The following is a 55,515-nucleotide window of genomic DNA, read 5'->3' on the forward strand; positions in this document are numbered from 1 at the left end:
TTCGATTCTCGTCACCCGCTCCACCGGAAACCCCCGGGTCGATGACCCGGGGGTTCTTTGTCGTCCGGACCAGTAGGCGGGGTGCGGACCACCACGGCACCATGGTTGACACACCGGCGCGACTTGCTCGGCGGAGCGTCCTGCCCGGACCAGCATGTCCTTGAGGGTGACGCTCGAACAGGCCAAGAGGGTGTGTCCGGTGCCGGACCGAAAGCCGTCCGGCCATGACGCTCTGCCGTTTCCTGGAGATCCTGTACCCGTGACCGATCCCAGCAGCACCCCGCGGCCGACCGGACGCCGCCCCATGTGGCTGACCCGCAACGTCAAGGTGCTCTGCGGGGTGTCCTTTCTCCAGGACGCGGCCAGCGAACTGCTCTACCCGATCCTGCCGATCTTCCTGACCGTGGTGCTGGGCGCCCCGCCCGTCGCGGTCGGTGCCATCGAGGGAGCGGCCGAGGGCGCCGCCTCGATCACCAAGGTGGCCGCCGGGCGCCTCGCGGACCGGTTCGACCGCCGTCCGCTGATCGGCGCGGGATACGGGCTGGCCGCGGTGGGCAAGCTGCTGATCGCGCTGGCGACCGCCTGGCCGCTGGTCCTCGTCGCCAGGGTCACCGACCGGCTCGGCAAGGGGATGCGCGGGGCGCCTCGCGACGCCCTGCTCGTGGAAGGCGTTCCGAACGGACAGCGCGGCAAGGTGTTCGGGCTGCACCGGGCGGCCGACACCGCCGGCGCGGTGGTCGGCCCGCTCGTCGGGCTGGTCCTCTACGAGGCGCTCGACCACAGGTTGCGCCCGCTGTTCTGGGTCGCCGTGATCCCCGCCGTCGCGTCGGTCGCGCTGGTCGCCGCCGTCCGCGACCCCCGCTCCAGCAAGACGGCCGACAGCGCGGCGACGGAGGCGGTCCGGACACCGTGGCGATCCCTGCCGCGCCCGTACTGGCGTGTGATGGGGATCCTGCTCGCCTTCAACCTGGTCAACTTCCCCGACGCGCTGCTGTTGTTGCGCGCCCACGACCTGGGCCTCTCCACGGCCGGGGTGGTGGGCGCCTACGCGGTCTACAACCTCGTCTACGCCGCCCTGTCCTACCCCGCCGGGGCGCTGTCCGACCGGTTGCCGCGCTCGCTGGTCTTCGCCACCGGCTTGTTCTTCTTCGCGATCGGCTATCTGGGCCTCGGCCTGATCCACAGACCCTGGGCGGTGTTCGTGGTGCTGCCGCTCTACGGCGGTTTCGCGGCCTGTACCGACGGCGTCGGCAAGGCCTGGATCTCCACGCTCGTCCCCGACCGCCAACAGGGCACCGCGCAGGGCCTTTTCCAGGGTGCCACCGGTGCTGCCGTGCTCCTCGCGGGCGTGTGGGCCGGGCTCGCCTGGGGCACCGACGGCCACCTTCCGCTGCTGATCTCCGGCGGCATCGCACTGGTCCTCGCCGGTGCGCTGCCGGTCGTTGCCCGCGCGCGGACCGCAACCCCCTGACCCCAAGTCCCCGATGAACGTGCGATGAACCGGTCGGTTCGAGCCATGCTTAGTGACAGGTTCTGGTCAAGGGCTGTCCAAATCCCGGACTCCTCCTGCCGCCGGTGGTCGGGTCGTCCCCGACGGCTGTATCCGTGCCCGCTCGGGAGGACCTGGTGTCACAACCGACCCGCAAGAGACGTTGGTTCACGATCTGTGCCATCACCGCATCCGCCGCACTCGTGGCGATACCCGCCGGCGCCGCGCCCGGTGGGGACAACAGCCCCTTCGGGGCCCGCGCACTGGCTCAACTCGCCTCCGAACGAGGGCAGTCGGTGGGTACCGTCAGCCCGAAAGCCAAGGCCGACGACGACGGCGGTGACGACGGCAACGAGGCCGACGAGATAGCCGAGGGCGCGGACCAGTACGCCGAGGCCCGCACCTCACCCGGCATCGTCGCACCGGGCGCCTACGGCGCCGCCTGGACCAGCCTGACCAACCTGCCCAGCACCGGCGGCAGTTGGCGCAACATCACGAACCTGCCGTACAACTCCGACGACCCGCGCTACCGCGACTACGACTCCAACTCCAGCGGCGGTTCGGGCAATGTCACCGGCCGGATGGCCGCGATGGCCGCCGACGACGAGGGGTACGTGTACGCGGGCAGCGCCGGCGGCGGAGTATGGCGCTCGCACACCGGAGGCGGTCACTGGCAGCCCATCAGCGACAAACTGTCCTCGCAGTCCACCGGCGCGCTCGCGCTGGACGGCACCGGGCGGCTGTGGCTGGGCACGGGCGAGGCGACGACGAACGCGGACGCGTACCTCGGCAGCGGCGTCTACGTCCTGTCGGACCCCCGCCACGGCACGTTCTCCTCCCGCAGCCGGGTCGGCGGCGACGAGCTGGAGTCCACCACCGTCCACGAACTGCGCTTCGGCGGCGGCAAGGTGTGGGCGGCGACCAGCGAGGGCGTGTGGAGCCACTCCACGAAGACGCTCAAGGGCGCCTGGAAACTGGAGTTCGCCCCCAACCCGGCCTATCTGCCGAGTGGTTCGCTGTCGAGCGATCCGTCCGCGCCGTACAAGAACATCGCCAACGACATCGCGATCGACCCCAAGAACCCCTCCAAGGTGGTCCTCGCGGTCGGCTGGCGCAGCGGTGACGACTACAACGGCTTCTACACCAAGGGCTCCGACGGCACCTGGACGCGGATCACCAGCGGCCTGGGCGACCTGCCGGCCGACGCGGACGACGTCGGCAACGTCACCTTCGCCCGCTCCGCCGACGGCTCGCGCTACTACGCCATCGACCAGTCCCCGGAGCAGCTCAACACCAATCCGGACAGCGGTCTTGAGGGTATCTACGTCTCCAAGTCCGGCTCTCCCAGCGGCCCTTGGACGAAGATCGCCGACTACCAGGGCCTGGCCGCCGACGGTTCGGCGCTCACGTCCAGCGGCTACATGCCCGGCGTGCAGGCTTGGTACAACCAGTTCCTGACCGTCGACCCGACGAACGCGGAGCACGTGTACGCGGGCCTGGAGGAGGTCTACGAGACCAAGGACGGCGGCACCAACTGGTCGACGGTCGGCCCGTACTGGAACTTCGGCTTCCCCTGCTGGAGCATCGACCCCACCAAACAGACCGGCGACTGCAGCCCGACCACCCACTCCGACCAGCACGGCGTCGCGATCGGCAGCTACCACGGCAAGAGCTTCGTCTACGTCGGCAACGACGGCGGCGTCTACAAGCGCCCGCTCGACGGCGCCCAGGACGCCTCCGGGCACGCCACCGACTGGACCTCGCTCAACGACGGCACCATCGACACCCTCCAGTACTACTCGGTCGGCGTCGGCAAGGACCTGGCCTACGGCGGCGTTTCCGTCACCGGCGGCCTCCAGGACAACGGCCAGTCGATCCTGCGCAGCAACGACAAGGTCATGGGGTCCAACTTCGGCGGCGACGGCGGCGACACCCTCACCGACCCGGCCAACGGCTGCAACATCGCCGAGGAGTACGTCTACCTCGCCATCCAGGTGACCCAGAACTGCGCGATCAACGACGGGAGTTGGGTCACCGACCCCAGCAAGATCACGTCGTACAGCGTGGCTCCGGCTGACAACGCGACTGGTGAGGCCCGTTTCATCGCCCCGCTCGCTGCGGACGCGAAGAACAGCTCGACCTGGATCGCCGGTGGCCGTCACGTGTGGGTGCAGACCCACGGCTACGCCATCCGCAGCGGCGACGAGTGGACCAGCGTCTACGACCTCGGCGCCGGGCGTACCGCGACCGCCGTCGCGGCCTCGGGCGGCAAGGTGTACGCGGCCTGGTGCGGCCCCTGCAACAACCAGGGCTTCGCCCGCGGCATCTCCGTCGGCAACGCGGACGGCACCGGCTGGCACGACATCACCCTCCCGGCCACCGGCACGGACGGCACCGTACCCAACCGCTACCTCGCCGGCTTCGCCGTCGACCCCAAGAACGCCGACCACGTCTACCTCGCGGTCAACGGCTTCTCCCGGCACTGGACCGAAGGCCCCGGCGCCGGTGTCGGCCACGTCTTCGAGTCCACCGACGGCGGCACCACCTGGAAGGACATCTCGAAGAACCTCCCCGACGTGCCGACGAACTCCGCGGTCGTCACACCGAACGGCGGCCTCGCCGTCGCCACCGACCTGGGCGTCGTCTACCGCGCACCGGGCCGTACGACCTGGCAGCGCGTCGGGAACCTCCCGGCCGTCGCCGTACTCCAGTTGAAGCTGAGCCCGGACGGCAGGACGCTGTACGCGGCCACGCACGGCCGCGGCATCTACACGATCGACGTGCGCGCCTGCCACTGACGCAGCGGCAGGCGGAGGGGTGGTCCCGGGTCGCCGGGATCACCCCTGCGTCGTGTACGGCACCACACTCATGTGCAGCGTCAGGACGACCCGCGCCGCACCCGCCACATCAGGCGCCTTCGCCGACGCGGTGACGTCCGCCGTACCACCCCTCGTCCCCGCACACCGCAGCGAGGCGTGGGCCGTACCGTCCGCGTCGACCCGCCATCCGGAGACCAGGACGAGAACCGGCGCAGAACTCCGCACGGCCGTCCACCGCTTGTCATCCGTGCGAGGCCGCAGGACGAGCGACACCACGGTCCCGGGCCGCATACAGAGCCGCTGTGCGACCGCGTCACCAGGGCTGACGGTGACCTCCCCGTGTCCAGCGACACAGCTCTCCGGCGAAGCGGAGGAACTGGTGGCCGACGCTGACGGGCTTCCCCCGGCCGGGCCGGCGGACGGCACTGCCGGCGTGTGCGTCGACGCGCTGGCCGACGGCGCCGCCGAGCCGCTGCTCTCCGACGGCCCTCCCACCGATCCACCACCGTCCGACGCGTGACACCCCGCCAGGACAACCACCACGGCGACCGTCCATCCACCGGCCCACCACCGCATCCCAGCACCTCCCGGCCCGCGCGTAGGACCACCAGCATGCCCCGACGACGACGCCGAATCCCCCACACACGCGCGATGCGCCGACGGGTGGTCACCCGACGAGCAGCGTGACAAGTGGCTCCGCCCCACGGGTTGTCCCAGTTCTCCGGCACACAGCGCGGCGAAGGCGGCAGACAGTCTCGTCTCGACGGCGTGCCCACAACGTGCCCTCAAGACCGGTGGACCACGGTCGACAGCGGTGCCAACCCGCACTCCCGGGTTCCGCACTGCACCACATATTCCCAGGTCAGACGCCATCCAGCCCGCCAAGCGCCGTCGCTTCCCAAGCTGAGAGTCCGAGTTCGGTTCTCGTCACCCGCTCCATGACAAAGAGCCAGGTCATTGACCCGGGCCTTTTGCTGTCCTCGGACATCATTCGTCGCGTGCCGGATTCGTGCCGGAGAGTGGGTCGTCGGGGTCGGCTGCGACTTCCTGCTGTCGGTTGTCGTCGGAGTGCTGGTGGATCGGCGCGGCTTTCTCGGAGGACTGGTCGGCGCGGGCCATCGTGTGCTTTTGCTCGCTCGGGTGGTGACCCGGTGGTTGGAACAGGCCGCCGACCGCGTAGCCCTGGGCCGGCCGCGTACGAGTCGCGTCGCTACGGGAGTTCGCGGCGCGCGTGAAGAGACCGGGCCGGGTGCGGAAGGGGGCGGCCGCCGTCCGGTGAACGCCCCGCGCTGAGGCTCCGTACCGCCGACTCCCGTCAGGACAGCGGTGTCTCGCGGACCGTGAGCGGGCCGATGATCGCATCCAGGTCCGCGTCCGTGAGGGGGCCGCCGGTGCCCAGGCCCTCCCAGTTCTCCAGCTCCCTGAGTGCCCGGACGGACACCTGGAAGACGCTGAAGAAGCGGGTCATGAGCTGGAACACGGGAAAGTCGTCCCCCATCTCCGCCATCACCCAACGTGCGGCCTCGGAGGCCGGCCGGCCCTCGTCGCCGAACCTCCGCAGTCCGGCTTCGACCGCAGTCTTGTCGCTCGTCAACTGAACACCACCTCGGCCTTGGTGCATTCGCCGGGCGAACCCACCAGTTTCTCGAATGTCACATGGGTGAATCCGTAGCGTTCGGCCATTTTCCCAGTGCCGGTGCCCCACGCCGTTGCCCCGTACCCCTCTTGCCCCGGATTTCAGCACTTCCATGGCATTGAGGAACGTCTCGCCGCCGGTGGGTGCCGTCGCCGTCGGCGTACTCCTCCATGTACTCGCCGCAGGTGTTGTGCACCAGCACGTCGAGGTCGGTCGCGCAGTAGGTGTGGTCGGTCTCCACCTCGAAGGTGAACACCTCGGCCGGGCCCGGCAGTTCGGAGACGCCGTCCACGGCGATCGGCTGCGATCCGCACCACGGCCTCGGCGGCGCATGGCGGCCGCGCGCCGGTCGCCGAGTGGCTTCTGGTGATTGCCGCCGTCCTTGGAGGTACGGCTTCAGCGGTCGGTCGACCGGCTCCGCTCCGGGAGGTGGGTCTTCGCCCACTTCGCGAGTTCGTTGAGTGCGGGCTCCAACGCCGCGCCCGCGGGCGTCAGTTGGTAGGACACCCGCAGTGGCGGGCCGTCGTCCACCTCGCGCACGACGAGTTCCGTGGCGGCGAGTTCGGTCAGGCGGTTGGAGAGCATGCGCCCGCTGATTCCGGGGATCGCCCGGTGCAGGTCGGCGAAGTACGTCGGTCCGGTGATCAGCACGGACATGATGGGGCCGGTCCAGCGCTTTCCGAGGAGTTGGAAGACGCGCGTGATGCCCTCGTCGACCTGTGTACGGGGCGCCGCGTCCTGAGGGGCTGTGCTCCCTTGGGTCGGGGGCATCGGTCGATTCATAGGCATGGCGCGGTCGTGCGGAGGGATCCGTGAGGCATGCGCGGTGCTCGGACGGCGGAACGCGAACCGCTCGGGAGCAGCGGAAGCCACGGTCTGATCTCGCGGTCGCGCTCGTAGGTCATGGCGTCTCCTCGGCGGGCGGATGCCGGGACGGCTTGGGGTGTGTGGTGCTCGTGGCAGGACGATCAGCCCTGGGTCAGCCTCTGAAGACTCGCTCGGACTGGTCGCGGTGGCCCGTGGCTGTCCGTAGAAGGTGGGGGTGCCGGTTGCGGCTTCGCGCATCGCGGGCAGCACCGCCTTGATGGCGGCGACAGCACCGTAGAACTTCGTGCCGCATTCCTGCGGCTTCGGTGTCGGCCGGGGTGGTCGCCTCGGTGGTGTCGAGCCCGGCCGACGGTGAGTAGGCGGGGAGTATTTCGAGGGCGTCGATCCCGCCGAACTGTGCGGCACCGTCCCTGAGCGCCCGAGTGAGGGCATGGCGGTCGAGTCCCCCCGCCGGGAACACTGCGGCCGTGATGCCCTTCGCGGTGAGGATGCCGACCTCCCCTTCCGGGATCGTGCCACGGTGTGGCAGGCCGCGGCGCGATCCCGGTTCGTCGAGGGCGCCGATGCGATGTCAGCCGCGCGGGAAGCCCTCGTCGTCGAGCTTGAAGACGAGTTCGTCCTCGTCGCGCCTGGTGGTGTGCAGCTCCCAGTACATCGGTGAGATCTGCTCGGGCCTGGCCGCCTCCACGCCAGGGAGGACGGAGACGCCGATCGAGGAGTCGATGCCGACGTGGGCTGCCTGGATGCCGGTGTCGGCCAACTCCTTGTGCAGGTTCATCGCCCAGTTGCGCAGCGCCGCCGCGGCGGCGTTGACGTTGGCGACCCGCGGGTCGGGCCAGATCGAGCCGGCGCCGGTGGTGTAGAGCAGGGTGCCCGCACCGGCCTCGCGCATCGCGGGCAGCACCGCCTTGGTGGCGGCGATGGCCCCGTACAGCTGGAAGTTCATCTCGAACTCCACGTCGGTCGGCTCGGTCCCGGCGGGAGCGGTCAGCGCGGTGATGCCGAACGTTCCCACCGGGGAGTACTCCAGGACCTCGATCCCGCCGAACCGTACTGCGGCGTCCTTGAGCGCCTGGGTGAGGGCGTCACGGTCGAGTACGTCCGCGGGGAACGCGGCGGCGGTGATGCCCTCGGCGGTGAGCGTGCTCACGAGGTCGTCGAGCTTGGCGCGGTTGCGGGCGATCAGGGCGACGTCGTAGCCCTGGGAGCCGAAGGTGCGGGCGATGGCCAGGCCCAGCTGGGGGCCGGCTCCGACAATGGCGATGCTGGTCACAGCGATCCTTTCGCAGTGCGCCGTCGAGGAGTCGCGAGCGGCGCCGAAGAGATGGAGGGATGGAGAGGTCGGAGGTGGAGAGGTGGAGAGATATGGAGTGGGCTATCCGTTTCCGGATACGGATAGCCCTTTCCGGTTCACCGCAACCACCGTAGCACAGGAAATGGATAGGGCTTTCCGATTGCTAGACTGCTCTCATGAACCCCGGCGACCAGCACTCCGACGCCCCCGCCGCCCAGCCTGTGCGCAGTGACGTCGAGCGCAACCGGGGGCGGATCCTCGCCGCCGCGCGCACCGTGTTCGGACGTGACGGGCTGGGTGCCTCCATGGCTTCCGTGGCGCGCGAGACAGGTGTCGGGATCGCCACCGTCTTCCGACACTTCCCCACGAAGGAAGCGCTGGTCGCGGCCGTCTTCTCCGATCGCATGGACGCGTACGCCGACGCGGTCGTCGCCGCGCTCGACGACCCCGACCCCTGGCACGGTTTCACCGGCTACATCGAGGCCGCCTGCGCGATGCAGGCCGCCGACAACGGCTTCGCCGACGTCCTGACCATGACCTTCCCCACCGCCAGGGCCATGGAGAAGCGCCGGAACGAGGCGTACGAGGGCATGGTGGAGCTCATCGGCCGCGCCAAGGCCACGGGGCGACTGCGCGAGGACTTCGACCCCTCTGATCTGGTGCTGCTGCACATGGCCAACCTCGGCGTCGTCAACGCCTGCGGCGACGCCGCTCCCGACGCCTGGCGACGCGTCGTAGCCCTGATGATCCAGTCCTTCGAGGCCCCGGCCCGGGCACCCCTTCCCGCCTCGCCCGCGCACGACGACCTCTACAGGGCGATGCTCCGCGCGCTGCCGGCAGGCGACACCGTCGCGCGGAAGCCCGACCCGAAGGGCTGACCTTCCGGGCCCCTCCCGCCAACTCGGGGAGGGCCGTCACGGGCTCACACGTGGAGTCGGCCGGCGAGCATCGCCATGGCGAGTTCGACGCGTGAGCCGTGGCCCGTGCGGGAGAACAGTCGTGACAAGCGGCCCTCGACGCTCTTCTCGCTGGTCCGGAGGATCCTCGCGATCTGCTTGTTCGTCAGTCCCTCGGAGACGAGTACGGCGAGCAGCCGTTCGTTCTCCTCCGCGGTGGCCTGCCGGCCCGGTACCGCCACTCCGCGCGAGCGCATGAGAAGGCGCAGCCAGAACCGGGGCATCAGCGCGTCGAACTCGCCGAGCAGGGCGTAGGTGTCCCGCAGCATCACCGGATCACCCATGCCGGAGCGGATGAGTTGGTACAGGACGGCGCACTCTTCCAGAGGCTGCTGCCGTTGCTGGGCCAGCTGCCGCGCGGCCCGTCCCGCGCCGTGGTCGGTGTGTACGGCCGCGTACAGGACGAGCCGGATCATCTCGGCCCGCTCGGTACCCAGCCTGCGGGCGACTCCCGTTGTCTTCGCCAGGCACTCCTTCAGGACCTCGGGTCGTCCGGCGTGCATCGCGGCGTCGGCCACCCGCAGCCACAACAGGTCGGTCCCCGCCACCACGCCGTCCGACTCGGCGCGGTGGACGGCCGTACGCAGCAGGTGCTCCGCGCGTTCGACCTCTCTGCTGACCAGTTCGCACAGAGCCTGGGCGGAGGTGAGCAGATGAGGCAGCATCGGCTGCCTGGCGCGGGCCAGCGCGAGGAGTTCGCCGGCGCGGGTGAACCTACCGCCGTACACGAGCAGGACCGCCGCGTGGTGATACATCTCGCTCTGAACGGCGTCGCAGGTGTGCACTCCGGTGATGGCGCTCCGGCGGGCCAGGTCCATGGCTTCCCGCGGACGCCCTCGGTGGAGGGCGATGAGCATCCGGCTGGGCAGGCCCAGTTGCCGCAGGTTCCTCCCGGTGTCGGCGAGCAGTCGTTCGGCCCGGCGGATCTCGCCCAGCGTCAGCAGTTCGCCGACCCGGCAGTGCACCTCGGCGGCGGTCGCCCCGCCGGCACGGTGACGGGCGGGCAGGGTGGCGATGCTGCGCTCCACCCCCTCCGTGGTGCCCAGCCACAACTCGGCCGTAGCGGTGAGGAATTCGGCCTTCCACTCGACCAGTCCGCTCCTGTCGTGCCGCCGGACCGCCCCCAGCAGCTCATGGACCTCAGGCCAACGGCCGAGCAGCAGCAGGGCGCAGCCGCGCGTGACGGCTCGTTCCAGAGGCCCGTCCGGGCCGGGGTGCTGGAGCCGGCCGTCCGCCGCGATCTTTTCCAGGGTGGTGATGTCGCCCGCCCGGTACAGAGCGGTCAGGTGGGCGAAGCAGACGTCGAGGAGCTGGTCCGGACGCAGGTGGTCGCGGTGGGTCCGCCGTACGAGCCGCAGGGAGTTCAGGCCCTCCTCGGGTCTGCCCTGCGCCAAGCAGATCTTCGCGTGCTCCAGCAGCAGGCGCGGCCGGTCCACCGGGTCCGAGGTCAGATCGGCGACCGCCCGCAGCCATCGGGCGCCGCGGTGGTCGTCGTACGCGTTGTCGCCGTTGTCGTGTGCCAACCGCTTGGTGGCGGCCAACAGTTCGGTTCTCGCCCGCGCCGGGTCCACCAGGTTTCCCGCAGCCGCGAGTTGCTCGGGAAGGTAGGAGGGATCGGCGCAGTGCGCGGTGCCCTGCCACAGCGCGGACACGGCGATCCGGGCCAGGTTCCGCCGCTCGTAGGGGCCGAGCGAGGCCCGGACCGCGGCCCCGGCGAGCGGCAGCCGGTACTCCCAGACGGAATCCGACCGGCGGTGGCGCAGTACGCCGGCCTCCGCCAGCCGCGCGAGCAGGCCACGGGCCTCCTGCTCGGTGACGGCGACGGCCTCGGCCGTCAGTCTCGGCACGGCCTCGCCCAGCGGGCCGAGGACGGCCACCGCTCTGGCGGCCTCCCAGACCGGCCCGTCCGTGTCACGGACCGGCAGTACCAGTTCGTCGATGACGAACGGGAGCGTGCAGGAGTCGCCGCCGACGAGATAGGCATGCCGGTCGACCACCCGGACGACTCCCTGCTCCCGGGCGGTCCGCAGCACCGCGCGGGCCGCGGCGGGCCAGCCCCGGGTGAGGCGCCACAGCCAGGAGACCAGCGTCGGTTCCGCCCTGGCCTCGATCTCGGCCGCGATCATGTCACCGAGCCGGCGGAGCGAGAGGGGCCGCAGGTTCACGTGGTGCACCAGCCCGTCCTGCCGCAGTCGGCCGAACACCGCGGCGAACACGGCCCGGGACGCCCGGGACACGGGAAGCGTGACGGTTCCCACACATCGTGTGTTCGTCCCGTCCAGCTGTCGGATCAGGCCTTCCAACGAGAAGAGTTCATCCGGGGAGAGATGCTGGAGATGTTCGAGTACGAGTACCTGTCCACGCTTTTCGTCTCCGGCCCGATAACCGAGAAGATGGTCGGAGAGCTGAAATTTGGGTGACGGATCGGCAAAGCTAATGCGCACCGTCTCGGGGGCGGCGGCGAGGGCCTCTGTCCCGTACATACTGTCGTGCGCCGACAATTCACCGAGAACGGAACCGAGTTCCATACCGGAAGGGCTACTCAGCACGACGAGTCTCGGCGAGCCGGGCGCGCGGATCGCTTCGAGGGTATCGACGGCGACACGTGCGTAGGGCGGGACGCTATGCGCTGAATGCATGGATCCTCGCAGGGTGGCAGGGCTCAACCAGATGGTAACCGGCCGCGTCTGTCCGGCGAAGAGAGCCGATACGAGGGTGAGGAGGGCGGGAGCGGTGGCACCCAGAGGGGGTCGGGCCGTGTCCGGCAGGGAAGCCGAACTGTCGGCCCTCGACGAGGCGTACGGACGTCCGCTGCTGTTCATCGTCCGCGGACAGGCCGGTATGGGGAAAACGACCCTGTTGCGGGAAGTCCACCGAACCTGGCGCAGGCGTGGACCGGGAATCATACGGATCACCTGTTCTGCCGGCATTCCGCGATGGGATCTGTTCGGCGCCCGTGCGGTGGTGAAAGCGTTCGGCGATTCCTTTCCCGACAGCGACAGCGGGAATTCCGCGCTGTCCGACGCTATGGCCGCCGTGAACCGGCTCTGTCTGCCGGAAAGCTACGGCTCGGCCCGCGCGCGATCCGCTCTCTTCGCCGAACTGGTGAGGCTTTTCGCATATCTCACCGAGGACGCTCCCGGCGCCGTACTCATCGACGATCTCCATACCGCCCCCGACCCCGCACTCGTCGTGGCCGCCGCCCATCGCGTCGGCTGCACGGTCGTGGCGACGTACCGCGAGGACGGCTGGGCCACCAGGCCGACCAGCTCCGCCTCGCCGCGTACGTTCGCGGATCGTGTCATCGACCTGAGCCCGCTGCCGGACGACCGGATCGACGACCTGGTGGCGGTCGCCGCCCGGGAGCCGCTGGACCAGGCCGTGGCACCCGCACTGCGCGCCGCCCTGGGACCACTGGCCGGAAACCCGGGCACCGTGCTGGACACCTTCGAGGCGCTACGGCGCGAGGGCCATCTCGTACGGTTCCAGGGCCACCTGTGTCTGCGCGAGCCCGCTGCCGGGCCGGCCCTGCCCGACGACCACGCCCTGGTACGGCAGGTCGCGGAGTGCGGCGCCACCGGCGGGCAACTGCTCGCGATCACCGCCTTGTCCGGCCGTTTCTCCATGGATGATCTGCCGGACTTCGCGGCGGCCACCGGTCGCGCTCTCGCTGCGTGCGGCCGGACCGTGGACCGCCTGGTCGCTGTCGGAGCCCTCGTCTGCGACGAGCACGGGGTACTGCGCGTCCCCTGCCCCGCGCTGGTCCCCGCCGTACTGCCCGGCCCGGCCCGGGCGGCCGAGGTGCACCGCGCCCTTGCCGAACACCACCTGCGCGCCGACGGCACAGCGGCACCGGACCCGGCGGTGACGTCCGACCACATTGTGCTCGCCGGCTCCGCGCTGCCGCCCATCCCCTCCGTCGTGCCGCTTCTGGAACGCCAGGCCGACCTGGCGCTCGGGGCCTTCCCTGTCCGGGCAGCACGCCGATACCGGGCCGCCCTGCGGCACTGCGAGCCCGGCGACACCGCGTACTCCCGCATCCTGGCCGCCCTGTTGCCGCTGCTGGTGCGGACGGGCGACTACGACGGCCTCGCGGAGACCGTGGCCGAGACCGTGGTCGTAGGAGTGCCTGCCGGTGGTGGTCCTCGGCAGGCGGAACTCGCGGCGTACGCGGCGCTCGCCGCAGTCCACACCGGGCGACCGGTGCCGGCACCCGTACGAGAAGCCCTGGCCGACGACCCGGAGACCCGCACCGCCCTGGAGTTCGCCGACGGCTGGTTCACCGGCCGGGAGCCGCTCCGGACGAGCCAGGTCCGCCTCGCCTTCGCCCGTCTCCACCTCGGCGGAGTCGACACGGTCCCCACCGACGTGACCGACGGCGACCGCTTCGACCCGGTGGCGCTCTTCGGGCAGGTGCTCGGGACGGCGGCCTACGGCGAACCGGTCACCGGCCCGCTGGCGGCCTACGCCCGGATCGTGCGGGACTACCGGGACGGAGACTGGGCCGGCATCCCGTCCGGGGCCCGGGCACTCGAACTGGCGGGGCCGCCCTGCACCCCCGTCCACCACGCCGTCCGCCTGATCGCCGCGGAGGTGCATTCGACGACGGGCGACTACGAGGGGAGCGCCGCGTGGTTGGAGTCGGCGGGGCACGACGGTCCTTTCCCCGCGCTGTGGGCCTGGGCCTCCATGGGACTGGCCTACCGGACCGGGGAGTGGGAGCGGGCCCGGGAACTCGGCTGGAGCTACTGCGACCGGTCGGCGGACCGCACCGCCGAGGGGAGTGTGGTGGGCATCGGCCGGCTGCTCGTCCGGCTCGCGTTCACCGAGTGGGGGGAGGGCGGTCGCCGGGAGCTGCTGCCCCGCCTGCGTACCGAGGCGGAACGGTGGTACTCCCGGCTGGGCGGTGCGGAGTTGAAGGCCGCCGCACTCATCACCCGCGCCTTCGCCGAGCGCGACACCGACAGCGCGATCGAAGCGGTGGACGTCCTGCGCGAGCACGGCGGCCGGAGCGAACTCCTGCGGGCGTGCGTGACCGTCGCGTTCCTGGCCGACGACCCGCGTCCGTGGCATCAGGAGGCCCACGACATCGCCCGAGGTCTCGGCGACAGCCTCCATCGAACCCCGATGACGGAGTCGATGGGTGCGTCCGGCCTGGCTCCGATGACCTGCGACGACAGCGCCCGTAGTGGCCCCGCCGTCCTGTCCGGCCTCGAAGGGCCCATCACCGCCCTGGTCGGGCGGGGGCTGACCAACCGGCAGATCGCGAGAGAACTCCAGGTGAGTGAGAAGACCGTCGAGAACAACCTCACCCAGGTGTTCGCCAAGACGGGATGCCGCTCACGGCTGGACCTGGCGCTGGCCGTCATGGAGGGCCGCCTCACCGCGTTCCTCCCGCGTTCGTGAGGGATTCCCCCCGGGAAGAGTCCGTGCCCTCCGACCAGGAGGTCCGGTCCACCAGGATGTCTCACAGAGGCCCCCCATCCGCCTCACAGCAAGCCGGCACACCAGCACGGAGGTAGGACCCCCACACAGCACCGCACGGCGCGACTCCGAAGCGAGCGCCCGTGACGACCGGAACGGCCCGCGAGTACGCCGAGGTCTCGGCCGCCGGGCTCGTCGTCTCGCACATCGGCCACGGCACGGACCAGCTCAAGCCCGGCTGACCGGGCGTCCGGCCGGCAGCCCGCCGGGCAATTCCCGCAACGGCCGACAGACCGGGGCGCCATGAGCGGAGGCGTCCCCCGGAGCGCCGACCCCGTGGGGACGGAGACCGGCGCTCTCCCCGGATCCGGCGGCGGACGGACATCTGGTCCGCCGCCGGATCCGAGATCTCCTACGACGCCGCGACCCGACGGAACCGGCCGCCTCTCCCCTGCACGGAACAGCCCACACCCACCTGGACAAGGACAAGAAGGAGCACCCGCCATGAGCACAGGTCTTGAAGGGCGCAGCGTGATCGTCACCGGCGCCGGGTCCGGCACCGGCCGGGCCGCGGCCGTGCGGTTCGCGCGGGAGGGCGCGTACGTGCTGGTCGCGGACCTGAGGCGGGCAGCGGCCGAAGAGACCGTCAAGGCGGTCGCGGAGATGGGAGGAACCGCCCTCTCCGTGGTCGGCGACCTCAGCGACCAGCGGGTCGTGGACCAGGTCGTCGACACCGCCGACGAAGCCTTCGGCGGTGTGGACGTCCTTGTGCACACCGCCGAGATCATGGACCGGTTGTCGGTCGTCAGCGAGACCGACGACGCCGAGTGGTACCGCGTCATCGAGGTGAACCTGACGGCACCGTTCCTGCTGACCCGTGCCGTGCTGCCGCACATGATGGCCGAGGGGCGCGGCTCGATCGTCTTCACCGCGGCCGAGGCCGGGCTGCGCGGCAGCATCGCCGGAGCCGCCTGCACCGCCGCCAAGCACGGCGTCATCGGGCTGGTCAGGTCACTCGCCGTGACCTACCTCGGGGTCGGTATCCGCACCAACGCCATCGCCCCGGGCGGCACCGGTACCGGCTTCCCGGGCGCCGCCGTGTCCGAGGTCCACGGTGACAACGTTCTCGCTCCCCGCTTCGGCGGTACCGGACGCGTCGCCACCGTCGAGGAGCAGGCCGCCGCCATCGTGTTCCTCGCCTCCGACGGCGCCGCCCACATCAACGGCACCGTCCTGCCCGTCGACGAGGGCTGGTCCGCCGCCTGACGAACCGTCAACCCCCGCCCGTATTCAGCAAGTTTCAGAAAGAGAGCTCCTCATGGCCACGATGAAGTCCGTGCGGACCGGTGGCGTCGGCAAGATCGAGACCGTCGATGTCGAGCGGCCGGTGCCCGGTCCGAAGGACGTGCTGCTGAAGATCCGCGCCTGCGGTATCTGCGGCACCGACGTCACCTTCCTCCACATGGGCGGCATACCCGCCAGGGCGCATCTGGGCGGGGATCTCGTGCCCGTGCCGCTGGGTCACGAGCCGGCCGGCGAGATCGTCGAAGCGGGTACCGAGGTCGCCGACCTGAAGGTGGGCGACCGGGTGGTCGTCAATCCGCAGGACGCCCCGACGGGACTCATCGGCTGCGGCGGGAGGTTCGGCGGGATGAGCGAGTACCTCCTCATCGAGAACGCCGTCGCGGGCAAGAGCCTCGCGGTCTTCCCCGACACCGTGCCCTTCGCCGTCGCCGCCCTCAACGAGCCGATGGCGGTGGCCCGGCACGCCGTCAACCGCTCCCAGGCGGCCCCCGCCGACAAGGTGGTCGTCTTCGGCGCCGGGCCGATCGGCCTGGGCGCGGCGATCTGGCTGAAGCTGCGCGGGGTCGGGCACGTCGTCGTCGCCGACGTCATCCCGTCCCGTCTGGACACCGCGCTCGCCGTCGGCGCGGACGCGGTGATCAACTCGGCCGAGGAGGACGTCACCGCGCGCCTGACGGAACTGCACGGCCAGGCCGCCAACGCGCTCGGCCAGCCCCGCGCGGGGACCGACATCTACATCGACGCGGCCGGTGCGCCCGCCGTCTTCCAGGCCGCCGTCGACTCCGCGAAGTGGGGCGCCAGGCTGGTCATGGTCGCCGTACAGAAGAAAGGCTCGGACGTCGACCTCGGCGGCATGCTCCGCAGCGAACTGACCCTCGTCGCCTCGCAGGGCTACCCCACGGAGATCTTCGAGGTGACCCCCGAGATCGTGGAGCACCACGAGCGCTTCGAGAAGCTGATCAGCCACCGTGTCCCGTTCGCCGAGGCCGACCGCGCCTTCGAGCTCACGCTCACGCCGGGCGCCGCGGAGAAGGTCGTCGTCGTCTTCGACGAGTAGCCCGGGACGGCAGAAGACGTACCGGGTTCCGGCACTCGGATCTCCCCCTGCTCCCCCTCCTTTTCTTCCTTTCCGTGGAGGCCGTTCCATGTCCGACGTTCCTGCCCGGCCCGCAGCCGTCGGGCGCTCCGCCCCGGTGAGGTCGAACACGGTGGTGGCGGTGCTGGCCTTCGCCGGAATCGTCGTCTCGCTGATGCAGACGCTCGTCATCCCGATCGTCCCCGAGCTGCCCCGACTCCTCCACGCCTCCGCGTCGAACACCGCCTGGGCGGTCACCGCCACCCTGCTCGCCGCCGCCGTCGCCACCCCGGTGATCGGCCGCCTCGGCGACATGTACGGCAAACGCCGCATGCTGCTGGTCAGCATCGTCCTGCTGATCGCCGGCTCGGTCGTCTGCGCGCTGAGCGACTCCGTGGTCCCGATGATCGCCGGACGAGCCCTGCAGGGTCTGGCCGCCGGTGTCATCCCGCTCGGCATCAGCGTCATGCGCGACGTGCTGCCCGCCGAGCGGCTGGCCGGCGCCACCGCGCTGATGAGCGCGTCCCTCGGCGTCGGCGGCGCGCTCGGCCTGCCCTCGTCCGCCTTCATCGCCGACAACTTCGACTGGCACGTACTGTTCTGGACCTCGGCCGCCCTCGGCGCCGTCGCCCTGGCGCTCGTCCTGGTCCTCGTACCCGAGTCGGAGGTCCGCACCGGCGGACGCTTCGACCTGATCGGCGCCTTCGGCATGGCGGTCGGCCTGATCTGCCTGCTGCTGGCCGTCTCCAAGGGCGGCGACTGGGGCTGGACGAGCGCCTCCACGCTCGGCCTGTTCGCCGTCACGACCGTCGTACTGCCGGTCTGGGGCTACTACGAACTGCGCACCGGCCAACCGCTGGTGGATCTGCGGACCACCGCCCGCCGCCAGGTGCTGGTCACCAACCTCGCCTCGGTGGCGATCGGTTTCTCGATGTTCGCGATGTCCCTGGTGCTGCCGCAGGTGCTCCAGCTGCCCGAGGCGACCGGCTACGGCCTCGGCAGATCCATGCTGGCCGTGGGTCTGGTGCTGGCCCCGCAGGGCCTGGTGATGATGACGATGTCCGCCGTGTCGGCACGCGTCACCAAGGCCAAGGGCCCGAAGACCACCCTGATGTGCGGTGCCGTCATCGTCGCCGCGGGCTACGGCCTGAGCCTCGTGCTGATGTCCGAGGTCTGGCACATCACCCTGATCGCCTGCACCATCGGCGCCGGCATCGGCTTCGCCTACGGCGCCATGCCCGCCCTCATCATGGACGCCGTACCCGCCGCCGAGACGGCCGCCGCCAACAGCCTCAACACCCTGATGCGGTCCATCGGCACCTCCTTCGCCGGTGCCATCGCCGGCGTCGTCCTCGCCCGGATGACCACCGACTTCGGCGGCCACCCGCTGCCCGCCGAGAACGGCTTCAAGGTGGTGATGGCCATCGGCGCGGGCTCGGCCCTCCTCGCCTTCGTCATCGCCGCCTTCATCCCACACCGGCCCGTCGCCCCTCAGGAAGGGCCGGTCACCGACGGCCCGGCGGACACCTCGGAGGTCGCCGAGGCGAAGGTCTGATGCCTCACCGACCGTGGATGCCGCCGACGCCGAAGGGGATGGAATCGTGAGCAGGACCGTGCTGCGAGAGCGGGCCCGGGAAGCGCTGTCGGCACTGCGGCACGTCGTGCGCGGCATCCGTCCGCCGATCTCCGGTCACAGCGGAACCGGGCACCCTTCGGCCCAACTCGACTGCTTTGGCGCCCGGTTGGGAGTCGTCGTCCGGGACGAGGGGCAGGGAGACGCGGACGCGCCCGATCGGGGTGGAACTCCCGTGCCCCCGGTGACCGGAACCGGGGAGGCGCCGTCGTGAGAGTGGTGATCGCCGAGGGCAACGCCCTGCTCCGGCAGGGGATCGTCCTGCTGCTCAGCTCGGCCGGGCACGACGTCGTGGGCGTGGTCGGTACCGGCCCCGAGATTCTGCCCGCGCTCCTCGAACACCGCCCGGACGTGGCGGTACTCGACCTGCGGATGCCGCCGGAATTCCGCGACGAGGGGCTGCGTGCGGCACTCGAAGCACGGCAGCGGATCCCCGGACTGCCGGTGCTGGTGCTCTCGCGGTGCGTCGAGGAGTCGTACGCGGCAAAGCTGCTGGCCGACGGCGCGAGAGGGGTCGGCTACCTGGTCAAGGACCGGGTGGGCCGGGTGGACGAGTTCCTCGACGCGCTGGAGCGGGTCGCGGCCGGCGGCACCGCTCTCGATCCCGCGGTGGTGGGCGAACTGCTGACCCGCCGACGGGACTCGCCGCTGGACCTGCTGACGCCGCGTGAACGCGAGGTGCTGGCGCTCATGGCCGAGGGCTACGACAACGTGACGATCGCCAAGACCCTTGTCATCGCGGCACGTTCGGTCAGCAAACACATCGGCAACATCTTCCTCAAACTGCGGCTGCCACCGAGCGACAGCGGCCACCGCAGAGTGCTGGCCGTGCTGGCGTTCCGGAACAACTCCCAGGCGAGCGGCAGCAGTCACTGAGGCCGACGGCTATTCCCTCCACCTGGACTGGTACTGCGGTACCACGCCATCGGGCCAATTGTCTCCCGCGGTCCCACGGACCCGGCAGCGAGTCTCTCTAGCCTGAGCGGGCCGGATCACAGCAAAGCGAAGAGCAGCCGGTTTACCGCCTGGCGCAGCCGAGTCGGCCGCGGAGGACAAAAGAATTCTGCTCTACCGGACGTGGAAATCGAGGATCACATGGTGCTGTTCAGAAGTTCTTCCGCGACATTAAGCGCGGCGGCATTCTCCGCACTGTTCCTGATATACGGAACACCTTCCGCCGTGGCCTCGCCGATCGGCGCGGGCGACGCGGCCATTCACGAAGTCGACGTCACCGACATGCCGGCCACCAAAGAGGGCCAGCCGACGGTCGCCGTCAACCCGAGAAACCCCAAGAACCTCGTCTTCGTCTCGACGATCTTCCCGCCGTCACCGGGCCTGGAGCCGGTCGACGGCGGCTGCTTCCTCGCCTACTCCGACGACAGGGGCGACACCTGGACCCAGGTGGCGTGGCCGCTCGGCACGGCCGCGCCCAAGTGCGGTGAACCGAGCGTGCAGTTCGACGCGAAGGGCACCGTGTACGTGGACAACAACCAGGTCAGCTCAGGCCTGGCCGCGAACCTCGTGAACCACAACCAGGTCGCCAGGTCGACCGACGGCGGCCGGACTTGGACCGACCCGGTGTCCACACCGCTGCTCCTCGGCGGCGCCCCGAAGATGCGGGTGGACGCCGCGACGGGCAAGGTCTACGCGGTCGCCGGGGCGGCCTGGGAGTACCCGAGCGCCGTCTCCGTCAGCGCGGACGGCGGCAGGACCTTCAGCGGCGACTCGCGGGTGATCCCCGGTCCGATGCCCTGTATCGAGGTGGCACCGGGCATCCCGCTCGTGTGCGGCTACCCGGGACGGGAGATCGCCGTGTACGGCGGGATCCTAGTGTCCGCGTCCCAGGAAGCGGGCCAACCGGTGAACTTCCACGTCAGCCGTGACGACGGCAAGTCGTGGACGAACACCACCGTCAAGGACGGCCAGGGAAACCCGGTCGCGGCGGGCACCGGATCCCTGGTGCCGGTTCCGGCTCTGGGTGCGGCGGCCGACCCGGTCCCGTGGGCGGCTGCCGACACCTCCCACCGGGGCCGGTTCGCCGTCATGGTGCCCCGGGACTCCAACACGCTGGACGTCTACGTCACCGCGGACGCCGGCAAGAGCTGGACCGGACCGACGACGATCGCCGCGACGGGTGCGTTGCGGCCGGCGATCGACTTCGGCGCCAACGGTGACCTGGGGGTCATGTGGCGGACCACCACGGGCGACGCGTTCTCGGCCGTCTCCTTCGACCACGGACGCTCGTTCAGCGACCCGGTGCAGGTCAACCACGTCACCGAGCCGGTCGGCGAGACGGGCCCGCCCGGTGACCGCTGGTCGGGCATCACGCTGACCGACAAGTACGCCTACGTCACCTGGGCCGACGGGCGGAACGACTCCTCCCTCGACTCGATCATCAGCCGGGTACCGCTGAAGCTGTACAAGACGCGGACCGCCTCGACGTCGACCGGCTGAGACCCTCCGAGACCCTCTGAGACCTGAAGCCTGACGCACGGCAGTGTGCCGCCGGATCACCTCGGCGGCACACTGTCATGTCTACGACATCCAGGGGCGCGGCGCTCACTGCCGGGGCGTGACCAGTCCCGCGTCGTAGGCGATGATCACCGCCTGGATACGGTCCCGGGCACCGAGCTTGGCCAGCACCCGGCCCACGTGCTTCTTCACCGTGGACTCGGTCAGCACGAAGCGTTCGGCGATCTCGGTGTTCGTCCAGCCCGTACCGATGGCGACGAGCACCTCGTGCTCGCGTTCGGTGAGCGTCGCCAGCCGCGGGTCCTCACGAGGCCCGGCATCGGGCGCCAGGACGTCGTGGGCGTGGGCGTCGAGCAGCCGGCGGGTGAGCCGGGACGACACGACGGCGTCGCCGGTCGCGACCGCCTGGATCCCGGCGAGGAGTTCCGCCGGTTTGACGTCCTTGAGCAGGAAGCCGCTGGCCCCGGCGCGCAGCCCGGCGTAGGCGTACTCGTCGAGGTCGAAGGTGGTCAGGATCAGCACGCGGGTACGGCCGCCCGCCGCCACGATCCGGCGGGTCGCCTCGATGCCGTCGAGACCGGGCATCCGTACGTCCATCAGGACCACGTCGGGGCTCAGCTCGGCCGCCATGCGCACGGCCTGCGCGCCGTTGTCGGCCTCGCCGACGACGCTCACGCCGGGGGTGCCGTCGAGCAGCATCCGGAAGCCCATGCGGGGCAGCGGCTGGTCGTCGGCGATCAGGATGGTGGTCATGGCGTGCTCTCTCCGGAGGTGGCCTGGGCGGACGGATCCAGCAGGACGTCCACGATCCAGCCCTGGCCGTCGTCGCGTGGTCCGATGGTCGCGGTGCCGTCGTAGAGCGCGGCCCGCTGGCGGATGCCCACCAGGCCGTGTCCGCTGTCCCCGCGGGAAGCCGTGGACGGTCTCCGCGACAGCGAACCGGTGTCGGTGACCCGGACGCGCAGCAGCTCGCCCTCGACCGTGACCGTGACGTCGGCCGTGGCGCCGGGGCCGACGTGTTTGAGGGTGTTGGTCAGGGCTTCCTGCACCACGCGGAAAACCGTGAGCTGCACGCCCCGGCCCAGGGCGTCGACCGGGCCGACGGTGCGGTAGGCCACCGGCAGACCGGCCGCGCGGACCCGGTCGAGCAGGGTGTCCAGGTCACGGACGCCCGGCTGCGGGGACCGTGTGGCGTCCTCCCGCTCCGGGGACTCGCGCAACACCCCCAGCACGCGCCGGAGTTCGTCCATCGCCTGCCGGCCGGTGTCGCCGATCAGGTGGAGTGCCTGCTCGGTGCGGCCGGGGTCGCGGGTGGTGAGCACGGCGGCGCCGTCGGCGAGGTTGACCATGACCGACAGGTTGTGGCCGACGATGTCGTGCATCTCGCGGGCGATCCGCGAGCGCTCCGCCGCCGCCGTCAGCCGGACCCGCTGGTCGCGCTCGACCTCCAGCCGCGCCGCCCGGTCCCGCAGTGCGGACAGGTACAGCCGGCTGATCCGGACGGTCAGGCCCAGGGCCACGGCCCCGACGCCGGTACCGACGGACAGGACCAGGAAGGCCACCGGACTGTCCGTCGGGATCACGGTGACCACGAGCAGCACCCACCCCGCCACGGCCACCGGCAGCGCCCAGCAGATCGCTCGCGGCGAGGCGTGCAGAGCCAGGTCGAACAGGGCGATCAGCAGCACGGCGGCGGCCGCGGGCCCCAGACCCAGCGACCACATCACCGGGCACACCACGAGGCAGGCACCGAAGACGGCGGCGGGATGACGGCGCCGCCACCACAGCGGGACGACGAGCACGGCCGCGACGGCCAGCACCACACCGACCGGCAGCCCGGCCCCCACCGGGCGCGACACCGGATGCCCCGGGCTGTGCACCAGCAGATCCGGCGGCGCGGCGGCGGCCACGAGGACCACCACGATGGTGTCGAGGAGCCACGGCCGCCGTCGGTCGGCCGCCCGCAGCCGGCCCAGCACCCGCAGCAGCAGCCGCATCACGGGGTGCGCCCAGACAGCGTCCGACCCGGGCGAGAGCGCGGTCGACACTGCCCGGGCCGACCGGTCCCTCGTTCTGTCGTCCATCGGCTCCATCCTCGCGGACGGCCCCTCAGACGTCACTGCGGCGCAGCCGGTAGGCGGCACCGGCCAGCAGCAGTACGGCCCACACCAGCAGCGCCGTCACCCCCGCTCCGGGGCTGACCAGGGAGTCGCTCGACTCGTGCAGGGTCATCACCGACTGGCCGGCGTTGCTGGGCAGATACCGGCTGACGGTGTCCCCCAGGGAGCTGGGCAGCAGCCCGGTCAGGCCGGGCAGGACGAGGACCACACCGGCCAGGATCGCGATGCCCCCGGCGTTGTTGCGCACCAGCAGCCCGACCGTCACGCCGTACACACCGACCAGACCCAGGTACACGCCCGCGCCCAGCAGGCACCGGAAGACTCCGGCGTCCCCGAGGGACAGCGCGATCTTCTCTCCGTGCAGGGCGGCGCTCCCCAGCAGGAACGAGACGAGGGCGCCCGCGGTGGACGTGACGAAGGCGATCGGGCCGTAGACCGCGCACTTCGCCCACAGCACGGGCAGCCGGCCCGGCACCGCGGCGAACGTCGAGCGGACCATGCCCGTGCTGTACTCCCCCGCCGACAGCAGGACACCCAACGCGCCGACGGCCAGGGCCGCGAGGTTGGTGCCGGCCAGCGCCAGGGTCAGCGCCGCGCCGGAGTCCGCGTCCTTGCCGCCCAGCGGGCCGTCCGGACTGTAGAGGGCGGCGGCGATCGCCCCGATGGCCACCAGGAACAGCACGGCCACCCCCAGCGTGATCCAACTGGAGCGCAGCGACCAGAACTTGGACCACTCGGAGCGGACGACCCGCCGACCGGTGACGCGATACGCCGTGCGAGGCGCGGTGGTTGTGATGGTGCTCGCGCTCATCAGGCGGCCCTCCCGGCGTCGATGCTCTGGTACTCCACGGCGTCCTGGGTGAGTTGCATGAACGCCTCCTCCAACGACACCGATTCGGCGGCCAGTTCGTACAGCGGCACCTGGTGCTCGGCGGCCACTTCCCCGATCCGCCGGGTGTCCAGGCCGGAGACGACCAGCCGCTCGGCGCCCGTCGAGGTGACGGTGACGCCGGGGCCGGCCAGCAACGAGCGCAGTCGCGCGGGTTCGCCGGTGGCCACCCGCACCCCCTTGTCCTCACTCCGCTCCACCAGCGCGTCGACGGTCGTCTCGGCCAGCAGCCGCCCCCGCCCGACGACCACCAGCCGGTCGGCGGTCTGCGCCATCTCGCTCATCAGGTGCGAGGACAGCATCACCGTGCGGCCCTCGGCGGCCAGCCCGCGCAGCAACTCCCGTACCCAGCGCACGCCTTCGGGGTCGAGCCCGTTGACCGGCTCGTCGAGCACGACGACCGCCGGATCACCGAGAAGCGCGGCGGCGATACCCAGCCGCTGCCCCATCCCCAGCGAGAACGCCCCGACCCGCTTGTGGGCCACGGCGTGCAGACCGGCCAGATCGATGACCTCCTCCACCCGCCGCCGCGGCACACCATGGGTGTACGCCAACGCCATCAGGTGGTTGAACGCGGAGCGGCCCGGATGCACGGCCTTCGCCTCCAGCAGCACCCCCAACTCCTGCAAGGGCGCCCGGTGTTGGGCGTAGGGCTTGCCGTTGACCAGGGCCGTGCCACTCGTCGGCGCGTCCAGACCCACGATCATCCGCATGGTGGTGGACTTGCCGGCCCCGTTCGGCCCCAGGAACCCGGTCACCTGCCCCGGCGGCGCGGTGAAAGTCAGCCCGTCCACCGCCGTCTTGTCCCCGTAGCGCTTGGTCAGTTCACGAACTTCGATCACGGCGTCGCTCCCCGCTTCCGTCGGGCCCGGCATCCGGCCGGGTCACTGCTTCCGAGGCTAGGAGCGGCTACGGCACGACCCGTGGACCCGGAGGTCACAATGACCGCCGGTCACTGGTACCGCGGTACACCGGCAAGGTCGTCATCCCGGGCACAGCGGGGCGGCGCCTGTGCCGGTGCGGCCGCGGACGTCGAGGAACTGGGTTCCGATCTCGTCGCCCGCTCCGGAATCTGCCCCCGGAGACCTCCGTGCCGCGTCAACCGGCTTGCTTCTCAAGGAAGTTGGCAACAAGGACGGGCGGGCGGCGAGGATACTTCCGGCACCGGGCGGGGAAAGGCACCGACGGAGGTGGGGGCCATGTGGGCATGGTGGGCGAGAGACCGGTCGTTTCCTCACCGGACCCGGGACGATGCCGTGGTGCCGCCTCTGCCCCAGACCCTGCGAAAAGCCGCGGCCCGTGCTCGCCACCGTGACCTCGGGTGGCATCCCACGGTGGACGAGGACATCCGGCGCGGCATCGTCCTGGTCCCGGCCGATCCCTCCCAGTGGAGCCACAGCCACCGTCTCGTCGACTCCCTCGAAACGCAGGACCGCCGACGGCTGGGACTGGCGCTGCTGAGCGACCCGCACGGCACCGGGGACATCTGTATGGAGGCCGCGCTGACGCGGCACCCGTGCGGCTGGTCCCCGGAGGAGACCGGGGAACTGCTGGCTCTCGCCCTGGTGGAGGTCGATGACATCCCCTACGGGTTCCGCCGGGTGTGCCGGTCCCTGGGGTTGCCGCTCGCCGCGGTGGGGGAACAGGAACCGTCCGAGCGGGCCCGCTACCGGCCCCAGGTGCGCTCCATCCTGCTGAGCGCCCGCAACCACCACCACTCGGCCCGCTCCGAGCGGTGTCGGTGGCATCTCTCCGTCGAGGAGGCCGCCGACCTGCTGGGCTCGCCGTACGACCGCGAGGTCCTCGAGCGCCTGCCCCGGGTCCTCCCCGACCAGGGAGACATCAGCAACCGGGCATTGACCGCACTGGGCACGCTGGTCTTCGAACCCGGTGTGCTGGACCTGCTCGCCGTACTCCTCACCATCGACGGTTTCCGTCCGGCCCAGTCCTGGCTCGGCCAGGTCCGTGAGCGGCTGGAGCTGCTCCCGATCGCCCCCGAGGTCGTGAGCGCCCTGCTGCGTATGGACACGAGTTACTCCGGCCGCACGACCGAATCGGCACTCGGCAAGCGGACGCCCGTCCTCGACGAGGCGAAGCTCACGGCCGGAGCCGCCTGGGCCGCCTGCCTCAGCGGGGACCCGGCCCTCATCGGGCTGGTGGCCCCGCAGGCGCTGGGCCGCGGCCTCGACCGGCGGCTTCCGGGGCTTCCGGGGCTTCCGGACCAGGACATCCTCCCGGCGCGGGCGGCCGTCACCGCCCTGAGTGCCGCGGCCGGCATGCCGGGGCTGGGACGGCATCGCAGGGCACTGTCAGGGCTGCCGCCCGAGGCGGCCGCCGCGGCACGCGCCGCCCTGGACGCGATCGCCGACGCGTTCCTGTCCGAAGGAGCCCGCGAGTTGGCCCTCGGCCACCACACCGCCCACCTGGCCGTACGCCCGGACGGCTCGGTCGGCGTGGAGATCCGCACCGACCGGGGAGAGGAGGTGACGTCGTACGGAATGCGTCACTTGAACGGGAGGTACGTCCTGGAGCTGACCGCTCTGCGGCTACGGCTCCCGGGCTTCGCCGCGCAGGCCGATCGCGAGCGTGGCGCGCTCGCCGAACTCCTCGCCACCGGCGCCGTACTGACCGGTGAACAGCTCGGCACCCGCTGGCTCGACCACGACGTCGCCGGTCCGCTCTCCCAGGCCCTGGTCTGGGAGGCGGACACCGCCGCCGGCACCTTCACCGGGCTGCCCGTGCGCGGCCCCGGCGGCCGGTGGCTGTTGCGTGACATCCCGGGTCGGACGCACGAGGTCACGGCCACCGACACACTGCGTCTCTGGAACCCCGTCCACGCCGATCGGGCACAGGCCCGCGCCTGGCAGGTCCATCTGGAACTCGGCGGCCAGAGACAGCCCGTTCGCCAGGTGCCCCTACGACGGGGTTCGTCCCGCCGCCCGGTCGGGGACACCGAGCCACCGCGATCGTCCTGACCCCGACGCACCTCCGCGGGACCACGGAAACAGGCCGGCGGATTCATGCCCTACGACACCGAGCGGTTCCGCGGAGACCAGGCGGCGGCTGCCCGGCCCATCGCCGGGCCGCCCACCTGCTCGGCGATGTCCGGCGGTCGGTCAGCAGGACGGCCCAGGCCCTACTCTGATCCCCGTCAGACAGACAGGCCCCGGGAAGGATGATCGGCGATGACGCCCCTGAACACCGGGGATCCGGAGTCCATAGGCGGTTACACCCTTCTCGGCCGGCTCGGGGCGGGCGGCATGGGGGTCGTCTATCTGGGCGTCTCCCCCTCGGGACGGCAGGTCGCGGTCAAGGTCGTACGCGGGCCGTACGCGCAGGAGGAGGAGTTCCGGACGCGCTTCCGGCAGGAGATCGAGGCGGCGCGCAGAGTGAGCGGCGCCTTCACCGCGCCGGTCGTGGACGCCGACCCGGACGCCGACCAGCCGTGGATGGCGACGCTCTACGTGCCTGGGCTCAACCTCGCCGAAGTCGTGCGGAAGGACGGCCCGTTGAGCCTGCGGGAGGTGCGCGCGCTGGGGCTGGGGCTCACCGAGGCGCTGCGCGACATCCGGCGGGCGGGCCTGGTGCACCGGGACCTCAAACCGGGCAACGTCCTGATGACCGAGGACGGGCCGCGCGTCATCGACTTCGGCATATCGCGGGCTGCCGACCACCAGAGCCTCACCACGACCGGGCGGATGATCGGCACTCCGCCCTTCATGTCACCGGAGCAGGTCTCCTCCCCCCGGGACGTCACCCCGGCCTCGGACGTGTTCTCGCTGGGGTCGGTGCTGGTGTTCGCGGCCGTCGGCACGGGACCGTTCGACGCCGACAGCCCGTACATAACCGGCTATCAGGTGGTGTTCGGGACCCCGGACCTCGACGGCGTGCCCGAAGCGCTCCTCGCCATCGTCGAGCGCTGCCTGGACAAGGACCCGGCGGCACGGCCGGAACTCACGGACATCCACCGCATGCTCCGGGCGCTGCCGGAATCCGACGCCATCGGGTCCCCGAGGACCGGGCAGTCCGTGAAACCCCTGCGCGGACCCACTTCCCTGAGCGCGGTCGCCACCCCCACGGGCACCGCGACCGGCACCGGCACCGGTATCGACACCGGCAGGCGACCTCGAACCCGGACGCTGCTCACCGCCCTCGGTGCGGTGCTGGCCGTCACGGGGCTGTGCGTCGGAGTGGGTGTCTTCGTGTTCGCTGCGGACACCGCCACCCCGACCGCCGCCGACACGGCCACGGCCACGGCCACCGCCCAGGCCGCGTCGTTGCCCGCCGGCTGGCGACCGTGGCAGACGACGTTGCACGACGACGTGAAAGGCATCCCTCTCGACTACGACAGCCTTGGCTGCGTGGCGGAGGGAAGCGCCCTGTTCTGCGGCGGTACGGGTTTCACAGCGGCCAGGATCGACGCGGCCTCCGGCCGCACCCGGTGGCGGACGGGCACCCGCCCGCAGGGGGTGCGGCCGATCGGCGTGCGCGACGGGCTGGTCTATGTGTACGAGGATCCGGACGACAACACCAGGCGTGTGGTGGCCGTCGACGCCACGACCGGGCAGCGGCGGTGGCAACGCGACATCAGCAAGTCCGAGGACGTGGTCCTGTACGACGGCGGACTGCTGACCCTGTCCCCCGACCACGCGTCGTTCGTGGCCTACGGGCCGTCCGGCAAGGAACTGTGGCAGGCGCCCTCGCTGGACGAGTACTGCACTCCGTCGGCACTGGGAGGCGCCCCCTACGCCCTGTGCTCGCAGGGCGACGAGCCCGGCCAGGCCCCGGTCGAGCTGATGCGGCTCGGACCCGACAGCCTGGACGGGACGGCCACGCTGCCCCGGAAGGCGGAGGCGCTCGGCGCCGTCGGCGGGCAGCCCCTGTTCCTCGCCCCCCAGACCGCGAAGGACGTGTACGAGGCCGGGTACGAACGGCCGTACAACGCGCTGCTGCGGGTGGCCCCGGAGAGCGGGCAGGTCCGACGGACACCGCTGGCGCGTCCGCTGACCGGCGCGGCCACCCTGGTGGACGGCGTCGTCTACTTCGTCCGGTCCGACGGATCGGTCACCGCGGTGTCGGCGGACAGCGGCAAGCGGCTCTGGCAGCGGACGACGGACATGGAGAGTCTGTCCGCGCCCGCGGTGTCGGCGACGTACAAGCGGGTCTACTTCTCCAACCGCTTCGGCCGTCTGCTGGCCCTGGACAGCCGCACCGGGGCGGAGGTCTGGCGCACCTCCGCGCTGGACGACCCCGGGGACAAGGTGCAGAGCTACCCGCCGGGCGTGCTGCTCGTCAAAGACGCGATCGTGGCGACGGCCGGCGACACGGCCTTCTCCCGGAGCCCCGACGGGCCCGGCTGACCGGCCGGGACGATCTCCGCACACGTGCGTCACAGGTAGCTCTACCAGGTCGGGGTGGCCGTCGCCGGGGACGGCGAGCCGACCGTTGGACGCACGGGAGCACCGAACCGCTCTGCCCGGTACCCGAGTCGGAGTCCCACCGTCCGCCCGGTGCCGGCTGCTCACGCGGCGGTCCGGCGGCCCTCCCGGTCGGCCCGGGCCGCGGTGATCAGGCCGTCGAGCGCGTCGCGGGTGTTCAGGAGTTCCTCGATGTGGGCGGAGAGGCGGTCGCGTTCCTGGGCCATGCGGTCCAGCGCGGAGGCGGAGTTCTCGTCGCTGGGCGCGTAGCGGCACGGCATCAGTTCGAGGATGGTGCGGCTGGACAGCCCGGCCACGTACAGGCGCTGGATGAAGTCGACGCGTTCGATGTCGTCGTGCGTGAAGTGCCGTTGCCCGCCGCCGCTGCGGGTGCTGACGAGCAGTCCCTGCTCCTCGTAGTAGCGCAGCGAACGGACACTCACTCCGCTGCGCGCCGCGAGTTCGCCGATCCGCATCTCAACTCTCCTGACGGTGACGGGGGTTCAGGACTTGCATCTCACATTGATGTCAGGTTTTAGCGTACCGGTCGGGCCCGCTCTCCCCGGGCCTTCGATGCGCACCGTACGGAGGAGTTCCGGCATGACCACGCTGTTCGACCGCCACCGCCTCGCCGCCCTGGAGCTGCCCAACCGGGTCGTGATGGCCCCGATGACCCGGGTCCGCGCCGCGGCCGGCGGGCTCGCGACCCCGTCCATGGCGGCCTACTACGCCCAGCGGGCCACCGCCGGGCTGATCGTCACCGAGGGCGTCCAGCCCAGTCTCGTCGGGCAGTCCAACCCGGGCACCCCGGGCCTGTACACCGACGAACAGGTGGCTTCCTGGCGGCCCGTCACCGACGCCGTGCACACCAACGGCGGCCGGATCTTCGCCCAGATCATGCACGGCGGCCGGGTCTCGCACCCCGACACCACCGGCCTCCAGCCGGTCGGGCCGTCCGCCGTCGCCGCCGTGGGCGAGGTGTTCACCCCGACCGGACCACAGCCCGCGCCGGTTCCGCGCGCCCTGGACCTCGCCGAGATACCCGAGCACGCCCGCTCCTACGCCGAAGCCGCCCGCCGCGCCCTCGACGCCGGCTTCGACGGCGTCGAACTCCACGGCGCCAACGGCTACTTGATCTCACAGTTCCTGTCGTCCAACGCCAACGTGCGCACCGACTCCTACGGCGGCCCGATCGCCCACCGCATCCGCTTCGCCGTCGAGGCGGTCGCCGCCACGGTCGACGCGGTGGGCGCCGAGCGCACCGCGATCAGGCTCTCCCCCGGCGGCACCTTCTGGGGCGTCGAGGAGACCGAAGTGCCGGAACTGTACGCGGCCCTGCTCGCCGAACTCGCCCGCCTCGACCTCGCCTACGTCCACCTGGAGGCGACCGCCGAGGAGGAGGTGCTGGTCGGACTGCGCCGCGCATGGCCGGGCAACCTGATCGTCAACCCGGTGGTCCCGATGGGCCCCAAGCAGGCCGACCGGGCCGCCGCCGACCACTGGCTCGGCCTCGGCGCGGATCTGATCAGCTTCGGCCGCGCCTTCCTCGCCAACCCCGACCTGGTGGAACGCCTCCGCACCGGCCTGCCGCTCACGCCCGCCGACCCGGACACCTACTTCCAGGGCGGCGACACCGGCTATCTCACCTACCCCGCCTACCAGCACGCCGCCTGACGCGCCCCACAGGCCCCGGCACGAGGCCGGGACGGCCGTCGTCGTCGCGGCCGTCCGACGCCTCTCCCCCGCCACCACGGTGAGGACCGGTGCCGGTGCCGGGCGGGGGCCGACGGTCAGCGTTCGAGCATCCGTGTCTGGGCCTCGGTGTGGGTGGCGCCCGCGGCGGGCGGCAGGCTGCTGAGCTTGGCGAGCTGCTCGGCGGTGAGGGTGACGGCGTCGGCGGCGGTGTTCTCCTCGACGCGACCGACCCGCTTGGTGCCGGGGATCGGGGCGATGTCGTCGCCCTGCGCGAGCAGCCAGGCCAGTGCGATCTGGGCGGGTGTGACGCCGACCTCGGTGGCCAGGGCCTTGACCTCGTCGGCGAGCGCGAGGTTGTGGCCGAAGTTCTCGCCGGTGAAGCGCGGGTTGTCGCGCCGGAAGTCGGAGTCGTCGAACTGGTCGGTGGAGCGGATGGCGCCCGTCAGGAAGCCGCGGCCCAGCGGGGAGAACGGCACCAGGCCGATGTTCAGTTCCCGCAGCACCGGCAGCACCCGGTCCTCGATGCCCCGCGTCCACAGGGAGTACTCCGACTGCACCGCGCTGACCGGCTGGACGGCGTGCGCGCGCCGGATCGTGTCCGGGCCCGCCTCCGAGAGGCCGAACGCCCGCACCTTGCCCTCGGCGATCAGCTCGCCCACCGCGCCGGCGGTCTCCTCGATCGGCGTGTTCGGGTCGACGCGGTGCTGGTAGTACAGGTCGATGTGATCGGTGCCCAGCCGCTGGAGGGAGCCCTCGACGGCGGCACGGATGTTGGCGGCGCTGGAGTCCTGGTTCCAGGCGCCCGCACCGGCGTGCGAGACCAGGCCGAACTTCGTCGCCAGCACCACCTGGTCCCTACGGCCCTTCAGCGCCCGGCCGATCAGCTCCTCGTTGGTGTAGGGGCCGTAGATCTCGGCCGTGTCGATGAGCGTGACGCCCAGTTCCAGCGCCCGGTGCACGGTCCTGATCGACTCCGCGTCGTCGGTGCCGGAGCCGGTGTAGCCGTGGGACATGCCCATCGCGCCGAGGCCGATCCGGGAAACCTCCAGGTCACGCAGTTTGATGTAGTGCATGTCGCCCTCTCCGGTTCGTTGCGGCGCCGGATCCCCCCACTCTCGCCGGGCGCGGCGGACCGTGCCCGGGGGCGGGGTGTCGGCGTGCTTCCCCTTCACCTTCGCCCGGATCACGGCGGTGTGGCAGGGCGGGCTCTTCAGGGGTAACGACAGGGCCCCCCTCTCCCCTGCGCGACACCTGGGGAGCGGGCGAGACTGGGGACATGGCAACCGAGAGCGCGCACAGCGAGGGCGCCGAGCTGGGCCGCTATCTGCGCGCCCGCCGCACCCAGACCCGCCCCGACCACGTGGGCCTCACCGTCGGCACCGGCATCCGCCGCACCCCCGGGCTGCGCCGCGAGGAGCTGGCCACCCTCGCCGGCATCAGCATCGACTACTACGTGCGCCTGGAACGCGGCAAGGAGACCCGCCCCAGCCCCGCCGTCCTCGACTCGCTCGCCCGCGCCCTGCACATGGACGACCAGCAGCACCAGCATCTGCGCGAACTCGCCGCCCGGGCCGCCCGCTACGCCCCCGAACCGCCGCCCGCGCCCAGCCGCACCGTGCGCCCCCATCTCAAACTGCTGCTGGAATCCCTGCGCCCCAACCCGGCGTACGTCATCAGCCGCAGCATGGACCTGCTCGCCTGGAACCCCGGCGGCCTCGCCCTCTACGCGGGCCTGGACGACTGGCCGGCCAAGCAGCGCAACCTCGCCCGCTACTTCTTCCTGCACCCGGCGGCCCGCGAGCTCTTCCACGACTGGGAATGGCAGATCACCACCTGCGTCGCCCGCCTGCGCGCCATCGCCGGCACCGCCCCCGACGCCCCGGACCTCACCAACCTCGTCGGCGAACTCCTCCTCAAGAGCCCCGACTTCGCCGGACTCTGGGAGCGCTACGAGGTCACCGGACGCAAACCCGCGAACAAGACCTTCCACCATCCCCAGGTCGGCACCCTCACCCTCACCTCCCAGTCCCTGCACATCGAAGGCACCCCCGGCCAGCGCATCGGCGTCTACACCGCCGAACCCGGCAGCCCCGACCACGACGCCCTGCTCCTGCTGGACATGACGGCCCCGCGACCGGCACAGCGCGCCACGCCCGAGCGGGCGTAAAGATCGCGTCTGATGTCGGCCCAGGCCCGGGTCCTCCCGTTGACCGCTCCATCGCGCCGCCCCACGATGGTCGCCGTGATGACTGTCGCCGATCTCGCCGCCTCGGCTCCGCCAAGTGCCCCTCCCAGTACGGCCGGTGCCGTCCTCTTCATCGTCGTGGGGGTCGCCCTGATGTGCGCGGGGATCGCCGTCGTCACCGACTACAAGGGCTTTGCGACCCTCCTCTACACGAAGGCGATGAGCACGCGGCGGAAGCGGAACAGGCCGCCGCGCATCTACGGCGGTCCCCCGGCCGGCGTGTCGAACTTCAGGATGTTCGGATGCGTACACATCCTCGGCGGCGGTGGCACGGTCGCCGCCGGTATCTACCTGCTCAGCAGGTAGGCGTACGGCAAGGCCGTTCGGCCGGTGGGCCAGCGGTGCACGGCGTGGTGGGCGCATGCTCATGTCGAGACGGTCGGCCCGCCGCACGCGGTGGCCCCGATCGTGCTCGACGCCGTCAGGCACACCCGCCGGCCGGCAGGTGTGCGGTGCAGCAGCGACAGGAGGGCTCACGATGGATCTCGGGCTGAACGGACAGGTGGCCGTGGTCACCGGTGCCAGCAGGGGGATCGGGCTGGCGGTCGTGCGGGCGCTGGTCGCGGAGGGGGTCACGGTCCATGCCGGGGCCCGGCACTCCTCGGACGGCCTGGAGGAACTGGCCGCGACGGGGAGCGTGCGGGTCGTACCGGTCGACCTGGGCGCGGCGTCGGGACCCGCGCGGCTCATCGAGGCGGCGGGCGACCGGATCGACATCCTCGTCAACAACGTGGGAACGGCTCCGGCCCGCACCGGAGGATTCCTCTCGGTCACCGACGAGGAGTGGCTGACCACCCTGAACCTCAACCTGATGGCGGCCGTCCGTACGACCCGCAGCGCCCTGCCGGTGATGCTCGCCCGGGGGCGGGGCTCGATCGTGAGCATCTGCTCGGTCAACGCGGCGCTCCCCGACCCCGCGGTCATCGACTACAGCGCCTCGAAGGCGGCCCTCGCGGGCTTCTCCAAGGCCCTGTCCAAGGAGGTCGGCCCGAAGGGGATCCGGGTCAACACCGTCAGCCCGGGGCCGGTCGAGACGGATCTGTGGCTGGGGGAGGGCGGGGTCGCCGCGACGGTCTCCGAGGCGACCGGCCTGAAACCCCAGGACGTCATCGACAACGCCGCGCGGACCACGGTCACCGGCCGTTTCTCCCGGCCCGCCGAGATCGCCGACGTGGTCCTGCTGCTGGCCGCCGACCGGACGGCGAACGTGACCGGCGCCGACATCACCGTCGACGGGGGCTTCATCCCCACGTGGTGAGCACACCGGAGAAGCGCGGCAGGATCGTGCCGCACGTGGGAGACGGCGACCACGGCCGACTCCCACGGGGGCTCCGCGGACGCGGTGCTACCAGCAGCCCTCGACCGTCGCCGCGAGCCCGTCCAGGCCCTGGGTGACGGAGGCCGTCGGTGCCGTGCCGTTCTCCACGAACGCGAAGCTCTTCCAGCGGCCGTCCGCGCCCTTGGCGACCCCGGCCAGCGCGGAGACATCGCTCAGCGTGCCGGTCTTGGCGTCGACCTTTCCCACGGCGCAGGAGGCGGGGGCGCTGGTGAAGCGGCCGTAGGAGGTGCTGAGGGTGCCGTCGACGCCGGCGACCGGGAGGCCCGCCAGGATGGGCCAGAGTTTGGCCTGGTGGTGGGTGTCGACGGCGAGGGCGGCGATGGCGGAGAGCGCGTCGGCGGTCATCCGGTCGCTGCGGGAGAGGCCGCTGCCGTCGTACTCCTTCACACCGGTGAGCGGGATGCCGTACTGGACGAGGACGGCGTGCACCGCGGCGGCGCCGCCCGCGAAGGTGGCGGCCCGGCCCTGGCCTAGCGCGGTGAGGCGGAGCAGGCCCTCGGCGATGTCGTTGTCGCTGTGCTTGAGCATGTACTCGACCGTCGTCGACAGCGGCTTGGAGGTGTGCGTCGCTACGACCGTGATGCCCGCCGGGGCCTTGGCGCGCGCGGGTGCGCCCACCGTGACGCCCTGGGCGGTGAGTTGCCGGGCGAAGTACTTGGCGGCGGTGAGCGCGGTGTCCGAGGTGTTGTTCCCCTCGATGCGCAGGGCGCGGACCGGGGCGACGGTGTCCGGGTAGTAGCCGCTGTTCCAGCCGGTGGCGAGGCTGGGGGCGGCGAAGAGGTGGTCGTCGAGCATCAGCCGTACCGAGTGCAGGCCCTTGGCCTTCAGGGACTTGGCGGCGGCGGTGGCGAGGCTCTTCAGGTCGGCGGAGCTGAGCTGCTGGTCGCCGCCGCCGACCAGGTACACGGTGCCGGAACGGTAGACGGCCTTGGTCTGCACGGTGTGGCCCGGGCCCAGCACGGTGAGCGCGGCGACCGCGGTGGCCAGCTTGTTGGTGGACGCGGGCATCAGCGCGTTCGTGGGGTTCGTGGACCACACCTTCTGCCCCGAGACGACGTCCCGGACCTCGCCGCCGACATCGCTGCCCAGCTCGGCGGTGCCGATGCGCTGGTCGAGCTTGCCGGCCATCGCCTTGTCGGCGGGCGTCAGCGCGCTCGTCGCCGACGCGGAGGTGGCGGTCATCGCCATCGCGGCCACCACCGGAACGGCGATCACGGCCACCCGCTGCCCGCTCTTGCCGAGTTTCCCGTTCCTGCCACGCGGAAGCGCATGCCTACCCACAGCGTTCTCTCCTTCGTGTCGCCGGTACGTCCGTACGGCGACCATGTGACCAGCGGCCCGAGACCGGCCCTGGCGCGTCTCGTCTTGGTTCTGTAACCAGGAACAGATCCTGATCCAGGAACAGATCTTGAACCAGGTACAGGTGTTGAACTAGGTACAGGTCTTGTCGAAGGCGTCCGCGCGCCACACGGCACGGCCCGTCACCGCCACCGTCACCTCGGCGGGTGCGATGTCCGGGCTGACGGTGAGGAAGGCGTCGGCCACGGTACAGAGCAGTTGGCGGGTGGCGAGCGAGGTCAACGGGCTTTTGAACGCGGGCAGTTCGACCGTCACCGCACCGCCCGCGATACGGACGGCCGGTCTCCCCCACTGGAGCGACGGGAACTCGCTGGTCACCCCCTTGGCCCGATAGACCTGCCCCGGCCCGCCGGCCAGCAGCCACACCGCCAGCTCCACGTCGGACCGCACCGCGTCGGACTGCACCGCGTCGGCACGTCGCTCCGGATATCCCAGCGCGGCCTTGAGATCGGTGTCCGGACCGCCGTCGTCGGGCAACGCCGTCAGCCCACCGTCCCGCACGAAGTAGACCATCGTGTCCCGCCCGATCCCGGTGGCGGACTCCCCCACGGGCACCACTCCGCTCGCGGGCACCCCGCAGGAGGTCAACAGCAGCCCGGCCGGGAGCAGCAGCGCGGCGAGCCGGAGTCGACGGCGTGCGGTCCGGCGGCGGGCAGCCGCCGTAGATGTCATGGACGTCATGGCAACCGGCTCTCTTCCACCGGGAGTTCAGGAGACCCGGCAGCCGACTCGTCCTGAGAAAGCGGCAGTTCTACGGTGAACAGGGCGCCCCCGTCCGGATGGTTCGCGGCGTGCACGGTGCCGTGGTGGAGGCGGACGTTCTCGGTGGTGATGGCGAGGCCGAGGCCGCTGCCCTCGGTTCTGGTGCGGGCGGTGTCGGTCTTGTAGAAGCGGTCGAAGATCAGGGGCAGCACGTCCGCGGGGATGCCGGGACCGCTGTCCAGCACCTCGATGACCGCCCACGGTCCGGCGCCCGGGCGTTCGTACCCGAACAGCCGCAGATGCACGGGGGGTTCGCCGTGGCGCAGGGCGTTGGCGACGAGGTTGGCGACGACGACGTCGAGGCGGCGGGGATCGAGACGGCCGTAGAGCGTGCCGGGCGGCGGGAGTCGGGCCTGCACGGTGTGCAGCCAGCCGCGGGAGGCGAGGGTGTTGCGGAGGGACTCGGTGAGGTCGATCCGGTCCAGGTGCAGTGTGGCCGCGCCCGCGTCGAAGCGGGACATCTCCATCAGGTCGTCGACCAGGTGGGCCAGTTTGACGGTCTCCTGGCTGATCAGCCGTACGGCGGTGGCGGTGTCCGGATCGAGGTGGGCGGCGTCCTCGTCGAGGATGTCGGTGACGGCCGACATGGCGGCGAGCGGGGTGCGCAGTTCGTGGGAGACGTCGGCGGCGAAACGGCGGGCGCGGTTCTCCATCCGGCGCAGTTCGGCGACCGACTCCTCCAGTGCGGCGGCGGTCTCGTTGAACGTGTGGGAGAGATCGGCGAGTTCGTCGGAGCCGTCGACGGTGAGCCGGGTGTCCAGGTGCCCCTCGGCGATGGAGCGGGTGGCGTCGCGCAGCGCGCGTACCGGGCGCAGCACACCGCGGGCGGCGAGGAGGGCGAGCAGCACGGCCAGGACCAGGGCGGGTACCGAGGCCCGCTCGACGGAGCCGACGAGGGCGTCGATGGAACGTTGTTCGGCGGCCTGAGGGACCGTCAGGAAAACGGCGAGGCCCGACCGTTGGGACGTGACCCGCGGTGGGTCCTGGAAGGGGACCGGCAGTCCGACGACAAGTGCCGGGCGGCCGTGGGCCGTCACCCGCTGGAAGACCGAGGAGGAGTGGGTGGCCACGGCCTTCCGCATGCCGGGGGTCAGCTCGGTGAACGGGTCCTGGGGCGTGGAGGTGGCGCTCAGACCGCGGTAGGTGGCCAGGACCCGCCAGCCCTGGGTGGGCTCCGACCTGGCCACGGCGGCGGCGAACGACCGCAGTTGGCCGGCGCTCAGGGGCACCCGGTACTCGGCCACGACGGAGTTCACATGGCCGCGGAACTGCCGGATCACCGCGTCCTGACTCTGCTGGAGCACGCCCGTACGCGCCTCCCGGAACGTCAGCGCGCCGGTGGACAGGGTGGCACCGACGGCCACGAGAGCGAAGGCCAGCACGAGCCGGACCCGCACGCCGCGCATCCGCGACAGCCCCCGCACCCGGGTCGCCGAGCGGGCGACCCTCTTCGGGGTCCTCCCTGGGGTTTTCGGCGGGGTTTTCGGCGAGGCCGCCTTCAACAGGGCTTTCATCGGGCGTCCTTGAACCGGTACCCGAACCCCCGCACGGTGTGGATGTACCGCGGCTGTCCCGGGGGTTCGCCCATCTTGGTGCGCAGGCGCTTGACGCAGGCGTCCACCAGGCGGGCGTCCGCGTGGTAGTTGTGCTCCCAGACCGACTCGAGCAGTTGCTGCCGGCTGAAGACCTGGCCAGGGGAGGCGGACAGGGTCAGCAGGAGGCGCAGTTCGGAGGGGGCGAGGGCGATCGGCACGCCCTCGCTGCTGACGGTCAACGCCGTGCGGTCGACGGTGAGTTCGCCGTGGGTCTCGACCTTCGGCAGGGCCCCTTCGGGGGATGCCCCCACGCGCCGCAGCAGGGCGCGGATGCGCGCTTCGAGGACCCTGGCCTGGACGGGTTTGACAACGTAGTCGTCGGCTCCCGCTTCCAGGCCGACCACGATGTCGACGTCGTCGCCCCGCGCGGTCGCCATGATGATCGGGATCTGGTTGTCGTCGGCGCGGATCCGGCGGCAGACCTCCAGCCCCGACACCCCGGGCAGCATCAGGTCGAGGACCACCACGTCCGCCCCGTGGGACCGCAACCGGCCGAGCCCGTCCTCGCCGGTCGCGGCGGCGGCGACCTCATGTCCCTGGCGGCGCAACGCGAGTTGGACACCTTCGCGTACCGCGCGGTCGTCTTCGATCAGCAGGACACGTGGCATGCGCACAAGTATCCGTATACGGACCGCCGTTGGTGGACGATCACCCGGACTTGCCGATCCGGACAGCCCGTTACAGTCTCGTGACCTTCCGGGCCAGGCCCGATCATCTGACTCCTCCAGCCTCGATCACTTCACAACGCCCCTCGGCAGCGGGTAGTTGGCGGCCGGCAGTTGCGGTGAACAAGGAGTCCCCCACGATGCGTAAGCCCTCGCCCCCGGAGCGAACCCACCGTGCCACCCGCTCCGGCCGCAGACGCCCGATCGACTACCCGCGCCGCGGCAGGAAGGGTCTCCGCCGCTGGCTGCCGTCGTGGCGGCTGCTGCTCGGCGGCTTCCTGCTGACCGTGGGCAGCCTGTGCGGGCTCTTCGCCTACGGGTACGCACAGGTCTCCATACCGGACGAACTGGCGGCGGCCCGGCAGGAGGCCAACGTCTACTACTGGGCCGACGGCAGCCAGATGACGGCCGTAGGAGCGGTGAACCGGCAGGTCGTGCCGCTGTCGCAGATCCCCGCCGCGATGCGGCAGGCGGTGGTCGCGGCGGAGAACGCGAGCTTCTACAGCGACCCCGGCATCTCCCTCACCGGCGAGGTGCGCGCGGTCGTCAACATGGCCAAGGGCGAGGACGTGCAGGGCGGTTCGACCATCACCCAGCAGTTCGTGAAGAACACCTATCTGTCGCAGGACCAGACCTACACCCGCAAGATCAGGGAGTTCTTCATCTCGCTCAAGCTGAGCCGGACGAAGAGCAAGGACCTGATCCTCCAGGGCTATCTGAACACCAGCTGGTTCGGCCGCCAGGCGTACGGCATCCAGGCCGCGGCCTACGCCTACTACGGCATCCCGGCCAAGGACCTCGACCCGAGCCAGGCCGCACTGCTGGCCGCGACGCTGAAGGGCGCGGAACAGTACGACCCCTCGCTCAGTGCCGCCAACCACGCCCGGGCGGTGGAGCGTTGGAGCTGGATCCTGGACCGCGAGGTCGCGAGCGGGCTGATGACCCGGGCGGAGCGGAACACGTACCGGACCTTCCCCGAGCCGAAGAAGGAGTCGGTGGCGACGAGCATGGCCGGCCAGATCGGCTATCTCGTCAACGTCGCCGACGCCTACATCACCAAGCGCACCGGGCTGGCCGCCAAGGATCTCGCGCGCGGCGGCTACCGCATCCACACCACCTTCGAGAAGGACAAGGTACGGCGGCTGGAGCAGGCGGTGAAGAGCGTCACCGCCGCGGGCCTGGACCCGAAGAAGCGCGCCACCGACCGCGACGTCCAGGTCGGCGCGGCCGTCGTCAGGCCCCGGGACGGCGCCGTGCTCGCGCTCTACGGCGGCTCGGACGCCACCCGGCACTTCACCGACAACGCGGACACCTCCGGCGTACCGGCCGGGTCGGTGTTCAAGCCCTTCGCGCTCGCCGCCCTCGTCGACGGACAGCGGGGCAAACGCCCCATCCGCTGGTCGGTGAAGACGCCTCCCCCCGAATTCCCGGACATGCAGAGCGCGTTGGTGACCTCGGCCCACGCGCCCTTCGTCCAACTGGGCAAGTCCATAGGCTGGGTGGCGATCCGGAACACGGCCGTCAACGCCGGGCTGCTGAAGAGCAGCATGGCCCCGCTGGAGCAGACCTTCCCGATCGGCACGTCGACGCCCAGCGCCATCCGGACGGCCGACGCCTACGCGACCTTCGCCAACAGGGGCGCGCAGAACGACCCTTACTCGGTGACCGCGCTGCTCCGGCACGGCAAGAAGGTCGGCGGTCTCCAACACCCGCCCGCGCGGGCCGCGTTCAGTCCGGGGGTGGCCGCGATCGTCGACAAGATGCTCCAGGGGGTGGCCTACGAGAACGGCACCCAGGCGATCGTCCCCGACTCCGCGTCCGTCGCCACCGGCGCCGCCGACCTCACGAAGTCCGCCTGGTTCGTCGGCTACACCAAGGACCAGTCCACCGCGATCACCCTCTTCCGCAACAAGCCCGGCCGACCCCAGCTCCTCCCCCTCAGCGGCGTGGGCGGCCCCGACTCCCTCCGCGGCAACGTCTTCCCACCCCGGATCTGGGCCCGGTTCATGGGCCACACGGGCACCTTCGACCTGAACCGGACGGGCCCGGCGGAACCCGATGCGGCCGCCCGGGCCAGCGCCCCGGGCAAGGGCGAGAACTAGCTCAAGGAAGAGGACAAGGACGAGGCCCGGGCCACGAGGAGCAGCAGCCCGTACGGGCAACGCGGCGCACCGGCACCGACCCATGCACCACGCCCCGCCCGGGCAACCCCGCGTCTCCCGCCCCGCACCGCGCAGCGGCCCGCGCAACGGGCAACAAAAACTCGTGAGCCTCCCCGACCAATCCGCCCCGTGCCTCAGGATCGGATTACGTCCGGAGATGTCCCGCTCACGAAGGATCCTTGTGAAAGAAGCCATCAGTATCGGTGGAAATCCCTCGATGCAGCCAGATCTGCAGGAGCTGGTGGGCCGGGTCGCCCTGGGCGACGAGAAGGCGTTCGCCGCGGTCTACGACGCCGTCGTGAGCCCGGTCCTCGGGGTCGCCCGGGCCGTCCTGCGCGACCACGCACAGTCGGAGGAGGTCGCTCAGGAGGTCCTGGTGGAGGTGTGGCGCACCGCCCCGCGCTACCGCTCCGACCGCGGGACGGCCATCAACTGGATCCTCACCCTGGCCCACCGCCGCGCCATCGACCGGGTCCGCTCGGTGGAGGCCGCGGCGGCCCGGGACAACCAGGCCGCGCTGCTCGCCCGTACACCCGAGTTCGACGAGGTCACCGAGCAGGTCGAGGCCCGGCTGGAGCGCGAGCAGGTGCGGCGCTGTCTGCGCACGCTGACCGAGATCCAGCGCCAGGCCGTCACCCTCGCCTACTACCGGGGACTGACCTACCGCCAGGTCGCCGAGGCGCTCGCGCTGCCGCTCGGCACGGTGAAGACCCGGCTGAGGGACGGCCTCATCCGGCTCCGCGACTGCCTGGGAGTGACCGCGTGATCACCGACGACCCGCACCTGCTGACCGGCGCCTACGCCCTGCACGCGCTGCCCGACGACGAACGCGAGGCGTTCGAACGCCACCTCGCGGGCTGCGACGCGTGCGCCCAGGAGACCGCCGAACTCTCCGCCACAGCGGCCCGGTTGGGCCTCGCCGTGTCCGTCGAACCCGACCGGGAGATGCGCGGGCGGGTACTGGGCCGCATCACCGCCGTACGCCAGGACGCACCGGGCGAGCCACCGGCGATCCGCTCCGGGCGCGCGGCGCTGCGGGCCCGGCTGGTGTCGCGGTGGACGCTGGCCGCCTGCCTCGCCGCCGCGGCCGCGCTCGGCGGGACCGCCGTATGGCAGCACCAGCGGGCCGAGGACGCGCTGGCGCAGGCGCACCGGGCCGAACAGGGGACCGAGCAGGTCGCCGCCGTGCTCGCCGCACCGGACGCCCGGACCCGGGCCGTGACGCTGCCGGGGGGCGCGATCGGCACGGTCGTCGTCTCGCACGCCCGGGACCAGGCCGTCTTCGCCGTCTCCGGAATGGCCCACCCGCCCTCCGGCAAGGTCTACCAACTCTGGTTCGACGACGCCGGCACCATGCGCTCGGCCGGCCTGATGAACCCCACCCGCGCCGACCAGGCCGTCCTGCTCCGGGGCACGGTGGACGGAGCCTCGGGCATGGGAATCACGGTGGAACCGACGGGCGGCTCGAAACAACCAACGTCCGCGCCACTGACCTTGACCCGTTTCCCCGCGTGACCTGTTTCTACAACTGACGACAACGGACCATTTTCTACGGCTTCGATGACAGGCCCCGTCTCCACAGGCGGGGTCATGTCGTCGTGCCCTCAGGAATTCAGGAATTCAGGGATCGGAGATCAGGAATCACGCGCTGAGATGCTCGTGCAGCATCCGCCAGCCGCCGTCCCGCCGCACGACGACATTCGTGCCCCGACCTCGGCCGGAGCGGGATTCACCGTCGATGACGCCGGTCCAGGAAAATCGATAGCGGCACACCGCGAAATCCCCGGTGAGTACGGGCCACTCCACGTCCCGGATCTCGTACACCTCGTCGAGGATCGTCGCGAACGTCCTCTCGATCGCGGACCGGATCTCCTCGATGCCCTGGTATGAGCCGTCCGAGAACCAGTACGTGGCCTCGTCGGCGATGAACGGCACGACCCGCTCGATGTCATGGCTGTTGGTGGCGCGCTCGTACGCGCCCATGAACGACGCGAGTTCGGATTCCGGGGATATCTGATTCGTCACGACGGACATCATGCCGTGCCGATATATCCGTAGCCGGTCGGGTCGCGGATTGGTCCGGGAAAAAGATTCATCCGATCGGGCAAACGGCCAATCCGGCGGGCTTTCGGGACCGGATTCCCCACGTGACCGCCGACGAGAGGAAACCGCGAACTCGTGGACCCGTGATTCCTCCGGAATTCCCACGGCGCCCGCGTTTCCCTCAGGTCGCTCCGAACGAACCCGCACGAACCCCGCACGAACCCGAACGAGCTTTCAGGAGTAACCCCATGAACACCCGCATCCGCCGTACCGCAGTCGTCCTCGCCGCCGCGGCCGTACTCCCGTTCGCCCTCAGTGCCTGCGGCGACAGCGGAAGCGACTCCGCGAAGTCCGACGCCTCCACCAAGGCATCCGCGTCCGCGTCCGACGACAGCATGACCGGCGCCGGTGCCACGGCCGCCGACCAGCCCTTCGGTACGGCCTGTTCCGGCGTCCCGAAGAGCGGGGCCGGCTCCTTCGACGGCATGGCCAAGGACCCCGTCGCCACCGCCGCCTCCAACAACCCGGCCCTGTCCACCCTGGTCGCCGCGGCGAAGAAGGCGGGCCTGGTCGACACCCTCAACAACGCCCAGGGCATCACGGTGTTCGCGCCGACCAACGACGCCTTCGCGAAGATCCCGAAGGCCACCCTGGACAAGGTCCTGGCCGACAAGGCCCAGCTGACGAAGATCCTCACCTACCACGTGGTGGGTCAGCAGCTCACCCCGAAGGACCTGGAGAAGGGCTCCTTCGACACGCTGGAGAAGTCCAAGCTCACCACCGCCGGGTCGGGCGAGAACTACATGGTCAACGACTCCGCGAAGGTCGTCTGCGGCAACGTGAAGACCGCCAACGCCAACGTCTACATCATCGACACGGTCCTGATGCCCACCAACTGACGCACCACTACGGGGAGATGGGTGAGGGGCGGGGCCAGTGCCCCGCCCCTCACCCATACCCGAAGGACCCTCACCCGAAGGGGAAGGAGTACGCCTCGCCCACCCGGATTAGGCGAAGGCTCGTCCCGCCCCCGCGGCCCACCATGTGACGGGGGTCACGCGGAAGAGAAAACCGGCAGCCCCTGCCCGGCGTCTAGCCGGTGTGAGATCAGTCAGGAAGGCACCGGGCGAGCTGGACGAGGAGCGTCTCGTCCGGCTGGTGGCCAGGGGCGACCGCGCTGCGTTCGACGAGCTGTACCGGCGTACCGCGCCATGGATGGCCGTACGGCTGCGCCGCCGTTGCGCCGACGAGCAGATCGTCGCCGAGGTCATGCAGGAGACGTACTTGGCGGTGTGGCGCGCGGCGGGCGCGTTCGCGGGGGCCTCGGTGGGCGGGACGGCCCTCGGCTGGCTGTGGACGATCGCGGCGCGCCGCCTCGTCGACGCCTTCCGGCGCCGGGCCCACCATGCCGAGCCGCCGCTCGCCGCCGCTCCGGCCGGCGCGGCACCCGCCGCCGAGGAGGAGGCGCTCGCGGCGACCGTCGGCGGGGACGTCGGTGACGCGCTGCGCCAACTGGCCCCGGAACTCCGGCAGGTACTCCAGGCCATGGTCCTCGACGGGCTCTCCGTCCGGGAGACCTCCGTCCTGCTCGGGCTGCCCGAGGGCACGGTCAAGACCCGGGCCCGGCGGGCCCGCATCGCGATGCGGAGGGCGCTGACATGAGGCGGATCAAGAAGGCGGAGGGCGCCGGCCTGGGCGCGGCGCACGCGTCGCCGCGGCTCGTCGACGGCTATGCGCGCGGCGGCACGGATCTCGTGGCCGACGAAGTGTGGGCCGTAGAAGCCCACTTGGAGGGATGCCGGGTCTGTCGTGACCGGTTGTCGGCGGCCGTCGCGGCAAAGGCACCTGACGTGACGGCGCTCGTCGACGCCGTCCGGTCCGAGCTCGAACCCCGGCTGGCGGCCGTCGCGCCCCTGCCGCGCCGACGGTTCCGGTCGGTGTGGCTGTCGAGTTGGCTGACGCCCGCGATGGTGCCGTGGCTGGCCATGATCGTGAGCGTCACGCTGCTCGCGCTGCTGCTCGACCTGGGCGGCGGCGGTCTGGGCCTCGGCGGAGGCGCGGGTTCCGGCTCCCGTCATGCGTCCCTGGTGCTGCTGCTCGCGCCGGTCCTGCCCGTGCTCGGCGTCGCGGCCTCGTGGTCGCGGGCGCTCGACCCGGCGTACGAACTGACCGCGTCCGTACCGCGAGCCGGGCTCCATCTGGTGCTGCGGCGGACGGCGTCCGTGCTCGCCGTGGTCGTGCCCGCGCTGCTGGCGGCGGGCTGGGCGACGGGGGTGCCGGGCGTGACGGCCGCGCAGTGGCTGCTGCCCTGTCTGGCCTTCACTTCCATGACCCTGGCGCTCGGCGGTGTCGTCGGGGTGACCCGTGCGGCCGTCGCGCTGGTCGCCGTATGGGCCGCCGTGGTGGTGACCCCGACCATGGCCGCGAGCCGGGCGACCTTCGCCCTGCAGACGGGCGGCGGTCTGCCGGTGTGGGGGCTGGTCCTCGCGCTCGGCGTCGGGGTCGTGATCGCCCGCAGGGGCGCGTTCTCCGTCCTGGGAGCCCATCAGTGAATGCGGACAGAACGAGCGAAGACCCCACCCCTCATCCTCTCGGAAAGGACCACCACATGATGCCCGCGGTGAGCGCGGCCGAGCTCGCGCCGACGCCCTACGCCTGGGAGATCCGGGCCGCCGGACTGAAGGTCAGGGCCGGCCGGAAACGCATGGCCGTCGACGGGCTCGACCTGTCGCTGGGTACCGGCGTGCACGGTCTGCTCGGGCCCAACGGGGCCGGCAAGACCACCCTCATCAGGGCCTTGGCCACGGTCCTCCGCCCCGCCGAGGGCACCCTGGAACTGCTCGGCGAGCCCGCGGGCGGTATGGGCGAGCACCGTGCGCTGCGGCGCCGGATCGGTTATCTGCCGCAGGAGTTCGGCTACTACAAGCGCTTCACCGTGCGCGAGTTCGTCGAGTACATGGCATGGCTGAAGGAGGTGCCCAGGGCGGACATCCCGGGGGCCGTGCAGCGGGCCGTGGAACGAGTGGGTCTGGCCGACCGGGCCGAGGAGCGGATGAAGGCGCTGTCGGGCGGCATGGTCCGGCGGGTCGGCATCGCCCAGGCCATCGTGAACGACCCGGCGATCCTGCTCCTCGACGAACCGACGGCCGGCCTGGACCCGGCGCAACGGCTGCGCTTCCGCGGGCTGTTGCAGGAACTGGGCACGGACACCTGTGTGGTCGTCTCGACCCACCTGGTCGAGGACGTCGCCGCCGCCTGCACGGACGTGGTGCTCTTCGCCGAAGGCCGGCTGGTCTTCCAGGGCACCCCGGACGAACTGGCCGCCGCCGGCGGCCCCGAACACGTCGGCGACAGCCCGCTGGAGCGCGGCTACTCGGCCCTGCTCCTGAACCCCGAACGAGAGAGGGGTTCCTGGTGAACGCCCGTGTCCCGCACGCCGCACCGAACGCCCGTGTCCCGCGCGCCGCACCGAACTTCCGTCCGGACCTCCGCGTCCTGCGCATCGAGCTGAGACGCTCCGTCGCCCCGTGGGCGGGCACCGTCATCCTGGCCAGTTCGCTCGCGTTCCTCTACCTGCTGAAGAGCTCCTCGTGGTGGCACGGCACCACGGCCTGGACCGCCCAGTGGACGTCCCTCGCCATGTGGACCCGCAGCCTGCTGTTCTATCTGTGGCCGCTCGCCGTGGGCTTCGGCGCTCTCCAGGGCCTGCGCGACCACCGCTCCAGGATGACCGAACTGCTGACGAGCACCCCCCGCCCCGCCCGCCACCGCGCGGCCGTACCGGCGGGCGCCACGGCGATCACGCTGACCTCGGCCTTCGCGCTCCTCGTCCTGGTCGGCGGCGTCCAGGTCCCCGCCCACACGTCGTACACGCATCTCGGCTGGCTGCCGATCTCCCTGGTGGGCGCCCTCTTCCTCGTCGCGGGAGCCCTGCTGGGCATGGGCGCCGCACGCACCCTGCCGTCCGTGCTGACCCCGCCGCTCCTGGCCGTCAGTGCCTTCACCTTCACCGCGCTCATGCACATGTCCCTCGGCCGTACGACGACGACCGCCCCGGCGACGGGCCTCGACAGCACACAGCCGAACCGTCTCTCCCTCCTCTCACCGGAGGTCGAAGAGGTCCGCAGCACACTCGTCACGCTCTCCACCCCCGTCCACATCGGGCAGACGATCTGGCTCCTCGGCATGGCCCTGACCGGCTTCGCGCTGCTGATCGCCGCGACCCCGCGCGCCCGGCTGACCGCCCTGGCCCCCGTCCTGGCGGGCGCGGTCCTCGCCCTGCTCGTCCTGCCCTCCGACCCGCGCCGGATGTACGTCGTCGACAAGACCGCAGCCGAACTGGTGTGCGACGGCCCGGTCTGTGTGACCCGAGCACACCAGGACCGCCTCGCCGACCTGGAGGCCCCCGGAAAGAAGGCGCTACGGCTGCTGCGGGCCGCCCTCGGCGACCGGGCGCCGGTCTCGGTCCGGGAGAACACCGCCGTCCTGCCGGAAGGCTCCACGCCGAAGTGGTCCCGTACGACCGTGCTGTTCACCTTCGACGACGAGATCGTCACCGCCGCTTCGACGAGCGAGGAACTGACCTGGGCCCTGCTCGCCAAAGGCCTCGTGCCGGGGTGCACTCCCGTCGGCTGGAGCGGCTTCGGGGACGACGAGTACGCGCAGGCCGTAGCGGTGGGCTGGGTCCTCGGGGACCTGAAACCACTGCCCGGAACACCGTCGGCGGCGCGGGGTGAACTCGCCGCGAAGTCCGGCTCGGCATGGAGGCGACTCGAGGCCCTCCCGCCGGCCGAACAGCTCTCACGGATCAACGCGATGCGGGCCGCCGCGCTCTCCTGCGAGGGGGACCCGTTCGAGGTGCTGACCCATGAGGTGTCCCGGTGAGCCGGGGTCCGGGAGATGGAGACGGGTGCAGGTGAGAGGGGTGCCGGTGAGATGGCTGACGCTGTACGCCCGCTCCCGTCAGGTGCCCGCGTCGCTGGCCGCGCTGGTGATCGGCGCGGCCGCGGTGTGGGCCCTGTCCCGGGACGGCGGCGGGGGACCCGGGGACGGTGATCCGCGGCTGTCCGTGCTCGTCCTCGCCCTGGGGGTGATGGCGGCCTCGATCGGGCTCGGCGGACAGGACCTCGCGCTGGACCGGACGGCCGCGATCCGCTGGGTGCCACGGAGAGCGGCGCATGTGCTGCTGGCCGGCGCGGTCGTCGCCGCGGTGCCGTTGTCCGTACGGGCGTTGGGCTCGGACATGGGGGCCACCGCCGCGTTCGTCCTCCGGGACAGCGCGGGCCTGACGGGACTGGCGGCTCTGGGCGCGGCCCTCTCGGGCGGCCCGAACGCGTGGACGCTCCCGTTCGCCTGGCTGTCGGTCTCGCTCTTCGCCCCGCCCGCCACGGGTACGCCGACACGGGTGGCGGCCTGGCTGCTGCTGCCGTCCGGCACACCGGAGGCCACCTGGACGGCACTGCTTCTCCTGATCAGCGGGACGGCGGCCTATGCCGTGGCGGGACCGAGGCGGTAGGCGAGCGCTCTCAGGTTCAGGAAGCAGGCGATCTCGGGTCCAGGACGAGGAGCCGGTGACCGAGAGGACGGGGCTATCTCAACACGGTCTATTTCGGCCGGGGTTCGGCCGGCATCGAGGCCGCCGCCCGCAACTACTTCGGCGTGGACACCCGGAACCTGACCGTCTCCCAGGGCGCCGCGCTGGCAGCGATCGTGAACATCCCCTCGTACTACGAGAAGGTGGGCTCCGACCCCAAGGTCACCTCGACGCTCAGGGCCCGCTGGGCATGGGTGCTCGACGCGATGGCGACCAGCGGCGCCATCACACCGAAGCAGCGCGCCGACGCCGTCTTCCCGGCGTTCCGTTTCTATCCGCCGGGCACGACCGAGGGGCAACGGCAGTACATGATCGACGTGGCGGCGAAGGAGGCGGCCGACCGACTCGGCATCACCGAGGACCAGTTGGCACGCGACGGCTACACCGTCCACACGACGTTCGACCTGGCCTTGCAGGACGCCACGACGGAGGCGGTGAAAGACACCAAGAACAGCCAGGGAGACAAGGGCGGCAACGCCGGCAAGGGCGACAAGCGCCACCAGGGGGTCACCGTCCACACCGCGGTCGTGGCGATGAAGCCCGGCGACGGGGCGGTCCGGCTGCTGTACGGCGGGGCGGACTACGCCCGCCAGCCGTTCAACGACGCGGTGGGCGGCGCGGTCGAAGCCGGAACGGCACTGGACCCCTTCACCGAGGCCCGCCTGGACGGCCCCCTGACCGCGCTGCGGAAAACCGCCGCCCCGACCCCCCTCCAACTGGCCGCGGCCTACGCGACGGTCGCGGCGAACGGTCTCTACGCGGCCCCGTACACGGTCACCAAGATCACCCGTGACGGACACCCGGTGTACACCGCGCACCCCGAGACCCGCCGCGCGCTGAACGAAAAAGACGCGTTCATGGTGAGCGCGTCGATGTCCAAGACCGGCACGACGGACAAGGAAACGACCCCCTCGCCCGTCCCCAGCCAGCAGACCCCCCAGCTCTTCTACACCGCCGGAGCAGGCGGCGGCATCACCCGCCGCACCATCTGGTCCACCGCCCTGAACCCCCAACTCACCGTGACCGTCGCCCTCTTCGCCGACCACCCCGGCAAGAAGAAGAACACGACCGCCCCCGCCCAACTCCCGAACGATCCACCACCGGCCGAGTCGGCGCAGGAGACGACGGCGGAGATCTGGCGACTGGCGACGTCACAGGGCCGCGTCTCCACCCTGAGATAGAGCCCCCGCTCCTCCCCCACGCCGACGATTCCCCCTCCAACCGCCGGAATGCTTACGGACATGGACATCACTTCGCTCACCGTCGTACTCAGTGTGATCGTGGTCGTCGCGGCATCGGTCCTCATCGCCTTCAACGAACCGCCGCTGTGGGTCTACCTATTGAGCTGCGCGGGCTCGTATCCACTGGGCAGCGCGCTGCTCGGCGGGCCGGACTTCACCTCGCCCATCGCGGACGGTTCCATGGCCGCCTGGGGACTGCGACTCGCGGTCGCCTCCACGGTCACGGTCGTGCTGAGTTTCCTCTTCGGCAAGGACTGCCGCGCGGGTGCCGAAGCCGACGGAACTCCCCCTCGCGAGCCCCGACTTCCCGAACCCGCCCGTGATTCTTACGAACCCCGGACATCAACCCAATAGTGCACCTTATGACCGTTTTACCCCCTCCTCGCGGTCTAGCGTTGCGAACCGTCCGGCGCTGCGTGAGACGCCGCCGGCTCTCCCGTCCCGCACAGAGGAGTACGCACGCATGACTCTCGCCAGGCCCCGCGCCACCCGCATCGCCCGCACCCTCGGTACCGGCACGATCGTCGCCGCCGCAGCGCTCTTCGCCGCACCCGCGGCCGGTGCCGCGGACGGCCCCCAAAGCCTCAACTCCCCGCACCACAGCGGCCGTTCGACCGTGTTCGTGCAGAGCGACGACACGAGCGCGAACACCGTCGTCGCCTACGACCGCGCCCCCGACGGCACCCTCACCCAGCAGGGCATCCACGCCACCGGCGGCAAGGGCGGCATCCTCCCCGGCACCGTCGCGGACCACCTGGCCTCGCAGGGTTCGCTCGCCTACGACCGCGACCACCAGTTGCTCTACGCCGTGAACGCGGGCAGCGACACCGTGACCGTCTTCGCCGTGCGCGGCACCCGGCTCCGGCGGGTCCAGGAGATCTCCAGCGGCGGAAGTTTCCCGGTCAGCGTCACCTTCCACGACAACCGGGTCTACGTCGCCAACACGCTCGGCGGCGGTTCCGTCCAGGGCTTCGCGCGGACCGGCGAACGCCTGGTGAAGGTGGACTCCTGGCACCGCAACCTCGGCCTGGACAAGGGGACTTCGGCCGTCGGGCAGATCTCCTTCACTCCGGACGGTTCGAAGCTCGTGGTCACCACCAAGGCCTCGGGGCAGAGCATCGACGTCTTCCCGGTCGGCGTGCACAGCGGACCGTCCGCGCACCCCGTGGTGACCTCGACGCCGGGTGCCGTGCCGTTCGGGTTCGCCTTCGACCCCGCCGGACGGATCCGGGTGACGGAGGCGGGCACCAACTCGGTGGGCACCTTCACGGTCGGCCGCGACGGCAGACTGACGGCGAAGGGAACCGTCCCGACCGGCCAGACCGCCACCTGCTGGGCGGTCACCGCCGGACACCACCTCTACGTCTCGAACGCCGGGAGCGGCACCCTGTCCGGCTACCGGGTGGGTCCCCAGGGCGAGTTGACCGCCCTGGGCAACACGACCACCGACGCCGGCACGGTGGACGCGGCGGCCTCGTCGGACGGGCGGTACCTGTACGTCCAGACCGGCATCAAGGGTGCGGTGGACGAGTTCCGGGTCGGCAAGAACGGTTCACTCACGGCGATCGGCTCGGTCGTCGTACCGGGTGCGGTCGGCGGCGAGGGCATCGCCGCGGGCTGACGGGCGGCAACAGGCGGATGGTGGGTGCTCTCATCGGGGACGAGGGCACCCGCCCTCCGTTCAAACGAGCCCCGTGACCGTCACCGTGACCCTCGGCGCGGACGGCCCGACTCCCGTCGGCAGCAAGGCACCCAGCCGCCGTTCCACCGTGTCCCGGACCACCCGGGCCACGTCCACGGTCCTGGCCCGCCGTAGCGCGACGACATGGATCTCGACGTGCCAGGGCCCGTCCCCGTCCGGCCGGGTCAACCGGACCCCGGCGGGCGACGCCCCACCGGACCGTGACAGCGCCGAACGCAAGCGGTCGGTCAACCCCGGTCTGAGGAAGGCCACCCCCGTGACACTCTCCGCGGCCAGGGCGACTTCCGCGACGAGGGTCGCGTACGCCGGGCTCTCGTCGTTCACGGGCGCGGTCATGCGGTACGACCTTCCTGGCCGTCGTCGGCCGAGACGGGGACGAGATCGGTGACACGGATGTCAACTGCCGTGACGCCCATGCCCAGTTCACGGTCCGCGGCCTCCCACACCCGTTCACGCACGAGGGCCGCGAGCTCGGGCAGCGGGGCGTCGGCCGGAGCGTGAATATCGAGCCGGACCGCGACCGTGCCGTCGGCATCCCCATCGGCATCGCCCTCCGCGCCGCCGTGGTCACCGGCGTCGAACAGCCGACAGGAACCCGCCCTCACCCCCGCCACCGTCTCGGCCGCCGCGCGCAGCGCACGCGCCGCGACCGCCTCCATGATCCACAGGTCCTCGGCGGGCTCACCGAGCGGCAGCGGACGGCCCGGACGCAGTTCCAGGCGTACGACGTCCATGATCCGCCGGGTCAGCGGCTCGGGGTCGTAGCCGGAGGCGGTGGTGTCCGTCTCCTCCTGCAACCCGAGCACCACGGACTCCAGTCGGTCGAGTCCCCGCACGGCCTCACGGCAGTGCGGGCAGGTGCGGAAGTGGGGGTCGTCGGTCTGCTCCTCCCAGTCGTTCCAGGTCTGCGACAACAGCCGTCCGCAGGGCAGGAGTTCGTCGTCGGTCATCGCCAGGCCCCCAATGCTTGGGTCAGAGATCGGCGGGCGCGGAAGACGCGGGCGCGGACCGCTTCCTGACTGATGCCGACCGCGTCCGCGACGAACTCGTAGGAACGGCCGTCCAGTTCGCGCAGCACCCAGCACGCGCGCTGTTCGGCCGAGAGGAGGTCGAGCGCGTCCCGCAGTTCGCGGACCGCGTCCCGGCCCTCGGCGATCCGGGCCGGAGAGGTGGTGTACTCGGCCGCGGCCACGTCACCGGCCGCCTCCAGCGTGGCCACCGGCCGACGCGAACGCAGCACGTTCAGACAGCGGTTGGTGACGATCCGGTACATCCAGGTGCCGAAGGCGGAACGCCCCTGGAACTCCGGCAGCCGCCGCCAGGCACTGAGAAAGGCGTCCTGTACGGCGTCCTCCGCCTCCGCGCCGGTACCGAGCAGACTCGTGGCGAGCCGGATCAGCGCGGGCGCGTGCCGCTGCACGAGCACGGCGAAGGCGTCCTCGTCCCCCTCGGCGGCCCGGACCGCGAGCAGGGCGTCATCGGCGTCTGCCGCGTCAGCCGTGTCGGCCCGGCTGTCCGGGGGTGCGTTCTGCGTGCGGGGCCCCGCCACTGGGCGGCTCCTCTCGTCCGGTCTTCTGAAGGTTGGACACAGCCGCGCCGTCCCCGTTACGGAGAACTTCCGGGCCCGGGCTCGTACGGATGCGGAAATCTCCGGGTTCCCGCGTCACAGCCGCGCCCCGCCCGGGTCTGAAGAAGTGAGAGCACGGACAAGACCGAAGACAGAGAGGCACGCCATGACCACTCAGACAGCACCGGTAGTCAGCGTCGGCGACGTCAGCCGCGTCGGCAACAAGAGCGGGGCCACGTCCACCCTGTCCGACCGCGGCCGTACGTCGATCGCCGATGTCGTCGTCGTGAAGGTGGCCGGCATCGCCGCCCGGGAGATCCCCGGCGTCCACGACATGGGCGGCGGTCTCTCGCGGAGCATCGGCGCCGTGCGGGACCGGGTGCCGGGCGGCCGGCCCAACGTGGGACGCGGGGTGAAGGTCGAGGTGGGCGAGCGGCAGACGGCGATCGATCTGGACCTGGTCGTCGAGTACGGGGTGTCCGTCATGGACGTCGCCCGGGACGTACGGGAGAACGTCATCGCCGCCGTGGAGCGCATCACCGGTCTTGAGGTGGTCGAGGTGAACGTCACCGTCAACGACGTCCACCTCCCCGACGAGCACGAGCCCGCGCACACCGGTGACGCCCGCGTGGCATAGGGCGGCCGGTCAGGGGCACGGGCAGGAGTGGTGGATCGGGTGAGAAACGCATCGTGGACCGGTGGACCCGTGGATCGGGTGAGAGGCGGAGGTGGACGGGCATGAGCACACCGTTCGTCGGAATGATCGCGGGCATGGCCCTGGCGTTCGCCGGCTGGTTCGGCGGATTCGGCGCCTTCCTGCTCGTGGCCGCGCTCGGCGGCCTGGGCTGGGCGGTGGGCCGCTGGTTCGAGCGCGGCGGCACGGTCCAGGACGTACGGGACGTGTTCGAACGGAACCGCCGATGACCACATCCGCCACGACCACGGCCGCCGCCGCCCAGCGCGGCACCACCACCGTCTCGGAGCGAGCGGTCCGCAGGATCGCCGAACGGGCGACCACCGAGGCACTGCCCGGCCGTACGCCCCACACGACGGCGACGGTACGAGGCGGGCGGGCGGAGGTGTCCCTGGGCGTGACGCTCCCCTACCCCGCCCCGCTCGCGGACGGCGTACGGGACGTCCAACAGCACGTGCTGGCCCGCACCCGGGAACTGACCGGGCTGGAGGTGCCGACCGCGCGCGTCGAAGTCGTCGCGCTCGCCGCCCCCAGGTACTCCCACCTGCCGGTCTCCCCGGTCGAAGAGGATGTACGGTCCCCGGCCGAAGAGGATGTACGGCGGCGGACCACCGCGCGCCGCTGGTCCAGGCGCCGCGTCCCCGTGGCCCTGCTCACCTCCCTCGCCACCCTGGCCTGCGCCGCACTCGCCGTCGACCTGGTCCGGGTGCACACCGCGCACAGCCCGGCGGCGGCCTGGCGCGTCTCCGCGACGCACTGGCTGTCCGGGCACGGTCCCGGGGACCCGGCCGTCGTGATCGCGGGCGGACTGACAGCGCTGCTCGGGGTATGGATGGTCGTGCTCGCCCTGACGCCGGGCCTGCGTCGCCGGTCCACCGTCCGCACCGGGGCGGACCGCGTCGACACCACCGTGGACCGCTCGGCGGTCGAGTCCCTGATCCGTGACACGGTGGCGGACGTGAACGGCATCACGACGGTACGAGTGCGGGTACGCCCCCGGCGGATCACGGTACGAGCGGGCCTGGCCTTCGGCGACCGGGCGGAGGCCTCGACCGCCGCCACGACCGCCGCGCGCGCCGCCGTAACGTCCTGCCGACTGCGCAAGAACCCCCGGGTACGGGTGACGGTCACCCCGGAGCAGGTGTGGCAACGCCCCGCACCGGCACCGGACGAACCGTCAACCACCCCCGCCGCCAAGGAAGTCGACCAGTGACAAGGCCCTCCCACCCCACACCGCTGAACCGGACCGCTCTCGGAGTCACCGGCCTCGCGCTCGCCGTCGCCGGCACCTGGCTCCTCACCTCGGACCGGCTGCCGTCCTGGTGGCCGGGCGCCGACACGGGCACCGTGCTGCTGGACGCGGGTCGGCTGGCCCGACTGCACGCCGAGACCTGGTGGGCACCCACCACGACCGCCACGGCGATCACACTGACCCTCCTCTTCGCCTTCGGCTCGCTCCGCCAGCTGCGCCCGCCCACCGCCCGCCACCTCGCCCT

At 71.4% G+C, this 55,515-nt stretch carries 52 protein-coding genes and 1 pseudogene; 32 read left to right on the forward strand and 21 right to left on the reverse strand.

Annotated features, from left to right (window positions below):
• Window positions 1-259 precede the first annotated feature (259 nt).
• Window positions 260-1,471 carry an MFS transporter gene (locus JHN63_RS09835; RefSeq protein ID WP_200678889.1) on the forward strand — a complete coding sequence of 404 codons (1,212 nt, stop codon included), beginning with the start codon at window positions 260-262 and terminating at the stop codon, window positions 1,469-1,471.
• Window positions 1,472-1,626: 155 nt separating this feature from the next.
• Window positions 1,627-4,287 (forward strand): glycosyl hydrolase, encoded by a 2,661-nt coding sequence (locus JHN63_RS09840; protein WP_200678891.1) that lies wholly within the window; start codon window positions 1,627-1,629, stop codon window positions 4,285-4,287.
• 39 nt (window positions 4,288-4,326) lie between these two features.
• Here the strand turns inward: JHN63_RS09840 and JHN63_RS09845 are convergent, their stop codons facing one another.
• The gene (locus tag JHN63_RS09845) at window positions 4,327-4,533 is read right to left on the reverse strand and encodes an acetyl-CoA synthetase (protein ID WP_307781860.1); all 207 of its coding nucleotides are present in this window, start codon (window positions 4,531-4,533) and stop codon (window positions 4,327-4,329) included.
• 154 nt (window positions 4,534-4,687) lie between these two features.
• On the opposite strand from JHN63_RS09845, the gene JHN63_RS09850 reads away from it, so the two are divergent.
• Window positions 4,688-4,828, forward strand: coding sequence for a hypothetical protein (locus JHN63_RS09850; protein ID WP_200678895.1), 141 nt, complete (start codon window positions 4,688-4,690; stop codon window positions 4,826-4,828).
• Window positions 4,829-5,295: 467 nt separating this feature from the next.
• Here the strand turns inward: JHN63_RS09850 and JHN63_RS09855 are convergent, their stop codons facing one another.
• The 5 genes from JHN63_RS09855 to JHN63_RS09875 all read right to left on the reverse strand — a co-directional run bounded on the left by JHN63_RS09855 (window position 5,296) and on the right by JHN63_RS09875 (window position 8,045).
• On the reverse strand, window positions 5,296-5,427 hold the full coding sequence (locus JHN63_RS09855; RefSeq protein ID WP_374222907.1) for a hypothetical protein: 132 nt from the start codon (window positions 5,425-5,427) through the stop codon (window positions 5,296-5,298).
• A gap of 196 nt (window positions 5,428-5,623) precedes the next feature.
• Window positions 5,624-5,902, reverse strand: coding sequence for a hypothetical protein (locus JHN63_RS09860; RefSeq protein WP_200678897.1), 279 nt, complete (start codon window positions 5,900-5,902; stop codon window positions 5,624-5,626).
• Window positions 5,903-5,960: 58 nt separating this feature from the next.
• Window positions 5,961-6,236: a hypothetical protein gene (locus JHN63_RS09865; RefSeq protein WP_200678898.1), complete on the reverse strand. Its 276-nt coding sequence runs from the start codon at window positions 6,234-6,236 to the stop codon at window positions 5,961-5,963.
• A 104-nt stretch (window positions 6,237-6,340) separates the two neighbouring features.
• Entirely contained in the window at window positions 6,341-6,715 is a 375-nt protein-coding gene (locus JHN63_RS09870) for a helix-turn-helix domain-containing protein (protein WP_200678899.1), read from the reverse strand.
• A 628-nt stretch (window positions 6,716-7,343) separates the two neighbouring features.
• A complete protein-coding gene (locus JHN63_RS09875; RefSeq protein WP_200678900.1) occupies window positions 7,344-8,045 on the reverse strand; it encodes an SDR family oxidoreductase in 702 nt (233 codons plus the stop codon).
• Window positions 8,046-8,242: 197 nt separating this feature from the next.
• On the opposite strand from JHN63_RS09875, the gene JHN63_RS09880 reads away from it, so the two are divergent.
• Window positions 8,243-8,944 carry a TetR/AcrR family transcriptional regulator gene (locus JHN63_RS09880; protein WP_200678901.1) on the forward strand — a complete coding sequence of 234 codons (702 nt, stop codon included), beginning with the start codon at window positions 8,243-8,245 and terminating at the stop codon, window positions 8,942-8,944.
• A 44-nt stretch (window positions 8,945-8,988) separates the two neighbouring features.
• On the opposite strand, the gene JHN63_RS54220 is transcribed toward JHN63_RS09880, so the two are convergent.
• A complete protein-coding gene (locus JHN63_RS54220) occupies window positions 8,989-11,280 on the reverse strand; it encodes a helix-turn-helix transcriptional regulator (RefSeq protein ID WP_200678902.1) in 2,292 nt (763 codons plus the stop codon).
• Between the two features lie 499 nt (window positions 11,281-11,779).
• Between JHN63_RS54220 and JHN63_RS09890 the strand changes: the two genes are divergently transcribed.
• The 6 genes from JHN63_RS09890 to JHN63_RS09915 all read left to right on the forward strand — a co-directional run bounded on the left by JHN63_RS09890 (window position 11,780) and on the right by JHN63_RS09915 (window position 20,913).
• Window positions 11,780-14,428, forward strand: coding sequence for a LuxR family transcriptional regulator (locus tag JHN63_RS09890; RefSeq protein WP_200678903.1), 2,649 nt, complete (start codon window positions 11,780-11,782; stop codon window positions 14,426-14,428).
• Window positions 14,429-14,950: 522 nt separating this feature from the next.
• Entirely contained in the window at window positions 14,951-15,712 is a 762-nt protein-coding gene (locus JHN63_RS09895; RefSeq protein ID WP_200678904.1) for an SDR family NAD(P)-dependent oxidoreductase, read from the forward strand.
• A gap of 52 nt (window positions 15,713-15,764) precedes the next feature.
• Window positions 15,765-16,808 (forward strand): zinc-binding dehydrogenase, encoded by a 1,044-nt coding sequence (locus JHN63_RS09900; RefSeq protein ID WP_200678905.1) that lies wholly within the window; start codon window positions 15,765-15,767, stop codon window positions 16,806-16,808.
• A gap of 88 nt (window positions 16,809-16,896) precedes the next feature.
• Window positions 16,897-18,381, forward strand: coding sequence for an MFS transporter (locus JHN63_RS09905; protein WP_200678906.1), 1,485 nt, complete (start codon window positions 16,897-16,899; stop codon window positions 18,379-18,381).
• Window positions 18,382-18,669: 288 nt separating this feature from the next.
• Window positions 18,670-19,335 (forward strand): response regulator transcription factor, encoded by a 666-nt coding sequence (locus JHN63_RS09910; protein WP_200678907.1) that lies wholly within the window; start codon window positions 18,670-18,672, stop codon window positions 19,333-19,335.
• Between the two features lie 303 nt (window positions 19,336-19,638).
• A complete protein-coding gene (locus JHN63_RS09915; RefSeq protein ID WP_307781861.1) occupies window positions 19,639-20,913 on the forward strand; it encodes a sialidase family protein in 1,275 nt (424 codons plus the stop codon).
• 105 nt (window positions 20,914-21,018) lie between these two features.
• Here the strand turns inward: JHN63_RS09915 and JHN63_RS09920 are convergent, their stop codons facing one another.
• Genes JHN63_RS09920 through JHN63_RS09935 form a run of 4 tightly spaced genes read right to left on the reverse strand, consistent with a single transcriptional unit; the run spans window position 21,019 to window position 24,782 of the window.
• Window positions 21,019-21,684, reverse strand: coding sequence for a response regulator transcription factor (locus JHN63_RS09920; RefSeq protein ID WP_200678908.1), 666 nt, complete (start codon window positions 21,682-21,684; stop codon window positions 21,019-21,021).
• The gene (locus tag JHN63_RS09925; RefSeq protein WP_234476380.1) at window positions 21,681-23,015 is read right to left on the reverse strand and encodes a sensor histidine kinase; all 1,335 of its coding nucleotides are present in this window, start codon (window positions 23,013-23,015) and stop codon (window positions 21,681-21,683) included. Before JHN63_RS09925 ends, JHN63_RS09920 begins: the two co-directional genes overlap by 4 nt.
• 25 nt (window positions 23,016-23,040) lie before the next feature.
• Entirely contained in the window at window positions 23,041-23,862 is an 822-nt protein-coding gene (locus JHN63_RS09930) for an ABC transporter permease (protein WP_200678910.1), read from the reverse strand.
• A complete protein-coding gene (locus JHN63_RS09935; protein WP_200678912.1) occupies window positions 23,862-24,782 on the reverse strand; it encodes an ABC transporter ATP-binding protein in 921 nt (306 codons plus the stop codon). Before JHN63_RS09935 ends, JHN63_RS09930 begins: the two co-directional genes overlap by 1 nt.
• Window positions 24,783-25,274: 492 nt before the next feature.
• Between JHN63_RS09935 and JHN63_RS54225 the strand changes: the two genes are divergently transcribed.
• Window positions 25,275-26,915: a DUF4132 domain-containing protein gene (locus JHN63_RS54225; RefSeq protein ID WP_200678913.1), complete on the forward strand. Its 1,641-nt coding sequence runs from the start codon at window positions 25,275-25,277 to the stop codon at window positions 26,913-26,915.
• Window positions 26,916-27,125: 210 nt separating this feature from the next.
• Window positions 27,126-29,300: a PQQ-binding-like beta-propeller repeat protein gene (locus tag JHN63_RS09945; RefSeq protein WP_200678915.1), complete on the forward strand. Its 2,175-nt coding sequence runs from the start codon at window positions 27,126-27,128 to the stop codon at window positions 29,298-29,300.
• A gap of 161 nt (window positions 29,301-29,461) precedes the next feature.
• Here JHN63_RS09945 and JHN63_RS09950 read toward each other — a convergent pair whose 3' ends face one another.
• Complete coding sequence (locus JHN63_RS09950; protein WP_200678917.1) at window positions 29,462-29,833, reverse strand: MerR family transcriptional regulator; 372 nt, start codon at window positions 29,831-29,833, stop codon at window positions 29,462-29,464.
• 124 nt (window positions 29,834-29,957) lie between these two features.
• Between JHN63_RS09950 and JHN63_RS09955 the strand changes: the two genes are divergently transcribed.
• Complete coding sequence (locus JHN63_RS09955) at window positions 29,958-31,031, forward strand: alkene reductase (protein ID WP_200678920.1); 1,074 nt, start codon at window positions 29,958-29,960, stop codon at window positions 31,029-31,031.
• A gap of 116 nt (window positions 31,032-31,147) precedes the next feature.
• On the opposite strand, the gene JHN63_RS09960 is transcribed toward JHN63_RS09955, so the two are convergent.
• Window positions 31,148-32,125, reverse strand: coding sequence for an aldo/keto reductase (locus tag JHN63_RS09960; RefSeq protein ID WP_200678922.1), 978 nt, complete (start codon window positions 32,123-32,125; stop codon window positions 31,148-31,150).
• A 203-nt stretch (window positions 32,126-32,328) separates the two neighbouring features.
• Here JHN63_RS09960 and JHN63_RS09965 point away from each other — a divergent pair, with 203 nt between their 5' ends.
• From JHN63_RS09965 to JHN63_RS09975, 3 genes are all read left to right on the forward strand, one after another.
• On the forward strand, window positions 32,329-33,219 hold the full coding sequence (locus JHN63_RS09965) for a helix-turn-helix transcriptional regulator (protein ID WP_200678924.1): 891 nt from the start codon (window positions 32,329-32,331) through the stop codon (window positions 33,217-33,219).
• Window positions 33,220-33,297: 78 nt separating this feature from the next.
• On the forward strand, window positions 33,298-33,603 hold the full coding sequence (locus tag JHN63_RS09970; RefSeq protein ID WP_200678925.1) for a hypothetical protein: 306 nt from the start codon (window positions 33,298-33,300) through the stop codon (window positions 33,601-33,603).
• 172 nt (window positions 33,604-33,775) lie between these two features.
• Entirely contained in the window at window positions 33,776-34,555 is a 780-nt protein-coding gene (locus tag JHN63_RS09975; RefSeq protein WP_200678926.1) for an SDR family NAD(P)-dependent oxidoreductase, read from the forward strand.
• Window positions 34,556-34,642: 87 nt separating this feature from the next.
• On the opposite strand, the gene dacB is transcribed toward JHN63_RS09975, so the two are convergent.
• The 4 genes from dacB to JHN63_RS09995 form a co-directional block, all read right to left on the reverse strand.
• Entirely contained in the window at window positions 34,643-35,917 is a 1,275-nt protein-coding gene (dacB, locus tag JHN63_RS09980; RefSeq protein WP_307781862.1) for a D-alanyl-D-alanine carboxypeptidase/D-alanyl-D-alanine-endopeptidase, read from the reverse strand.
• Between the two features lie 150 nt (window positions 35,918-36,067).
• Window positions 36,068-36,667 (reverse strand): hypothetical protein, encoded by a 600-nt coding sequence (locus JHN63_RS09985; RefSeq protein WP_200678928.1) that lies wholly within the window; start codon window positions 36,665-36,667, stop codon window positions 36,068-36,070.
• Window positions 36,668-36,672: 5 nt separating this feature from the next.
• Window positions 36,673-38,163 carry a cell wall metabolism sensor histidine kinase WalK gene (locus JHN63_RS09990; protein WP_234476392.1) on the reverse strand — a complete coding sequence of 497 codons (1,491 nt, stop codon included), beginning with the start codon at window positions 38,161-38,163 and terminating at the stop codon, window positions 36,673-36,675.
• A 104-nt stretch (window positions 38,164-38,267) separates the two neighbouring features.
• Window positions 38,268-38,960, reverse strand: a complete 693-nt coding sequence (locus tag JHN63_RS09995; RefSeq protein ID WP_200678930.1) for a response regulator transcription factor — start codon at window positions 38,958-38,960, stop codon at window positions 38,268-38,270.
• Window positions 38,961-39,157: 197 nt separating this feature from the next.
• On the opposite strand from JHN63_RS09995, the gene JHN63_RS10000 reads away from it, so the two are divergent.
• The 3 genes from JHN63_RS10000 to JHN63_RS10010 all read left to right on the forward strand — a co-directional run bounded on the left by JHN63_RS10000 (window position 39,158) and on the right by JHN63_RS10010 (window position 42,694).
• Window positions 39,158-41,119 (forward strand): transglycosylase domain-containing protein, encoded by a 1,962-nt coding sequence (locus JHN63_RS10000; RefSeq protein ID WP_200678932.1) that lies wholly within the window; start codon window positions 39,158-39,160, stop codon window positions 41,117-41,119.
• A gap of 241 nt (window positions 41,120-41,360) precedes the next feature.
• Complete coding sequence (locus JHN63_RS10005) at window positions 41,361-41,945, forward strand: sigma-70 family RNA polymerase sigma factor (protein ID WP_200678933.1); 585 nt, start codon at window positions 41,361-41,363, stop codon at window positions 41,943-41,945.
• Window positions 41,942-42,694, forward strand: coding sequence for an anti-sigma factor domain-containing protein (locus JHN63_RS10010; RefSeq protein ID WP_200678934.1), 753 nt, complete (start codon window positions 41,942-41,944; stop codon window positions 42,692-42,694). Before JHN63_RS10005 ends, JHN63_RS10010 begins: the two co-directional genes overlap by 4 nt.
• 126 nt (window positions 42,695-42,820) lie before the next feature.
• Here the strand turns inward: JHN63_RS10010 and JHN63_RS10015 are convergent, their stop codons facing one another.
• A complete protein-coding gene (locus JHN63_RS10015; RefSeq protein ID WP_307781863.1) occupies window positions 42,821-43,204 on the reverse strand; it encodes a nuclear transport factor 2 family protein in 384 nt (127 codons plus the stop codon).
• Between the two features lie 266 nt (window positions 43,205-43,470).
• On the opposite strand from JHN63_RS10015, the gene JHN63_RS10020 reads away from it, so the two are divergent.
• The 9 genes from JHN63_RS10020 to JHN63_RS10060 all read left to right on the forward strand — a co-directional run bounded on the left by JHN63_RS10020 (window position 43,471) and on the right by JHN63_RS10060 (window position 51,677).
• The gene (locus JHN63_RS10020) at window positions 43,471-44,121 is read left to right on the forward strand and encodes a fasciclin domain-containing protein (RefSeq protein ID WP_200678935.1); all 651 of its coding nucleotides are present in this window, start codon (window positions 43,471-43,473) and stop codon (window positions 44,119-44,121) included.
• Window positions 44,122-44,323: 202 nt separating this feature from the next.
• The gene (locus JHN63_RS10025) at window positions 44,324-44,884 is read left to right on the forward strand and encodes an RNA polymerase sigma factor (RefSeq protein ID WP_200678936.1); all 561 of its coding nucleotides are present in this window, start codon (window positions 44,324-44,326) and stop codon (window positions 44,882-44,884) included.
• A 29-nt stretch (window positions 44,885-44,913) separates the two neighbouring features.
• Complete coding sequence (locus JHN63_RS10030; protein WP_200678953.1) at window positions 44,914-45,774, forward strand: zf-HC2 domain-containing protein; 861 nt, start codon at window positions 44,914-44,916, stop codon at window positions 45,772-45,774.
• Between the two features lie 56 nt (window positions 45,775-45,830).
• Entirely contained in the window at window positions 45,831-46,640 is an 810-nt protein-coding gene (locus JHN63_RS10035) for an ABC transporter ATP-binding protein (RefSeq protein ID WP_200678937.1), read from the forward strand.
• 77 nt (window positions 46,641-46,717) lie between these two features.
• Window positions 46,718-48,106 (forward strand): hypothetical protein, encoded by a 1,389-nt coding sequence (locus JHN63_RS10040; RefSeq protein WP_200678954.1) that lies wholly within the window; start codon window positions 46,718-46,720, stop codon window positions 48,104-48,106.
• Window positions 48,107-48,152: 46 nt separating this feature from the next.
• Complete coding sequence (locus JHN63_RS10045) at window positions 48,153-48,737, forward strand: hypothetical protein (RefSeq protein ID WP_200678938.1); 585 nt, start codon at window positions 48,153-48,155, stop codon at window positions 48,735-48,737.
• A gap of 113 nt (window positions 48,738-48,850) precedes the next feature.
• On the forward strand, window positions 48,851-49,996 hold the full coding sequence (locus JHN63_RS10050; RefSeq protein WP_374222908.1) for a transglycosylase domain-containing protein: 1,146 nt from the start codon (window positions 48,851-48,853) through the stop codon (window positions 49,994-49,996).
• A 60-nt stretch (window positions 49,997-50,056) separates the two neighbouring features.
• Complete coding sequence (locus JHN63_RS10055; protein WP_200678940.1) at window positions 50,057-50,410, forward strand: hypothetical protein; 354 nt, start codon at window positions 50,057-50,059, stop codon at window positions 50,408-50,410.
• Window positions 50,411-50,519: 109 nt separating this feature from the next.
• Window positions 50,520-51,677 carry a beta-propeller fold lactonase family protein gene (locus tag JHN63_RS10060; protein WP_200678942.1) on the forward strand — a complete coding sequence of 386 codons (1,158 nt, stop codon included), beginning with the start codon at window positions 50,520-50,522 and terminating at the stop codon, window positions 51,675-51,677.
• A 60-nt stretch (window positions 51,678-51,737) separates the two neighbouring features.
• Here JHN63_RS10060 and JHN63_RS10065 read toward each other — a convergent pair whose 3' ends face one another.
• Genes JHN63_RS10065 through JHN63_RS10075 form a run of 3 tightly spaced genes read right to left on the reverse strand, consistent with a single transcriptional unit; the run spans window position 51,738 to window position 53,307 of the window.
• Complete coding sequence (locus JHN63_RS10065; RefSeq protein WP_200678944.1) at window positions 51,738-52,094, reverse strand: hypothetical protein; 357 nt, start codon at window positions 52,092-52,094, stop codon at window positions 51,738-51,740.
• Entirely contained in the window at window positions 52,091-52,708 is a 618-nt protein-coding gene (locus tag JHN63_RS10070) for an Asp23/Gls24 family envelope stress response protein (RefSeq protein ID WP_200678946.1), read from the reverse strand. The genes JHN63_RS10065 and JHN63_RS10070 overlap by 4 nt, the downstream gene beginning before the upstream one ends.
• A complete protein-coding gene (locus JHN63_RS10075) occupies window positions 52,705-53,307 on the reverse strand; it encodes an RNA polymerase sigma factor (protein ID WP_200678948.1) in 603 nt (200 codons plus the stop codon). The genes JHN63_RS10070 and JHN63_RS10075 overlap by 4 nt, the downstream gene beginning before the upstream one ends.
• Window positions 53,308-53,491: 184 nt before the next feature.
• On the opposite strand from JHN63_RS10075, the gene JHN63_RS10080 reads away from it, so the two are divergent.
• The 4 genes and pseudogenes from JHN63_RS10080 to JHN63_RS10095 all read left to right on the forward strand — a co-directional run.
• Window positions 53,492-53,962, forward strand: a complete 471-nt coding sequence (locus tag JHN63_RS10080; RefSeq protein ID WP_234476383.1) for an Asp23/Gls24 family envelope stress response protein — start codon at window positions 53,492-53,494, stop codon at window positions 53,960-53,962.
• A 101-nt stretch (window positions 53,963-54,063) separates the two neighbouring features.
• Window positions 54,064-54,249 carry a hypothetical protein gene (locus JHN63_RS10085; protein WP_200678955.1) on the forward strand — a complete coding sequence of 62 codons (186 nt, stop codon included), beginning with the start codon at window positions 54,064-54,066 and terminating at the stop codon, window positions 54,247-54,249.
• A complete protein-coding gene (locus JHN63_RS10090) occupies window positions 54,246-55,232 on the forward strand; it encodes a DUF6286 domain-containing protein (RefSeq protein ID WP_200678950.1) in 987 nt (328 codons plus the stop codon). The genes JHN63_RS10085 and JHN63_RS10090 overlap by 4 nt, the downstream gene beginning before the upstream one ends.
• A pseudogene (locus JHN63_RS10095) lies at window positions 55,229-55,515 on the forward strand (hypothetical protein); the annotation flags it as partial. The gene JHN63_RS10090 and the pseudogene JHN63_RS10095, both read left to right, overlap by 4 nt.

Origin of the sequence: Streptomyces sp. MBT65 (genome assembly GCF_016612545.1) — a bacterium.
In the GTDB taxonomy this organism is placed as follows: domain Bacteria; phylum Actinomycetota; class Actinomycetes; order Streptomycetales; family Streptomycetaceae; genus Streptomyces.

Excerpts from the sequence above, each read along its gene's own strand:
- JHN63_RS09970 (WP_200678925.1), top strand. The coding sequence starts at position 33,298 with ATGACTGTCGCCGATCTCGCCGCCTCGGCTCCGCCAAGTGCCCCTCCC.
- JHN63_RS09945 (WP_200678915.1), top strand. The coding sequence starts at position 27,126 with ATGACGCCCCTGAACACCGGGGATCCGGAGTCCATAGGCGGTTACACC.
- JHN63_RS09900 (WP_200678905.1), top strand. The coding sequence starts at position 15,765 with ATGGCCACGATGAAGTCCGTGCGGACCGGTGGCGTCGGCAAGATCGAG.
- JHN63_RS10085 (WP_200678955.1), top strand. The coding sequence starts at position 54,064 with ATGAGCACACCGTTCGTCGGAATGATCGCGGGCATGGCCCTGGCGTTC.
- JHN63_RS09990 (WP_234476392.1), bottom strand. The coding sequence starts at position 38,163 with ATGCGCGGCGTGCGGGTCCGGCTCGTGCTGGCCTTCGCTCTCGTGGCC.
- JHN63_RS10000 (WP_200678932.1), top strand. The coding sequence starts at position 39,158 with ATGCGTAAGCCCTCGCCCCCGGAGCGAACCCACCGTGCCACCCGCTCC.
- JHN63_RS09975 (WP_200678926.1), top strand. The coding sequence starts at position 33,776 with ATGGATCTCGGGCTGAACGGACAGGTGGCCGTGGTCACCGGTGCCAGC.
- JHN63_RS09905 (WP_200678906.1), top strand. The coding sequence starts at position 16,897 with ATGTCCGACGTTCCTGCCCGGCCCGCAGCCGTCGGGCGCTCCGCCCCG.
- JHN63_RS09870 (WP_200678899.1), bottom strand. The coding sequence starts at position 6,715 with ATGCCCCCGACCCAAGGGAGCACAGCCCCTCAGGACGCGGCGCCCCGT.
- JHN63_RS09960 (WP_200678922.1), bottom strand. The coding sequence starts at position 32,125 with ATGCACTACATCAAACTGCGTGACCTGGAGGTTTCCCGGATCGGCCTC.
- JHN63_RS09925 (WP_234476380.1), bottom strand. The coding sequence starts at position 23,015 with ATGGACGACAGAACGAGGGACCGGTCGGCCCGGGCAGTGTCGACCGCG.
- JHN63_RS09855 (WP_374222907.1), bottom strand. The coding sequence starts at position 5,427 with ATGGCCCGCGCCGACCAGTCCTCCGAGAAAGCCGCGCCGATCCACCAG.
- JHN63_RS09930 (WP_200678910.1), bottom strand. The coding sequence starts at position 23,862 with ATGAGCGCGAGCACCATCACAACCACCGCGCCTCGCACGGCGTATCGC.
- JHN63_RS10035 (WP_200678937.1), top strand. The coding sequence starts at position 45,831 with ATGATGCCCGCGGTGAGCGCGGCCGAGCTCGCGCCGACGCCCTACGCC.
- JHN63_RS10090 (WP_200678950.1), top strand. The coding sequence starts at position 54,246 with ATGACCACATCCGCCACGACCACGGCCGCCGCCGCCCAGCGCGGCACC.
- JHN63_RS10070 (WP_200678946.1), bottom strand. The coding sequence starts at position 52,708 with ATGACCGACGACGAACTCCTGCCCTGCGGACGGCTGTTGTCGCAGACC.
- JHN63_RS09895 (WP_200678904.1), top strand. The coding sequence starts at position 14,951 with ATGAGCACAGGTCTTGAAGGGCGCAGCGTGATCGTCACCGGCGCCGGG.
- JHN63_RS10020 (WP_200678935.1), top strand. The coding sequence starts at position 43,471 with ATGAACACCCGCATCCGCCGTACCGCAGTCGTCCTCGCCGCCGCGGCC.
- JHN63_RS10055 (WP_200678940.1), top strand. The coding sequence starts at position 50,057 with ATGGACATCACTTCGCTCACCGTCGTACTCAGTGTGATCGTGGTCGTC.
- JHN63_RS10060 (WP_200678942.1), top strand. The coding sequence starts at position 50,520 with ATGACTCTCGCCAGGCCCCGCGCCACCCGCATCGCCCGCACCCTCGGT.
- JHN63_RS09955 (WP_200678920.1), top strand. The coding sequence starts at position 29,958 with ATGACCACGCTGTTCGACCGCCACCGCCTCGCCGCCCTGGAGCTGCCC.
- JHN63_RS09880 (WP_200678901.1), top strand. The coding sequence starts at position 8,243 with ATGAACCCCGGCGACCAGCACTCCGACGCCCCCGCCGCCCAGCCTGTG.
- JHN63_RS10080 (WP_234476383.1), top strand. The coding sequence starts at position 53,492 with ATGACCACTCAGACAGCACCGGTAGTCAGCGTCGGCGACGTCAGCCGC.
- JHN63_RS09950 (WP_200678917.1), bottom strand. The coding sequence starts at position 29,833 with ATGCGGATCGGCGAACTCGCGGCGCGCAGCGGAGTGAGTGTCCGTTCG.
- JHN63_RS10065 (WP_200678944.1), bottom strand. The coding sequence starts at position 52,094 with ATGACCGCGCCCGTGAACGACGAGAGCCCGGCGTACGCGACCCTCGTC.
- JHN63_RS09965 (WP_200678924.1), top strand. The coding sequence starts at position 32,329 with ATGGCAACCGAGAGCGCGCACAGCGAGGGCGCCGAGCTGGGCCGCTAT.
- JHN63_RS09920 (WP_200678908.1), bottom strand. The coding sequence starts at position 21,684 with ATGACCACCATCCTGATCGCCGACGACCAGCCGCTGCCCCGCATGGGC.
- JHN63_RS09995 (WP_200678930.1), bottom strand. The coding sequence starts at position 38,960 with ATGCCACGTGTCCTGCTGATCGAAGACGACCGCGCGGTACGCGAAGGT.
- JHN63_RS09985 (WP_200678928.1), bottom strand. The coding sequence starts at position 36,667 with ATGACATCTACGGCGGCTGCCCGCCGCCGGACCGCACGCCGTCGACTC.